62 protein-coding genes and 1 tRNA gene (1 of these 63 only partly in view) are annotated in these 55952 nt (G+C 51.5%); 24 read left to right on the plus strand and 39 right to left on the minus strand.

From position 1 onward, the window contains the following. Window positions 1-149 precede the first annotated feature (149 nt). The 6 genes from fabG to yceD all read right to left on the minus strand — a co-directional run bounded on the left by fabG (window position 150) and on the right by yceD (window position 4786). Window positions 150-884 carry a 3-oxoacyl-ACP reductase FabG gene (gene fabG / locus HV314_RS15730; RefSeq protein WP_016152641.1) on the minus strand — a complete coding sequence of 245 codons (735 nt, stop codon included), beginning with the start codon at window positions 882-884 and terminating at the stop codon, window positions 150-152. 12 nt (window positions 885-896) lie between these two features. Then, on the minus strand, window positions 897-1826 hold the full coding sequence (gene fabD, locus HV314_RS15735; protein WP_016152640.1) for an ACP S-malonyltransferase: 930 nt from the start codon (window positions 1824-1826) through the stop codon (window positions 897-899). Between the two features lie 15 nt (window positions 1827-1841). Continuing rightward, a complete protein-coding gene (gene fabH, locus HV314_RS15740; protein ID WP_181546091.1) occupies window positions 1842-2795 on the minus strand; it encodes a beta-ketoacyl-ACP synthase III in 954 nt (317 codons plus the stop codon). A gap of 77 nt (window positions 2796-2872) precedes the next feature. After that, entirely contained in the window at window positions 2873-3952 is a 1080-nt protein-coding gene (gene plsX, locus HV314_RS15745; protein WP_071601761.1) for a phosphate acyltransferase PlsX, read from the minus strand. A 122-nt stretch (window positions 3953-4074) separates the two neighbouring features. Continuing rightward, on the minus strand, window positions 4075-4248 hold the full coding sequence (rpmF, locus tag HV314_RS15750; protein ID WP_003036242.1) for a 50S ribosomal protein L32: 174 nt from the start codon (window positions 4246-4248) through the stop codon (window positions 4075-4077). Between the two features lie 16 nt (window positions 4249-4264). After that, window positions 4265-4786, minus strand: coding sequence for a 23S rRNA accumulation protein YceD (gene yceD, locus HV314_RS15755; RefSeq protein WP_003036239.1), 522 nt, complete (start codon window positions 4784-4786; stop codon window positions 4265-4267). 197 nt (window positions 4787-4983) lie between these two features. Here yceD and HV314_RS15760 point away from each other — a divergent pair, with 197 nt between their 5' ends. Continuing rightward, window positions 4984-5568: a Maf family protein gene (locus HV314_RS15760; RefSeq protein WP_016152637.1), complete on the plus strand. Its 585-nt coding sequence runs from the start codon at window positions 4984-4986 to the stop codon at window positions 5566-5568. 91 nt (window positions 5569-5659) lie between these two features. Here the strand turns inward: HV314_RS15760 and rluC are convergent, their stop codons facing one another. Continuing rightward, window positions 5660-6613, minus strand: a complete 954-nt coding sequence (gene rluC / locus HV314_RS15765) for a 23S rRNA pseudouridine(955/2504/2580) synthase RluC (RefSeq protein WP_049259723.1) — start codon at window positions 6611-6613, stop codon at window positions 5660-5662. Window positions 6614-7311: 698 nt separating this feature from the next. Here rluC and rne point away from each other — a divergent pair. After that, window positions 7312-10560 (plus strand): ribonuclease E, encoded by a 3249-nt coding sequence (rne, locus tag HV314_RS15770; RefSeq protein WP_181546093.1) that lies wholly within the window; start codon window positions 7312-7314, stop codon window positions 10558-10560. A 242-nt stretch (window positions 10561-10802) separates the two neighbouring features. On the opposite strand, the gene flgL is transcribed toward rne, so the two are convergent. From flgL to flgB, 11 genes are all read right to left on the minus strand, one after another. After that, complete coding sequence (flgL, locus tag HV314_RS15775; RefSeq protein ID WP_016152634.1) at window positions 10803-11756, minus strand: flagellar hook-associated protein FlgL; 954 nt, start codon at window positions 11754-11756, stop codon at window positions 10803-10805. A 14-nt stretch (window positions 11757-11770) separates the two neighbouring features. Then, entirely contained in the window at window positions 11771-13429 is a 1659-nt protein-coding gene (gene flgK / locus HV314_RS15780) for a flagellar hook-associated protein FlgK (protein WP_181546095.1), read from the minus strand. 64 nt (window positions 13430-13493) lie between these two features. Beyond that, entirely contained in the window at window positions 13494-14444 is a 951-nt protein-coding gene (gene flgJ / locus HV314_RS15785; protein WP_016152632.1) for a flagellar assembly peptidoglycan hydrolase FlgJ, read from the minus strand. Beyond that, complete coding sequence (locus HV314_RS15790; RefSeq protein ID WP_019076467.1) at window positions 14444-15520, minus strand: flagellar basal body P-ring protein FlgI; 1077 nt, start codon at window positions 15518-15520, stop codon at window positions 14444-14446. Before HV314_RS15790 ends, flgJ begins: the two co-directional genes overlap by 1 nt. Window positions 15521-15553: 33 nt before the next feature. Next, window positions 15554-16252 carry a flagellar basal body L-ring protein FlgH gene (locus HV314_RS15795; RefSeq protein ID WP_046274759.1) on the minus strand — a complete coding sequence of 233 codons (699 nt, stop codon included), beginning with the start codon at window positions 16250-16252 and terminating at the stop codon, window positions 15554-15556. A 57-nt stretch (window positions 16253-16309) separates the two neighbouring features. Further along, the gene (gene flgG, locus HV314_RS15800) at window positions 16310-17092 is read right to left on the minus strand and encodes a flagellar basal-body rod protein FlgG (protein WP_003036202.1); all 783 of its coding nucleotides are present in this window, start codon (window positions 17090-17092) and stop codon (window positions 16310-16312) included. Between the two features lie 13 nt (window positions 17093-17105). Beyond that, the gene (locus HV314_RS15805; RefSeq protein WP_016156188.1) at window positions 17106-17861 is read right to left on the minus strand and encodes a flagellar basal body rod protein FlgF; all 756 of its coding nucleotides are present in this window, start codon (window positions 17859-17861) and stop codon (window positions 17106-17108) included. 20 nt (window positions 17862-17881) lie between these two features. Continuing rightward, window positions 17882-19135: a flagellar hook protein FlgE gene (flgE, locus tag HV314_RS15810; RefSeq protein ID WP_016152628.1), complete on the minus strand. Its 1254-nt coding sequence runs from the start codon at window positions 19133-19135 to the stop codon at window positions 17882-17884. Between the two features lie 26 nt (window positions 19136-19161). Continuing rightward, on the minus strand, window positions 19162-19860 hold the full coding sequence (flgD, locus tag HV314_RS15815) for a flagellar hook assembly protein FlgD (protein ID WP_016152627.1): 699 nt from the start codon (window positions 19858-19860) through the stop codon (window positions 19162-19164). Window positions 19861-19872: 12 nt separating this feature from the next. After that, window positions 19873-20277, minus strand: coding sequence for a flagellar basal body rod protein FlgC (gene flgC, locus HV314_RS15820; protein ID WP_006685091.1), 405 nt, complete (start codon window positions 20275-20277; stop codon window positions 19873-19875). Window positions 20278-20280: 3 nt separating this feature from the next. Continuing rightward, window positions 20281-20697: a flagellar basal body rod protein FlgB gene (gene flgB / locus HV314_RS15825; protein ID WP_016152626.1), complete on the minus strand. Its 417-nt coding sequence runs from the start codon at window positions 20695-20697 to the stop codon at window positions 20281-20283. A 157-nt stretch (window positions 20698-20854) separates the two neighbouring features. Here flgB and flgA point away from each other — a divergent pair, with 157 nt between their 5' ends. The 3 genes from flgA to flgN all read left to right on the plus strand — a co-directional run bounded on the left by flgA (window position 20855) and on the right by flgN (window position 22327). Then, window positions 20855-21514, plus strand: coding sequence for a flagellar basal body P-ring formation chaperone FlgA (gene flgA / locus HV314_RS15830; protein WP_016156187.1), 660 nt, complete (start codon window positions 20855-20857; stop codon window positions 21512-21514). A 93-nt stretch (window positions 21515-21607) separates the two neighbouring features. Next, on the plus strand, window positions 21608-21901 hold the full coding sequence (gene flgM, locus HV314_RS15835) for a flagellar biosynthesis anti-sigma factor FlgM (protein WP_016152624.1): 294 nt from the start codon (window positions 21608-21610) through the stop codon (window positions 21899-21901). Between the two features lie 3 nt (window positions 21902-21904). Next, on the plus strand, window positions 21905-22327 hold the full coding sequence (flgN, locus tag HV314_RS15840; RefSeq protein ID WP_181546097.1) for a flagella biosynthesis chaperone FlgN: 423 nt from the start codon (window positions 21905-21907) through the stop codon (window positions 22325-22327). A gap of 85 nt (window positions 22328-22412) precedes the next feature. Here the strand turns inward: flgN and murJ are convergent, their stop codons facing one another. The 4 genes from murJ to rimJ all read right to left on the minus strand — a co-directional run bounded on the left by murJ (window position 22413) and on the right by rimJ (window position 26363). Further along, window positions 22413-23948: a murein biosynthesis integral membrane protein MurJ gene (murJ, locus tag HV314_RS15845; RefSeq protein ID WP_016152622.1), complete on the minus strand. Its 1536-nt coding sequence runs from the start codon at window positions 23946-23948 to the stop codon at window positions 22413-22415. A gap of 223 nt (window positions 23949-24171) precedes the next feature. Further along, complete coding sequence (locus HV314_RS15850; RefSeq protein ID WP_181546099.1) at window positions 24172-25095, minus strand: Gfo/Idh/MocA family protein; 924 nt, start codon at window positions 25093-25095, stop codon at window positions 24172-24174. 1 nt (window position 25096) lies between these two features. Continuing rightward, window positions 25097-25744, minus strand: coding sequence for a YceH family protein (locus HV314_RS15855; protein WP_181546101.1), 648 nt, complete (start codon window positions 25742-25744; stop codon window positions 25097-25099). Between the two features lie 34 nt (window positions 25745-25778). Further along, entirely contained in the window at window positions 25779-26363 is a 585-nt protein-coding gene (rimJ, locus tag HV314_RS15860) for a ribosomal protein S5-alanine N-acetyltransferase (RefSeq protein WP_006685101.1), read from the minus strand. A gap of 259 nt (window positions 26364-26622) precedes the next feature. Between rimJ and mdtH the strand changes: the two genes are divergently transcribed. The 9 genes from mdtH (at window position 26623) to HV314_RS15905 (ending at window position 33368) form a co-directional block, all read left to right on the plus strand. After that, complete coding sequence (gene mdtH / locus HV314_RS15865; protein ID WP_016156184.1) at window positions 26623-27831, plus strand: multidrug efflux MFS transporter MdtH; 1209 nt, start codon at window positions 26623-26625, stop codon at window positions 27829-27831. Window positions 27832-27945: 114 nt separating this feature from the next. Further along, window positions 27946-28506 (plus strand): lipoprotein, encoded by a 561-nt coding sequence (locus tag HV314_RS15870; protein ID WP_181546103.1) that lies wholly within the window; start codon window positions 27946-27948, stop codon window positions 28504-28506. 105 nt (window positions 28507-28611) lie between these two features. Then, a complete protein-coding gene (gene pyrC, locus HV314_RS15875; RefSeq protein ID WP_047359338.1) occupies window positions 28612-29658 on the plus strand; it encodes a dihydroorotase in 1047 nt (348 codons plus the stop codon). 65 nt (window positions 29659-29723) lie between these two features. Then, a complete protein-coding gene (gene dinI / locus HV314_RS15880; RefSeq protein WP_003036157.1) occupies window positions 29724-29969 on the plus strand; it encodes a DNA damage-inducible protein I in 246 nt (81 codons plus the stop codon). 339 nt (window positions 29970-30308) lie between these two features. Beyond that, window positions 30309-30563 carry a biofilm formation regulator BssS gene (gene bssS, locus HV314_RS15885; protein WP_181548110.1) on the plus strand — a complete coding sequence of 85 codons (255 nt, stop codon included), beginning with the start codon at window positions 30309-30311 and terminating at the stop codon, window positions 30561-30563. A gap of 114 nt (window positions 30564-30677) precedes the next feature. Continuing rightward, complete coding sequence (gene solA / locus HV314_RS15890; RefSeq protein WP_181546104.1) at window positions 30678-31796, plus strand: N-methyl-L-tryptophan oxidase; 1119 nt, start codon at window positions 30678-30680, stop codon at window positions 31794-31796. 52 nt (window positions 31797-31848) lie between these two features. Further along, window positions 31849-31962, plus strand: coding sequence for a YceO family protein (locus HV314_RS15895; protein ID WP_003036148.1), 114 nt, complete (start codon window positions 31849-31851; stop codon window positions 31960-31962). A gap of 262 nt (window positions 31963-32224) precedes the next feature. Then, entirely contained in the window at window positions 32225-32791 is a 567-nt protein-coding gene (locus tag HV314_RS15900; RefSeq protein ID WP_181546106.1) for a cytochrome b, read from the plus strand. Window position 32792: 1 nt separating this feature from the next. After that, window positions 32793-33368, plus strand: coding sequence for a YceI family protein (locus HV314_RS15905; protein ID WP_003832130.1), 576 nt, complete (start codon window positions 32793-32795; stop codon window positions 33366-33368). Window positions 33369-33414: 46 nt separating this feature from the next. Here the strand turns inward: HV314_RS15905 and trhO are convergent, their stop codons facing one another. Beyond that, a complete protein-coding gene (trhO, locus tag HV314_RS15910; protein ID WP_016156181.1) occupies window positions 33415-34467 on the minus strand; it encodes an oxygen-dependent tRNA uridine(34) hydroxylase TrhO in 1053 nt (350 codons plus the stop codon). A 220-nt stretch (window positions 34468-34687) separates the two neighbouring features. On the opposite strand from trhO, the gene HV314_RS15915 reads away from it, so the two are divergent. From HV314_RS15915 to HV314_RS15925, 3 genes are all read left to right on the plus strand, one after another. Next, on the plus strand, window positions 34688-35608 hold the full coding sequence (locus HV314_RS15915) for a Kdo(2)-lipid IV(A) acyltransferase (RefSeq protein ID WP_181546108.1): 921 nt from the start codon (window positions 34688-34690) through the stop codon (window positions 35606-35608). A gap of 155 nt (window positions 35609-35763) precedes the next feature. After that, entirely contained in the window at window positions 35764-36984 is a 1221-nt protein-coding gene (gene mdtG / locus HV314_RS15920; protein ID WP_046274768.1) for a multidrug efflux MFS transporter MdtG, read from the plus strand. Between the two features lie 81 nt (window positions 36985-37065). Continuing rightward, on the plus strand, window positions 37066-37443 hold the full coding sequence (locus HV314_RS15925) for a MysB family protein (protein ID WP_016152610.1): 378 nt from the start codon (window positions 37066-37068) through the stop codon (window positions 37441-37443). Here the strand turns inward: HV314_RS15925 and HV314_RS15930 are convergent, their stop codons facing one another. The 3 genes from HV314_RS15930 to mdoG all read right to left on the minus strand — a co-directional run bounded on the left by HV314_RS15930 (window position 37444) and on the right by mdoG (window position 41803). Then, window positions 37444-37647 carry a YceK/YidQ family lipoprotein gene (locus tag HV314_RS15930; protein WP_153647167.1) on the minus strand — a complete coding sequence of 68 codons (204 nt, stop codon included), beginning with the start codon at window positions 37645-37647 and terminating at the stop codon, window positions 37444-37446. 99 nt (window positions 37648-37746) lie between these two features. Next, complete coding sequence (gene mdoH / locus HV314_RS15935; RefSeq protein WP_181546110.1) at window positions 37747-40275, minus strand: glucans biosynthesis glucosyltransferase MdoH; 2529 nt, start codon at window positions 40273-40275, stop codon at window positions 37747-37749. Continuing rightward, window positions 40268-41803 (minus strand): glucans biosynthesis protein MdoG, encoded by a 1536-nt coding sequence (gene mdoG / locus HV314_RS15940; RefSeq protein ID WP_085951042.1) that lies wholly within the window; start codon window positions 41801-41803, stop codon window positions 40268-40270. Before mdoG ends, mdoH begins: the two co-directional genes overlap by 8 nt. Before the next feature lie 271 nt (window positions 41804-42074). Between mdoG and mdoC the strand changes: the two genes are divergently transcribed. After that, a complete protein-coding gene (gene mdoC, locus HV314_RS15945) occupies window positions 42075-43235 on the plus strand; it encodes a glucans biosynthesis protein MdoC (RefSeq protein WP_016152606.1) in 1161 nt (386 codons plus the stop codon). A gap of 24 nt (window positions 43236-43259) precedes the next feature. Here the strand turns inward: mdoC and HV314_RS15950 are convergent, their stop codons facing one another. The 6 genes from HV314_RS15950 to csgB all read right to left on the minus strand — a co-directional run bounded on the left by HV314_RS15950 (window position 43260) and on the right by csgB (window position 47138). Continuing rightward, a complete protein-coding gene (locus HV314_RS15950) occupies window positions 43260-44699 on the minus strand; it encodes a phospholipase D family protein (protein ID WP_275370809.1) in 1440 nt (479 codons plus the stop codon). Beyond that, complete coding sequence (gene ymdB / locus HV314_RS15955) at window positions 44683-45225, minus strand: O-acetyl-ADP-ribose deacetylase (RefSeq protein ID WP_016156177.1); 543 nt, start codon at window positions 45223-45225, stop codon at window positions 44683-44685. The genes HV314_RS15950 and ymdB overlap by 17 nt, the downstream gene beginning before the upstream one ends. Window positions 45226-45325: 100 nt before the next feature. Beyond that, the gene (locus HV314_RS15960) at window positions 45326-45646 is read right to left on the minus strand and encodes a type 1 fimbrial protein (RefSeq protein WP_181546112.1); all 321 of its coding nucleotides are present in this window, start codon (window positions 45644-45646) and stop codon (window positions 45326-45328) included. A 151-nt stretch (window positions 45647-45797) separates the two neighbouring features. Continuing rightward, complete coding sequence (gene csgC, locus HV314_RS15965; RefSeq protein ID WP_046274771.1) at window positions 45798-46130, minus strand: curli assembly chaperone CsgC; 333 nt, start codon at window positions 46128-46130, stop codon at window positions 45798-45800. A gap of 62 nt (window positions 46131-46192) precedes the next feature. Then, window positions 46193-46642: a curli major subunit CsgA gene (gene csgA, locus HV314_RS15970; protein ID WP_006685125.1), complete on the minus strand. Its 450-nt coding sequence runs from the start codon at window positions 46640-46642 to the stop codon at window positions 46193-46195. Window positions 46643-46682: 40 nt separating this feature from the next. Then, window positions 46683-47138 carry a curli minor subunit CsgB gene (gene csgB / locus HV314_RS15975; protein WP_101699914.1) on the minus strand — a complete coding sequence of 152 codons (456 nt, stop codon included), beginning with the start codon at window positions 47136-47138 and terminating at the stop codon, window positions 46683-46685. Between the two features lie 759 nt (window positions 47139-47897). On the opposite strand from csgB, the gene csgD reads away from it, so the two are divergent. Genes csgD through csgG form a run of 4 tightly spaced genes read left to right on the plus strand, consistent with a single transcriptional unit; the run spans window position 47898 to window position 50243 of the window. Beyond that, the gene (gene csgD, locus HV314_RS15980) at window positions 47898-48548 is read left to right on the plus strand and encodes a biofilm master transcriptional regulator CsgD (RefSeq protein WP_003036091.1); all 651 of its coding nucleotides are present in this window, start codon (window positions 47898-47900) and stop codon (window positions 48546-48548) included. A gap of 4 nt (window positions 48549-48552) precedes the next feature. Next, entirely contained in the window at window positions 48553-48945 is a 393-nt protein-coding gene (csgE, locus tag HV314_RS15985) for a curli production assembly/transport protein CsgE (protein WP_016152600.1), read from the plus strand. A gap of 25 nt (window positions 48946-48970) precedes the next feature. After that, window positions 48971-49384, plus strand: coding sequence for a curli production assembly/transport protein CsgF (gene csgF, locus HV314_RS15990; RefSeq protein WP_016152599.1), 414 nt, complete (start codon window positions 48971-48973; stop codon window positions 49382-49384). 25 nt (window positions 49385-49409) lie between these two features. Further along, window positions 49410-50243 (plus strand): curli production assembly/transport protein CsgG, encoded by an 834-nt coding sequence (gene csgG / locus HV314_RS15995; RefSeq protein WP_016152598.1) that lies wholly within the window; start codon window positions 49410-49412, stop codon window positions 50241-50243. A gap of 47 nt (window positions 50244-50290) precedes the next feature. Here the strand turns inward: csgG and HV314_RS16000 are convergent, their stop codons facing one another. The 4 genes from HV314_RS16000 to ghrA form a co-directional block, all read right to left on the minus strand. Then, a complete protein-coding gene (locus tag HV314_RS16000) occupies window positions 50291-50773 on the minus strand; it encodes a DUF1097 domain-containing protein (RefSeq protein WP_016156175.1) in 483 nt (160 codons plus the stop codon). A gap of 101 nt (window positions 50774-50874) precedes the next feature. Beyond that, window positions 50875-51429 carry a TorD/DmsD family molecular chaperone gene (locus HV314_RS16005; RefSeq protein ID WP_016152596.1) on the minus strand — a complete coding sequence of 185 codons (555 nt, stop codon included), beginning with the start codon at window positions 51427-51429 and terminating at the stop codon, window positions 50875-50877. 23 nt (window positions 51430-51452) lie between these two features. Then, entirely contained in the window at window positions 51453-52190 is a 738-nt protein-coding gene (locus HV314_RS16010) for a phosphatase (protein ID WP_016156173.1), read from the minus strand. Window positions 52191-52276: 86 nt separating this feature from the next. Continuing rightward, window positions 52277-53215 (minus strand): glyoxylate/hydroxypyruvate reductase GhrA, encoded by a 939-nt coding sequence (ghrA, locus tag HV314_RS16015; protein ID WP_016152594.1) that lies wholly within the window; start codon window positions 53213-53215, stop codon window positions 52277-52279. A gap of 235 nt (window positions 53216-53450) precedes the next feature. Between ghrA and HV314_RS16020 the strand changes: the two genes are divergently transcribed. Both HV314_RS16020 and HV314_RS16025 read left to right on the plus strand, forming a co-directional pair. Next, a tRNA-Ser gene (locus HV314_RS16020) sits at window positions 53451-53538 on the plus strand. Window positions 53539-53907: 369 nt separating this feature from the next. Further along, window positions 53908-54276 carry a hypothetical protein gene (locus HV314_RS16025; RefSeq protein ID WP_181546114.1) on the plus strand — a complete coding sequence of 123 codons (369 nt, stop codon included), beginning with the start codon at window positions 53908-53910 and terminating at the stop codon, window positions 54274-54276. Between the two features lie 57 nt (window positions 54277-54333). Here HV314_RS16025 and phoH read toward each other — a convergent pair whose 3' ends face one another. The 3 genes from phoH to efeB all read right to left on the minus strand — a co-directional run. After that, on the minus strand, window positions 54334-55122 hold the full coding sequence (gene phoH / locus HV314_RS16030) for a phosphate starvation-inducible protein PhoH (protein WP_016152592.1): 789 nt from the start codon (window positions 55120-55122) through the stop codon (window positions 54334-54336). Continuing rightward, window positions 55101-55397, minus strand: a complete 297-nt coding sequence (locus HV314_RS16035; RefSeq protein WP_181546117.1) for a hypothetical protein — start codon at window positions 55395-55397, stop codon at window positions 55101-55103. The genes phoH and HV314_RS16035 overlap by 22 nt, the downstream gene beginning before the upstream one ends. A gap of 246 nt (window positions 55398-55643) precedes the next feature. Continuing rightward, window positions 55644-55952, minus strand: the 3' end of a protein-coding gene (efeB, locus tag HV314_RS16040) for an iron uptake transporter deferrochelatase/peroxidase subunit (RefSeq protein ID WP_181546119.1). The gene runs 975 nt beyond the window's last position; the window shows 309 of its 1284 coding nt (coding positions 976-1284); its start codon lies beyond the right edge, outside the window; its stop codon occupies window positions 55644-55646.

Genomic DNA, 55952 nt, shown 5'->3' on the forward strand with positions numbered 1-55952 from the left:
AAATTTCCTATCAAAACTCGCTTTCGCGATGGTTTTCGTAGTGTATAAAATGTTGAAAAATTTGCAACTAAATCCCGGCAGGTCTTACCACGATTTTACGTTATTTTGAGGGCATTCACCCTAATAACGCAAATTTTTTTATCTCGTGGTTAAACCATGTACATCCCGCCGTTGACGTGCAAAGTCTCACCTGTGATGTAACTTGCTTCGTCAGAAGCTAAAAATGCAACCGCACTGGCGATTTCCTGAGCGCCGCCAAGGCGACCCGCAGGAACCTGCGCCAGAATACCCGCACGCTGATCATCAGACAGCGCACGCGTCATGTCCGTTTCAATAAAACCCGGAGCAACAACGTTTACAGTAATGCCACGAGACGCAACTTCGCGCGCCAGTGATTTACTGAAGCCGATCAGACCCGCTTTCGCCGCAGCGTAGTTAGCCTGACCCGCATTTCCCATGGTACCAACCACAGAACCGATAGTGATAATACGCCCATGACGCTTTTTCATCATAGCTCGCATTACCGCTTTTGACAGACGGAAAACAGATGACAGGTTGGTTTCGATGATATCGTTCCACTCATCATCTTTCATGCGCATTAACAGGTTATCACGAGTAATCCCGGCATTATTGACCAGGATATCGACTTCACCAAATTCTGCGCGAATATTTCCCAGAACAGATTCGATAGATGCCGGATCGGTCACATTCAACATCAGACCTTTACCATTTGCACCTAAGTAATCGCTAATGGCCTGCGCACCGCTTTCGCTGGTTGCAGTACCGATAACTTTCGCGCCACGGGCAACGAGTGTTTCAGCAATTGCGCGGCCAATGCCACGGCTTGCACCGGTAACCAGCGCGACTTTTCCTTCAAAACTCATGGTCTTCCTCTTTTATTGCTCTAGCGCCGCAGATAATGCCGCCGGCTCATTCAGTGCCGAAGCAGTCAGGGTGTCAACAATACGTTTCGTCAAACCGGTCAGAACTTTGCCCGGACCAACTTCATACAGGTGCTCTACGCCCTGGGACGCCATGAATTCAACGGTTTTAGTCCATTGAACCGGGCTGTACAGCTGGCGAACCAGCGCATCGCGAATAGCGTCTGCATCTGTTTCGCACTTCACGTCGACGTTGTTCACAACCGGAACAGTCGGCGCGTTAAAAGTGATTTTTTGCAGTTCAACAGCCAGTTTCTCAGCAGCAGGCTTCATCAGCGCGCAGTGAGAAGGAACGCTGACCGGCAGTGGCAGAGCACGCTTAGCGCCAGCCGCTTTACAGGCTGCGCCGGCACGTTCTACGGCTTCTTTATGCCCGGCAATAACCACCTGACCCGGTGAGTTAAAGTTTACCGGTGAAACCACCTGACCTTCGGCAGACTCTTCACACGCTTTAGCGATAGCAGCGTCGTCCAGACCGATAATAGCAGACATGCCGCCAGTGCCTTCCGGTACCGCTTCCTGCATGAATTTGCCACGCAGTTCAACCAGACGTACGGCATCGGCAAAACCGATAACACCCGCACACACCAGCGCAGAGTATTCGCCCAGGCTGTGACCAGCCATCAGCGCAGGTGTTTTACCACCCTGCTGCTGCCATACGCGATAAAGCGCAACAGAGGCAGTCAACAGTGCTGGCTGCGTCTGCCAGGTTTTATTCAGCTCTTCGGCCGGTCCCTGCTGAGTCAACGCCCACAGATCATAGCCCAGCGCAGCTGATGCTTCAGCAAAAGTTTCTTCAACAATTGGGTAGTTTGCTGCCATTTCAGACAACATCCCAACGGTCTGGGAACCCTGCCCCGGGAACACAAATGCAAATTGCGTCATGTTTAAATCCTTATACTAGAAACGAATCAGCGCAGAGCCCCAGGTGAATCCACCACCAAAGGCTTCAAGCAATATCAACTGCCCAGCTTTAATACGCCCGTCGCGGACGGCTTCGTCCAGCGCGCACGGTACGGAGGCCGCGGAGGTATTGCCATGTCTGTCGAGCGTCACGACAACATTATCCATCGACATACCCAGCTTTTTCGCGGTTGCGCTAATAATGCGGAGGTTTGCCTGATGCGGTACCAGCCAGTCCAGTGCAGAACGATCGAGATTATTTGCTTCCAGCGTTTCATCAACGATGTGTGCAAGCTCGGTCACCGCGACTTTAAATACTTCGTTACCCGCCATCGTCAGGTGGATCGGGTTTTCCGGGTTCACGCGATCGACATTAGGCAGCGTCAACAGTTCGCCATAGCGACCATCAGCGTGCAGATGCGTAGAAAGAATGCCGGGCTCTTCTGATGCGCTCAGTACAACGGCACCTGCGCCATCACCGAAAATAATGATCGTCCCGCGATCGGTTGGATCACAGGTACGAGCGAGGACATCTGAGCCAACCACCAGAGCATGCTTCACTGCGCCAGACTTAACGTACTGGTCAGCAACGCTCAGGGCGTAGGTGAAACCGGCACAAGCGGCTGCAACGTCAAACGCCGGACAGCCTTTGATCCCCAGCATACTTTGGATCTGGCATGCCGCACTTGGAAATGCGTGTGTGGATGATGTGGTGGCAACCACAATCAGACCAATTTGTTCTTTGTCGATGCCCGCCATTTCAATTGCACGGTTTGCGGCGGCAAAGCCCATCGTCGCAACTGTTTCATTTGGCGCTGCAATATGGCGTTCACGGATACCTGTGCGAGTGACGATCCACTCATCAGATGTCTCAACCATTTTTTCCAAATCGGCGTTAGTACGCACTTGTTCAGGCAGATAGCTGCCAGTACCAATAATCTTCGTATACATGTACGCTCAGTCACTTTTTGGTTATATACCGCCACGAGCAAATCGCTGATACGTTGGCAGCATTCACAAACGCACGGTTATCTGTGTGCTCGCGAGTTTGCGTTTTCGCCACCGTCCAGCAGTTCGAATCCAGCTGGGTATACAGATTCCAGGCGAGCGGCAATTCGCTGAGGAACTTGTCGCTGCACCGCCTGCACTGCCTGTTCAATCGCGACTTCAAATGCTCGCTGATTGGCCGCACCATGACTCTTAATCACCGTGCCGCGCAATCCTAACAGACAGGCGCCATTATACTGGTCGGGGTTGAGGTGACTAAATCGCCTTGTCAGGCTTTTTTGTAACCAACGTTTTAATAACAGCAGCCACCACGACCGTTTTTTGCCCTCACCCTGAGACTTCAGCAGTGAAAGGAACATTCTGACAACACCTTCCATCGTCTTTAATGTGACATTACCTGTAAAGCCGTCACAGACCAACACATCAGTTTTGCCAGTCAGTAACTCATTGGCTTCAAGATAGCCGATATAATTGATAGAAGGGATTGTTTTTAGCACTGCAGAAGCATCCCGAATACTGTCGAGACCCTTGGTTTCTTCCTCACCGATATTGAGCAACGCAACACGGGGATTGGCAATTCCAACCACCTCTTCTGCCAGCACGGAACCCATGACGGCAAATTGCACCAACATCGTGCTATCACAATCCACGTTGGCGCCCAAATCCAGCACCACCGTTTTGCCCTTTTGCTGATGGGGTAAAACCGTCACCAGCGCAGGACGCTCAATCCCCTCAAGGGGTTTGAGCAATAACTTCGCAAGACCCATTAGCGCACCTGTATTACCGGCGCTCACACAGGCTTCCGCTCGTCCTTCTTTCACGAGCTCCAGGGCAACACGCATTGAGCTTCCACGACTGGCGCGAATAGCTTGCGAGGGCCGGGCATCACTGGCAATAACTGACTGAGCAGGGATAATCTGCAGACGTGAACGTTGTTCGAAGTCAGCTTTGGCAAGTAATGGCGTGATTGTATCGGGATCCCCGACTAAAAGAAGTGTGAGTTGCGAATTAGAATTCAGTGCCTGCAATGCTGCAGGCACTGTCACGGTAGGGCCAAAATCTCCCCCCATGACATCTAACGCCAGGGTTAGACGTGTCAAGATATCGTCGCTGCCCGGTTAGGTGTTTCCCCAGTTACCCGGGGAAAGCCTCACTAAGCTTCATCACGCGTGTACTCTTTGTCTTTCTCACCGTAGCAGGAAAGTCATTGAGTCATGCGTGATTACTTAGCGATTACCTTACGGCCACGGTAAAAACCGTCGGCAGTGATGTGGTGACGCAGGTGTTGTTCACCAGAAGTTTTGTCTACAGACAGGCTGGTGACTGCGGTCAGAGCGTCATGAGAACGACGCATGCCACGTTTGGAACGGGTTGGTTTATTCTGTTGTACGGCCATGGACCTTACTCCTCAATTACTTACGCTTTAAGCTGGCTAATACGGCAAATGGGTTTGGTTTTTGCGCTTCATCAGGCAATTCGCCAAAGACCATGTCCGCCTCGGACACTTCACAGTGTTCAGAATCATGCACCGGAACTACCGGCAAGGAGAGGATAATCTCATCTTCAACCATTGCAAGCAGATCGATTTCACCGAATTCGTTAACCTCAATCGGCTCATACGCTTCCGGGAGTGCTTCAGCCTGCTCGTCAGAACGGACAGGACTAAAACAATATGTTGTGTGAACATGAAGTGGGAACGGTTTCCCGCAACGCTGACATTCGAGCGTAACCGACACCTTTGCATCACCGGTTATAACGGCAAGGCGCTGGTTATCGATAGCGAACGACATGGAGCATTCCACATCACTGTCCACACTGACTACAGAATCGGCGACACGCTCAACCAGATCAGAAGTATAGATACCTTCATAATCGAGGCGTTTCTGAGCCGTACGAACCGGATCAAGAGTCAGGGGTAATTTTACCTTTTGCATAGGGCGCGCATATTAACTTTGTAACGTCATATAGTCAAAGAAAAAGGCAGCCTGTGGTTGCCTTTTGCCAATAATTCGCACACATTGCGGGTCATCGACTTAAAATCGCTCAACACAAGCCATTACAGCCAGCTTGTAGGACGAAGTCCATAGTTTAAAATGGCTCTCATCAATACGCTATATGCGAGGGAAAAAATATGCCTCAACTTATTCTTGCTTCTACCTCTCCCTGGCGTCGCGCTTTACTAGAAAAACTGGCAATCCCGTTCGAATGCGCAGCACCAGAGGTTGATGAAACGCCGTTACCAGGCGAAGCCCCCCGGCACTTAGTCTTGCGACTGGCGCAGAAAAAAGCGCAATCTCTCGCCCACCGTTATCCATCGCACCTTATTATTGGTTCCGATCAAATTTGTGTTCTCGATGGTGAAATAACCGGCAAACCGTTAACAGAAGAAAATGCACGCCAGCAGTTACTCAAAGCCCGTGGCAATATTGTGACGTTTTATACCGGACTGGCGCTGTATAATTCTGCGACCGGACATTTACAAACTGAAGTTGAACCGTTCGACGTGCATTTTCGTCATTTAAGCGAAACGGAAATTGAAGATTACGTGCGCAAAGAGCGCCCGCTGCATTGTGCCGGTAGTTTTAAAAGCGAAGGATTGGGCATTGCACTTTTTGAGCGCCTGGAAGGTCGCGACCCAAATACCTTAATCGGTTTGCCGCTAATCGCACTGTGTCAAATGCTGCGACGAGAAGATATGAACCCGTTAAAAGCCTGACGGGTTGACGGCTGTACAGGCCTAATCCTGTAGGCCTGATAGGCACAGCGCCATCAGGCCTACAGGTAATGCGCGATAATATCACTGCGCATCAGCCTTTACTGCGTAACACCTCGAGGCAGCGCTTCAATTGCTTATCCATTGGTGCTTCAATACGCATTACTTCACCCGTCCCCGGATGAGTAAATTTCAACGCTGCGGCGTGCAAAAAGAGCCTGCTCAGCCCGGTATCCGCCAGTTGCTTATCGAACTCACGATCGCCATAGCGGTCGTCAAAGGCAATCGGATGTCCGGCATATTGCGTATGCACGCGAATCTGGTGCGTGCGTCCGGTCACGGGACTGCAGCGCACAAGCGTAGCAAACGCGTAACGCTCTTCCACTTTAAAGCGTGTTTCCGATGGTTTGCCTTCCTGATTCACCCGCACGATACGCTCGCCGCTTTGCAGAATGTTCTTTAACAGCGGGGCCTGCACGGTTTTGACATGCGACTGCCACTGGCCGCGTACCAACGCGAGGTAGTCTTTCTGCATGCCTTTTTCACGCAGTTGTTCATGCAACGAACGCAAGGCAGATCGTTTTTTGGCCACCAGCAGCACGCCGGAGGTATCCCGGTCGAGGCGATGCACCAGCTCAAGGAAACGCGCTTCCGGGCGCAGCGCTCGTAAGCCTTCAATGACGCCAAAGCTTAACCCGCTTCCACCATGCACGGCCGTACCTGAAGGCTTGTTAAGCACCAGAATGTGGTCATCTTCATATAAAATGACATCGGTCAGTGCCGCGACCTTCTGCAAATTCGGTGAAATGGCCTCTTCTTCACGTTCAGCGACACGTACAGGTGGAATACGCACAATGTCCCCGTCTTCGAGTTTGTACTCGGGCTTAATGCGTTTTTTGTTCACCCGCACTTCGCCTTTACGCAAAATGCGATAAATCATACTTTTCGGCACGCCCTTGAGCTGGGTGCGCAAAAAGTTGTCGATGCGTTGCCCTGCTTCGTCGGCAGTAATGGCAACTGTTTTTACGGCTGGAGTCTCTGTTTTCATGGGGGCCGATTTTAAATAGCCATCAAGATTCGCGCCACACATTTTTCTATGCTTATATTAACTGCTATACCTTATTACTTAAGTTTTACATAGCCGATTTGGTGGTTATTAAAGCAATCACTATGCGGAAGTGAAAAAACTGTGAGTAACCGGGTGATAAATGGCAAAAGTCATCTTGCTATAACAAGGTTAGCAGTGGAATAATGAGGTTGTTTCCGTGTTGAATCTTGTTAAAACAAGACCTTTTCCGGAATGACCCAATTTTGCCCGACCGATCATCAACGCAGCAATGGCGTAAGACGTATTGATCTTTCAGGCAGTTAGCGGGCTGCGGGTTGCAGTCCTTACCGGTAAGTGCTCTATAGATTTCGCGTTGTAGGAAGGCGGCAAGTCTGGGAACCCCAGGTGCTTACTCCTGTAAGTGGTTGGGGTAAGAAGATGAAGCCAACGCACCCACAGCGTGAAAGACGATAAGCACAATGGAAGCTTCTCTGGAGAGTAACACCCAGACTGTTCCCCTGATAATTGCGCTGTGTTTCCGTATGAAATACAGGCAACCGACACTCTGCGCCTCTTTGAGCTGACGATAACCGTGAGGTTGGCGACGCGAATAGACACGAGGCCATCGGTTCACACCCGGAAAGGCATTACTCTGCCCGCAGCTTAGTCGTCAATGTAAGAATAATGAGTAAGTTACGATGAAAAGAATGTTAATTAACGCGACTCAGCAGGAAGAGTTGCGTGTCGCCCTTGTAGATGGGCAGCGTCTGTACGATCTGGATATCGAAAGTCCTGGACACGAACAGAAAAAAGCCAACATCTATAAAGGCAAAATTACCCGTATTGAACCGAGTCTGGAAGCTGCTTTTGTTGATTACGGCGCTGAACGTCACGGTTTCCTCCCGTTAAAAGAAATTGCCCGCGAATACTTCCCCGCTAGCTACAACTCCCATGGTCGTCCCAACATTAAAGACGTGTTGCGCGAAGGTCAGGAAGTCATTGTTCAGATCGATAAAGAAGAACGCGGCAATAAAGGTGCTGCGCTGACCACCTTTATCAGCCTGGCAGGTAGTTATCTGGTTCTGATGCCGAACAACCCGCGCGCGGGCGGCATCTCCCGTCGCATTGAAGGCGACGACCGTACCGAATTAAAAGAAGCGCTGGCAAGCCTGGAACTGCCTGATGGCATGGGGCTTATCGTGCGTACCGCAGGTGTCGGCAAATCTGCCGAAGCGCTGCAGTGGGACCTGAGTTTCCGCCTGAAGCACTGGGAAGCGATTCAAAAAGCCGCTGACAGCCGCCCTGCTCCGTTCCTGATCCATCAGGAAAGCAACGTTATCGTTCGCGCATTCCGTGACTATTTACGTCAGGACATCGGCGAAATCCTCATCGACAACCCGAAAGTTATGGAGATGGCGCGTCAGCACATCGCCGCGCTGGGTCGTCCGGATTTCAGCAGCAAAATCAAACTGTACACCGGTGAAATCCCGCTGTTCAGCCACTATCAAATCGAATCTCAAATTGAGTCCGCGTTCCAGCGCGAAGTGCGTCTGCCGTCCGGCGGCTCAATCGTTATCGACAGCACAGAAGCGCTGACCGCCATCGATATCAACTCCGCACGCGCGACCCGCGGCGGCGACATCGAAGAAACTGCGTTCAACACCAACCTTGAAGCAGCCGATGAAATTGCTCGTCAGTTGCGTCTGCGTGACCTCGGCGGCCTGATTGTAATCGACTTCATTGATATGACGCCGGTTCGTCACCAGCGTGCGGTTGAAAACCGTCTGCGTGAAGCCGTGCGCCAGGACAGAGCGCGTATTCAAATTAGCCATATTTCTCGCTTCGGCCTGCTGGAGATGTCCCGCCAGCGTCTGAGCCCGTCGCTGGGTGAATCCAGCCATCACGTATGCCCACGCTGCTCCGGCACGGGTACCGTACGTGATAACGAATCACTGTCGCTGTCTATTCTGCGTCTGATCGAAGAAGAAGCGCTGAAAGAAAATACGCAGGAAGTTCACGCTATTGTTCCTGTGCCGATCGCATCCTACCTGCTCAACGAAAAACGTACCGCGGTAAATGCCATCGAGACGCGTCAGAATGGCGTGCGCTGTGTGATTGTGCCAAACGATCAGATGGAAACCCCGCATTACTCCGTGCTGCGCGTACGCAAAGGGGAAGAAACACCAACCCTGAGCTACCTGCTGCCGAAACTGCATGAAGAAGCGATGGCATTGCCGACGGAAGAAGAGTTCGTCGAGCGTAAACAGCCAGAGCAGCCGGCATTGGCCACCTTTGCTATGCCAGAGGTGCCGCCAGCCCCTGCTTTGCAGGAACCTACTGCGAAGGCCGCCGCGCCTAAAGCCGCAGCAGCGACCGCGGCCGTCGCCGCACAGCCAGGTTTGATTAGCCGTTTCTTCGGCGCACTGAAGTCCATCTTCAGCGGTAGCGAAGAAGTGAAACCGGTTGAACAACCTGCGCCGAAAGCTGAAGAGAAAACCGATCGCCAGCAGGATCGTCGTAAACCGCGTCAGAACAATCGTCGCGACCGTAACGATCGTCGTGATAATCGCGACAACCGTGGCGAGCGTGATAACCGTAACGAGCGTTCAGAAAGCGGCGAAAACCGTGAAGACAACCGCCGTAACCGCCGTCAGTCGCAGCAGCAAAATGCGGAAGCGCGCGATAACCGCCAGCAGTCTACTGAGGTCGCCGACAAAGCGAAATCCGGTGATGACCAGCAGGCTCCGCGTCGCGAGCGCAACCGCCGTCGCAACGATGATAAGCGTCAGGCGCAGCAGGAAGTTAAAGAGCTGAACCTGGCAGAACAACCTGCGCAGGATACCGAGCAGGAAGAGCGCGTTCGTCAGCCTCAGACTCGCCGTAAACAGCGTCAGCTGACTCAGAAAGTTCGTTACACAGACAGCCCGGCTGTTGAAGCCGAAGTTGCTACTGTCGAGGTGGTCGCTGAAACGGCTGTCGCTCAGCCAACTGAACAGCCCGTACCGGCACAGCGTACTGAACTGGCGAAAGTTGATCTGCCTGCCGTCGTTGCGACTGAGCAGGAAGACAACAGCGAAGCGCGTGACTCTAATGGTATGCCGCGTCGTTCCCGTCGCTCACCTCGCCATCTGCGCGTCAGTGGACAACGCCGTCGTCGCTATCGTGACGAGCGTTACCCGGTTCAGTCGCCTATGCCGTTAACGGTTGCCTGCGCATCTCCAGAATTAGCGTCCGGTAAAGTCTGGATCCGCTACCCTGTTGCTCGTCCTCAGGATCAGCAGGTTGCAGAGCAGCGCGAGCAGGAAACGGTTCAGGGGCAAACTGCACCTGTCGCCGTAGAGCCTCAGGTTGCTGCAGCTGCCGTTGAGCATATTGTGAACGCCCCTGCGTCGGTTGAAACCGTACAGTCAGAGGTGGTCATTGCTGAACCTCAGGCTACCGTCGTTGAAACCACGCATCCGGAAGTCATCGCTACTCCGGTCGAGGAACAACCGCAAATTATCGCTGAATCTGACGCGCCTGTTGCTGAGGATACCGCGGCGAAAGCCGAACCTGTCGCTGAAATAGTGGCTGCGCCGGTTGTCGAAGAATCTGCGGAGGTTGTTATTTCTCAGCCTGAAGTGGCTGAAGAGATTGCCGAGGTTGTGGAAACAGCGCCAGTGGTTGAAGAAGTTGCCGCGCCGCAAGAGGTTGTTGCCGCACCGGTCGTCGAAGACGCAGTCGTTAAGGCTGAAGTTGTCGCAACCCGCGTTGACGCAGAACATCTTCACAGCCACGCGGCCGCCCCGATGACCCGTGCTCCGGCACCAGAGTATGTGCCTGAAGCGCCGCGTCATAGTGACTGGCAACGCCCGGAATTCGCCTTTGAAGGTAAAGGTGCCGCAGGTGGACACAGCGCCACGCACCAGGCGACTGCGCCAGCAACGCGCCCGCAGCCCATTGAGTAAGTCATAATCAACATCAAAGCCGACCTTCGGGTCGGCTTTTTTTTATCTCTGCTCTACGCACTGGCAAACTGAGAAGGCGTGGTTACGCTGGCAATCTTTAGCGGTGCGATTGCGCGGGTAATAAGAGTAACGGGGAATCTGTCGCTGAGAAAATAACAGTGGCCTAAAAAAATGCCCGCTCCGGGGTGTTAAAGGAGCGGGCAGACAAACATATCCAGTTTCAAGATATGTTCAAAAGTGTGTTACCGGTTCAGCTGAAATAGCGACATTCCCTGCATATCGGTAAACGTTTTGTACGATGCCTGCAGTGCGGCCTGCTGCATCACGTAGGACGAAATTGCTGCGTTCCAGTCAACATCCACCAGATTGCTCATCTGCTGAGTCTGGCCCAATGCGCGATCGGCGCCCAGTGAATCCAGTGAACTTAACTCGCTGAGCTGAGTCCCTAATTCTGCACGAACAGAAAGCACGTTATTCAATGAATTTTTCAGGCCACGACTGGTTTTATCAATGGCTGCAGAGGCGGTAGCTTTTGCCGCGTCATTGCCCTCAATAGGGGTTTTGAGCGCATCAATAGCGGTATCCAGCATTTTGAACAGGTTCTTTTCCTGAGTACCGCCGCCTGGTTCCGGTACGGCATTACTGGTCAGATTAACAAATACTTTATCGCCAGTATGACCAATCACCATGGTACGGGAGGCATCGACCTGCTGGGTCACATTTGTTGTACCGCCGCTGTAAGCGCCATCTGCCTGAGCAAACGGTGCAGATTCTGTTTTATATCCGCCAAAAATATAGCGTCCATTACCGTCGGTGCTGTTCGCCAGGTTCATCAGTTGATCGCGGATCCCTTGCAGGTCGGTGGCCAGCGATGCACGGTCGTCATCGCTTAACGTGCCGTTCGCGGCATAGACAATTTTTTCCTGCGCGGTCTGAATTGCCGTCGTTACCTGACTCAGTACGTTCTCTTCCAGCGATACTTTTTGCGTCGCAAATGAACGCGCCAGCGTATATTGGCTGTTCTGCGCCTGTGCTTGAGAAAGCACCACGGCCTGCGAGGCGGCGATCGGATCGTCAGATGGGTTGATCACACGTTTGCCCGTTGACATCTGCTCGCCGAACTTCATCCATTCAGCCTGAGAGTTAGTGATGCCACGCATATTCTGCTGGTACATCATCTGGGTGCTGATACGCATTGTGTCCCTCTCCCTTAGCGAATATTAATCAGTGCATCAAACAGCGCATTTGCGGTTTGCAGCACTTGCGCGTTAGCCAGGTAATACTGTTGGTAGCGCTGTAAGTTACCGTATTCTTCGTCGAGGTTGACGCCGGAAATAGACTGCTGCTGCTTATAAAGGTGCGTTACCACGTTGTTCTGGGTAATGGCGCTGGTTTTCAGCGTCGCGGTTTTGTTCCCGACATCGCTTACCAGCGTGGCATAAGCATCGTTGAAGGTCTTATTACCCACGGTAGCTTTGGTCTGCAGATCCAGCAGTTTCTGACCGTTACGGTTATCGCTTTTTCCCTTATCAATATCCGGGTCCGGATCATTTTTTGAGACCTGGGCCATGGCGATTTTCGACTCATCGGTCACAATGACTTTCATATCAACAACGGCGTTACTGACAGGTTTCACTGTGAAGCTGTCATTTGCTTTTGCGCCAGCATTTACGGTGATTTCCATCCCGTCAAAGGACATCTTCCCACCGGTAACGGTAGCTTTGAAGCTGGTATTATCCGCCAGGCGAGTAACCTGCCAGTCCGTCCCGTCATAAACGATTTTATAATCGGTCGCCTGTACAGCAGAGCTGTCGGTAATCTTCGCGCTTAACGATCCTGTTCCTGTATTTTTAGCGTTGTTGAATACTGCCGGGCTACCGATAGCAAAGAAATCCTTACCCTGATCGCCGTTCGCGTCAAAACCCTCTTTATGCTGGGTGTTAAACGCATCGGCAAACGCCAACGCCAGTTGGCCCAGCGTGTTACGCGTCTGGTCAAGCTCTTGAGAACGGAAGGTCAACAGCCCGCCCAGTGAACCGGTATTCAACAGTTTTTCGGGAATTTCAACCTCGCCGGCAACCCCGTCGACGTAGGCCACTGTGGTACGATTGGGATCGTCACTGGAGGGCACAGCCGCCAGCTGGCGTGCATTGCTGCCCTGCACCAGTGAATAGCCGTTCGCCATGGTTATGTTGTAAGTCCCACCGTCCTGAACGCTGACTTCTACACCGACAATCTGGTTCAGTTCACTGACCAGTTGGTCGCGCTGGTCGAGTAAATCGTTAGGCGATGCGCCCGCACCGACGCCGGTCAGACGGGAAATCTGATCGTTGAGGCTGGCAATCTGTTTTGAATAGTTGTTGATCTGGTCAACGCTGGCCTTGATCGCAGTATTAACTTGCTTGTCTTGATCGCGCAGATACTGGTCAGTTGTTCTGAACTGGTTGACTAAACCATCAGCTTTACCGATCAGCGCCTGGCGCGCCGCCGGGTCTTCCGCGTTACTGACAAGCGTTTGCAGGCTGGTAAAAAAGTCCTGCATTGAGGTCGAAATGGAACTGGTTTTGCTGGAGAGCAGATTGTCGATTTTCGACATTTGTTCATAGCGCGTTGTCAGGCCGCTGCTTTGGTTCTGCGCGGCACGTAACTGATTCGTGATAAAGGAGTCATACTCGCGCTGTACGCCAGAAACATAGACGCCATTGCCAACCCAGCCCCCCGCACCCAGCGTGCTGTTCGCTTGCGCCATAATTGTCGTTTGACGGGTGTATCCGGCAACGTTATAGCTGGAGATGTTATTACTGGCAGAATTCAACGCGGCCTGCGCTGCGGCGAGTCCACTCATCGCGTTATTAATCAAGCTGGACATGGAGGTTCCTTGTAATCCTTCAATACTCGTTATTATCGGCAGCAGGTTGGTAGACTTGAGCTATTTAAAAGAGATTATCGATATTCGTACTGTAGGTTTTGCTCACTTTTTCGCTCATCGATTTCAACTGCTGGATCATGCTGGTTAATTTACGCGCATAGTTAGGGTCAGTCGCGTAACCGGCATTCTGCAAAGCCTGTGCCCCCTGCTCGGCGGTAGCAGCGGCGGTTACCGCCGCATAGCGCGGGTTACGCGATATCAGACCGACATAATCCGACAGTGCCTCAAGGTAAGAGCTATAGACGCGGAATCGGGCTTTCACCTTTTTCGCCTCGCCGTTTTCATATTCGGTGGTGGTGATTTCGGTGGTTGGGCCTTTCCAGCTTCCCGAAGCCTTCACGCCAAAAATGTTAAAGCTCGGTTCACCGTTCTCACGGCGGATTTGTCGCTGCCCCCATCCGGACTCCAGCGCCGCCTGCGCCAGAATCAGATGATGTGGAACCCCGCTTTGCTGACTTGCCAGCTTAGCCGGCAGCGATAGCTGGGCGAGGAAGTCTTTGCTGTCACCTGACAGCGGCTCATCATTGCTTTCCGTCGCGCGGGGAATGGCTTTACGGACCAGTTGCGTCAGCGCCTGGTTTTGATAGCTGGTCACCGTTTCCAGAGAGAACTTCATTGGCACCTGCGGCGCATCGTCTGCGGGTTGCGCCTGCCCTTCAGTCATCTGCTTAACCATCATTTCAGCCAGTCCCAGACCTTTACCTGCGGTCATCTGCTGCGCAATTTGTTGGTCATACATGCTGGTATACAAACGTGTTGAATCACTGCTAAAAACGCCATCTTTCGGCAGCGCTTCACGCATGCTTTTCAGCATCATTTGTACGAACATCCCTTCAACCTGACGGGCAACCGGGCGGATATTCGCCGCCGGGTCCTGACCCGCTTTCGCTTTCAGTTCGTTCAGTGATTGCGCATCCCAGGCGGCACTGGTCAGCAGTTTGCTGTCACCAATCATTAGATGATTTCCAGTTTGGCGCGTAAGCATCCCGCGCTCTGCATCGATTGCAGAATGGACATCAGATCCATCGGCGTTGCCCCTAGCGCATTAAGCGCACGCACAACATTGTTCAGGTTGGCGCTGGAACGCACGCTTTGCAGCGAACCGCCGCTCTGGCGCAGATCGATCTGGGTTTGAGGTGTCACCACGGTCTGTCCACCGCCAAACGGTGTATCCGGCTGGCTGACGTTCGCCTGGCGGTTTACCGTTATCGACAAGTTGCCTTGCGCGACGGCACAGCTATCCAGCGTGACTTCACGGTTCATGACAACGGATCCGGTGCGCGAGTTGATAATCACTTTCGCATCCTGCGGCGTGACATTCACCTCCATATTCTGGATGTCAGCAAGGAAACGCACCTGCGAACTGTTGCCGCTTGGCACGCGTACCTGAATCGTCCGGGCGTCCAGCGCAGTGGCGCTACCAAAGCCGCGCGAACGGTTAATGGTGTCGGTTATCTGCTGCGCCATAGTGAAATCTTCATTATTGAGCTGCAGATTAATGGTGTTACCGCCGCCGAACTGGCTGGGTAATTCACGTTCGATGGTCGCGCCGTTGGTAATACGTCCGCCATTGAGCTGGTTTACCTGCACGCTGCTGCCACCCGCAGCCGCGCCTGCACCGCCTACCAGAATATTCCCCTGCGCCAGCGCATATACCTGGCTATCGACCCCTTTCAGCGGGGTCATCAGCAACGTTCCGCCGCGCAGGCTTTTGGCGTTCCCCATGGAAGAGACCACCACGTCAATGGTTTGCCCCTGACGACCAAAGGCCGGGAATTGCGCGGTCACCATCACCGCCGCCACGTTTTTCAGTTGCATATTGGTGCCGGTTGGCACGGTAATTCCCAACTGCGAAAGCATGTTGTTGAGCGTTTGCGTAGTAAACGGCGTCTGGGTAGTCTGGTCACCCGTGCCATCCAAACCGACCACCAGCCCATAACCGATCAACGAGTTTTCCCGCACGCCCTGAACGCTGGTCAGGTCACGAATACGGTCGGCATGCGCAAAGGTGGTTATCAGCACCAGCACCATTCCAACTAAAGATTTAAACACTGGCTACCTCGCTTACATCGGCGACAAGTTAAGGAAGAAACGCTGCAACCAGCCCATATTCTGCGCTTCATTGATGTAGCCGTTGCCGACATACTCAATACGTGCGTCCGCAACCTGAGTTGACGGTACGGAGTTGCTGCCACTGATGGTGCGCGGGTTAACGACCCCGGAGAAGCGAATGAATTCAGTGCCCTGATTAATGGCGATCTGTTTTTCACCCACAACATGTAAGTTGCCATTCACCAGTACCTGGTCGACCGTTACGGTCAGCGTACCGCTGAAGGTATTTCTGGCGTTCGCGCCGCCTTTACCGTTAAAGGAGTTACCGCCTGAAGCTTCTACGTCAGCACGCTCGTTGCCAAACAGTCCTTGCAAATAACGCGGTACGGTATCAAAACCAAAGTTGGTCTTGCCGTCACGGCTGGCATTAGCCGAAGAACTTTTGCTCGCGCTGACGTTTTCCTGCAATACGATGGTCAACGTATCGCCAATATTGCGCGGACGGCGGTCTTCGAATAGCGGCTGATAACCGTAGTTAATCGGTTGGGCCGACTGGAAGATTGATCCATTCGCCACTGGCGTCGGGCCAGGAACAGGCTGGGCAGACGTTGCGCCCTGCACGAGGGGCGTGGCCGGGATCCAGGCGCATCCTGTCAGTGAAACTACCAACAGGGCTAAAATTGGGTATGGGTGAAGCGCGTATTTTCGCATTGCGGTCATCTTCAAAATCAGTGTGCCGGTGAGGCTTTCACCCCACCGGGCCACACTTTAGAGTTGCGTCAGTTTTTGCAGCATCTGATCGGTGGTCGATACCGCTTTACTGTTGATTTCGTAAGCGCGCTGAACCTGGATCATGTTTACCAGCTCTTCCGCCACGTTGACGTTAGAGGTTTCAACATAACCCTGGTACAGCAGACCCGCGCCGTTCAGCCCCGGAGTGCTCTCATTCGGCGCACCGGATGACTGCGTTTCGGTGTACAGATTCTCACCAATGCTTTCCAGACCGGTATCGTTCATAAAAGTAGTCAGGTTAAGCTGCCCAACCTGAACCGGTGCTGCCTGGCCCTGCTGGGTTACGCTGACGATACCGTCGCGTCCAATGGTGATACTGAGCGAGTTAGCCGGGATGGTGATAGCTGGCTGAACCTGAAAACCCCCCGCAGTCACCAGTTGGCCGTTCTGATCCACCTGGAAAGAACCGTCACGGGTGTAGGCGGATGTGCCATCAGGCAGCATGACCTGGAAAAAGCCCTGCCCTTTAATCGCCACATCTTTACTGTTGTTGGTCTGCGACAGGTTCCCCTGGCTGTGTAAACGCTCGGTCGCGACCGGGCGCACACCGGTACCAATCTGCAAACCAGACGGCAGTGTGGTTTGTTCAGAAGACTGGGCGCCAGGCTGGCGAATCGTCTGGTACAACAGATCTTCAAAAACGGCACGTTGACGCTTAAATCCGTTGGTGCTGACGTTTGCCAGGTTGTTGGCAATCACATCCATGTTGGTTTGCTGCGCATCCAGGCCGGTTTTGGCGATCCATAATGAACTGATCATAAAATGTCCTGTATTAACTCATCGACAGCAGTTGGTTGGCACGACCCGCGTTATCATCCACGCTACTGATAATCTTCATTTGCATTTCGAAACGACGGGCGTTGGCGATCATGTCACTCATCGCGGCTACCGGCTTAACGTTACTGCCTTCCAGCACACCCGACATAACGCGAATGCTGGGGTCGGCCTGTAACGTAGCGCCACGGGTAGCCTGCGCGGCCTGAGTCAGACGGAACATACCGTCATCGCCACGTTGCACTTCACTCCCCGTGGCCTTCACCAGTTTCAGTCGCCCAACTGGCGCAACGGTGTTAGCCGGATCGCCAGGGTTGAGCGCCGAGATCGTGCCGTCTGCCGCAATGGTGACTTCTGAACCTTCCGGTACGGCTATTGGTCCGGCTTCGCCAATCACCGGGTGTCCCTGAATGGTCAGTTCCCCCGTAGGGCTTACCTGAATGGCGCCATTTCGGGTATATCCTTCGCTACCGTCCGCGGTCTGCACAGCCAACCAGCCATCTTGTTGCAGCGCCACGTCCAGCGGACGTGAGGTATAGTCCATCTGACCCGGCGTCATATCGGCCCCCGGCGTGGAGGCCACCACCAGCGTACGCGTCGGTAAAGACAATCCTTCAACGGGAACCGCGCGCAGCGCATTGAGTTGCGCACGAAAACCCGGCGTTGAGGCGTTTGCCAGGTTGCTGGCCGTCACCGCTTGTTGATTCAGCGTCTGACTGGCCGCGCCCATGGCGGTATAAATTGCGTGATCCATTAAGCCATCCCGTCAGGCGCTTAGCGCAGGTTGACCAGCGTGTTGAGGATCTGGTCCTGGGTTTTGATTGTCTGCGCGTTCGACTGATAGTTACGCTGGGCGACGATCATATTCACCAGTTCTTTACTCAAATCCACGTTTGATGCTTCCAGCGCGCCGTTGGTCAGCTTGCCGAAGTTACCCTCGCCTGCGGTACCCAGCAGCGCCACGCCGGAAGACTGCGTGGCTGCCCAGACGTTGTCACCCTGAGAAGCCAGACCTTCGTTGTTGGCAAAGTTTGCCAGCACGATCTGCCCCAGAACCTGTTGCTGTTCGTTGGAGTAGTTACCGACCACAGTACCGTCATTGTTAATCTGGTAGCTCACCAGGTCGCCCGGCTTATAGCCATTCTGATTCGTGGCAACGATGTTGTTGGCGCCAGTGTTCTGCTGCATGGAGTTCAGGAAGCTCAGAGAGAAATTTGCCGCATCAGCACCGTTAATCTGCCCGGTTGTGATGTTGATTTCCTTTGGCCAGACGGTAGGAGGCGTTGGTACCGCCTCGGCGGCTGTGGCGCTAATCCCTAAGAACACACCATTTTCATTAAAGCGCATAAACCCTGCTGATTTTGCAGCGGCTCCGGTTGAAGCATCCTGTGTGTGAACTTCCCAGGTGTTGCTCTGCGCATTTTTGACATAAAAAATATTCATGTCATGGGCGTTACCCTGGCTATCGAAAACGGTAACGGTGCCTTTTTTGTTGTAGGAATCCGCATCGCTGGGATTAAACGGGGTCTTCGTTGGCACCTTGTCAGTGGAGTTCAGGTTGATCTGCATTGACGCAGTCGTGGTGGTTTTAGCCGCCATCAGCGTATTCGGGATAGTGATCGGCGCCGGGTTAGCACCTTGCTGTATCGTTGGCGGTGTACCGGTAGCCGGATAGCCCGTCAGCTGTAGCCCCTGCATGTTGACGATATTGCGGTTTTCATCGAGCTTGAACTGACCGTTACGGCTGTAGAAAACGGAACCGTTGCTGTCTACCATGCGGAAAAAACCGTTCTGGCTGATAGCGACATCCAGCCCGCGACCGGTGTTAGTAGTGGTACCGTCGGTAAAGTCCTGGGTAATGCCCGCAACTTTAACGCCCAGACCCACTTTAGAACCGGCGAACATATCGGCAAAAGAGGCCGTACCGGATTTAAAACCATAGGTGGCGGAGTTGGCGATGTTGTTACCAATGACATCGAGGTTGGTCGCTGCAGCGTTCAGACCGCTGACCGCTTGTGAAAAGGCCATGACTTACTCCTGATAAGTGTGAAGGCTTAAATGATCTGCCGTACTTCGTCGAGGGTGGTGGTTCCATAGGTGCCCAGATCCAGCGTATTACCGCCGTTACTGCGAATAACGCCCTGCACCAGCGCAAACTGAAGCGGCTGAGCCACCAGTTGTGTTCCGCCATTACTGGCAGCAATTGACACGTTGTAAGAACCGCTTGGCGCATCCGTGCCATCGGTCATGGTGCCGTCCCAGGTAAAGGTATGAACGCCCGCTTTCAACCCACCAATATCAATGGTGCGTACCACCTTGCCGTCTTTATCGGTAATGGTTGCGGTAACCTTATCTGCCGGTTGCTGCAGTTCAACGCCAAACGGCGTGGTGGTGGTTTTTGCGCCCTCTTCCGTACCTTTACCGGTCAGGATGGTGGTACCTGGGATCATGACACCGTGGCCAATCAGCGTACTGGCCTGCAGCGACTGACTGTTGTCGATCTGCCCGGAGATCGATCCCAGCGTGGTGTTCAGTTTCTCAATTCCGCTCACGGTACTGATTTGCGCCAACTGGGTGGTCAGTTCGTTGTTTTGCAGCGGGTTGGTTGGATCCTGGTTTTTCAGCTGTGCCACCAGCAGCGTAAGGAAGCTGCTTTGCAGGTCCGCGGCGTTGCTGCCCGTCAGCGAACTCTTCCCCGTTGCGTCATTCACACCCGTCGTGCTCGGGTCATTCATTTTTACAGCAATAGACATGTGCGCCTCCTTTTACTGGCCTAGCGTCAGCGTTTTGAGCATCAAGCTTTTCACCGTATTGAGCACTTCGACGTTTGCCTGGTAGCTACGCGAGGCTGACATGGTGTTGACCATTTCGCCGACGACGTCCACATTCGGCATTTTTACGTAACCGTTCGCATCGGCCAGCGGATTACCGGGTTCATAAACCAGCTTATCCGGCGCCTGGCTTTCAATGACGTCAGCGACTTTTACGCCACCGGTTGCCGCACCTGGCGCGGCATCAACCTGAAAAACAACCTGCTTCGCGCGATAGGGCTGACCGTCAGGTCCGGTGACGCTATCCGCATTCGCCATGTTGCTGGCCGCAACGTTCAGGCGCTTAGACTGAGCCGTCAGCGCAGAGCCTGCGATATCAAAAATATTTAACAGCGCCACGAATTAGTTCCCTCCTTGCAGCACGTTCATCATGCCTTTGATTTGTCCACCCAACGCGGTCAGCCCCATTTGATACTTGAGGCTGTTGTCTGCAAATTGCGTACGCTCCCGGTCCATATCTACCGTGTTGCCATCGAGAGACGGCTGATCAGGAATGCGGTAGAGCAGTTCCGTAGAAGGAGCGGAAACGGTCTGGGCCGGAATGTGTTGTGCAGAGGTCAGCGTCAACGAGACACCGCCGGTTTCTTCCCGTCCTCGCACCATGACTTTTTTTAATTCACTGGCGAAATCCAGGTCGCGCGCCTGATACCCCGGCGTGTCGGCATTGGCTATGTTGGCCGCCAATACTTCCTGGCGTTGGGCGCGCAAATTCAGCGCTTCCTGTTGAAAACGTAAGGCGGCGTCGAGCTTATCGAGCATATCTCCTCCGCAAATGACAAAATTCAGCCGACAGCTTAAATCCCATTACGCGCGCGTTATCGCCGGAATAAACGCAAAATGCGTCGCTATTTGTTGCGTTGATGACTGCGTCACACAGGTAGAATCCTGTCACTACCTGAAAAAGCGCGAGGTTTTGATGCAAACGTTTAAACGTGGAGTCGTCGTGGCAGCACTGCTGTTCAGTCCTATGACGCTGGCGCAAGACCTGAATTCACAACTGACGGCATGGTTTTCACAGCGTCTGGCCGGATTTAGCGATGAGGTCGTCGTTACTATCCGAACGTCGCCAAACTTATTGCCGAGCTGCGAACAACCAGCATTAAGCGTGTCCGGGAGTGCAAAATTGTGGGGTAATGTGAACGTGCTGGCGCGCTGCGCCAACGAGAAACGTTATCTGCAGGTGAACGTGCAGGCCACGGGAAACTACGTTGTTGCCGCCGCGCCCGTCGCTCGGGGTAGCGCCCTGACTTCGGCCAGCGTAACGCTAAAACGAGGTCGACTGGACCAACTCCCTCCGCGCGCCGTGCTGGATATGAATCAGGTGCAGGATGCCGTAAGCTTGCGCGATCTGGTGCCAGGTCAGCCGATACAGCTTTCCATGTTGCGCCAGGCATGGCGAATCAAGGCTGGTCAGCGCGTCCTGGTTATCGCCAACGGAGATGGCTTTCGGGTGAATGCCGAAGGTAAAGCGCTGAACAATGCCGCCGTCGCCCAGAATGCCCGAGTACGGATGATTTCAGGCCAGGTGGTGAGCGGTGTCGTCGATTCTGATGGGAATATTCTTATTAACCTATAATAGGTTAAAGATTTTTTAGCGTGTGCCGATAGATAAACAACCAATGATTACAGCGGGCCGCTATAGCGTAACCCCTCGATGAGGATAAACAAAATGAGCATTGATCGTACCTCACCATTGAAGCCAGTAAGTACCGTTCAGCCACGTGAAACCAGCGATGCGCCGGTACAAAAAACGCGGAAGGAAAAAACCACCGCCACCACCAGCACCAGCGTCATGCTGAGCGACGCCCAGGCCAAACTGATGCAGCCCGGCACCAATGACATCAATATGGAACGCGTGGAAGCACTCAAAACCGCAATCCGTAATGGCGAGCTGAAAATGGACACCGGAAAAATTGCCGACTCGCTGATCCGCGAGGCGCAGAGCTACTTACAGAGTAAATAAAGTATGACTCGTTTGTCAGAAATACTTGACCAGATGTCGACCGTCCTCAATGACCTGAAAACGGTAATGGATGCTGAACAGCAGCAGCTTTCCGCAGGATATATTAACGGCAGCCAGCTACAGCGTATTACAGAAGAAAAAAGCTCTTTGCTGGCAACCCTTGATTATCTGGAGCAGCAGCGCCGTCTGGAGCATGACGCCACACGCAGCGCCAATGATGAAATTGCCGAGCGTTGGCAGACCATTACCCGGAAAACACAGGACCTACGCGAACTCAACCAGCACAACGGTTGGCTGCTGGAAGGGCAGATCGAGCGCAATCAACAAGCGATTCAAGTGCTGAAACCGCACCAGGAACCGGCGCTGTATGGCGCAAACGGTCAAACCTCTGCTGCGCACCGCGGCGGGAAAAAATTCTCTATCTGATGCTAGCCTGATAACGTTTTGCTTATCAGGCCTACGCGTTTTGTAGGCCGGATACGGCGTCATGCCGCCATCCGGCATTAATCTGTTACGCCGTCCGGCGCACAAACTCTTTCACTTTAAAGCCCAGCACCGCGAGCGCAGCGAAGTAAGCAGCAATACCGGCCACCACAACGGCCATCAGACGCAGCAGACGCCATAACATCGTTCCCTGCGACCAGTCCGGCATGATGTATAGCATCCCAACCAGCGCCGCCGACATCACCAGCACAGAAATCACCAGTCGCGCCAGGAACCAGGCCCAACCCGGTTGTGGGGTAAAAATTTTCTGTTTACGCAGTTGCCAGTACAGCAGTGAAGCGTTCAGACACGCCGCCAGACCAATCGACAGCGACAGCCCGGCATGTTTCAGCGGCCCAATAAATGCCAGGTTCATTACCTGGGTCATAATCAGCGTGACAATGGCAATCTTGACTGGCGTTTTAATATCCTGGCGCGAATAAAAACCAGGGGCCAACACTTTCACCACGATCAAGCCAATCAAACCTACCGAGTATGCCACCAGCGCGCGCTGCGTCATCGCTGCGTCAAAGGCGGTAAATTTACCGTACTGGAACAGAGAAACCGTCAGCGGTTTGGCCAGAATCCCCAACGCCACGGCGCTCGGTAATGCCAACAGAAAACACAAACGCAGGCCCCAGTCCATCAGACGGCAATACTCATCATGATTACCGCTGGAAAAACTTTTGGACAGCGAGGGCAGCAGGATAGTCCCCAACGCGACGCCAAGTACGCCAGACGGAAACTCCATCAGACGGTCAGCATAATACATCCATGACACTGAGCCAGAGGCCAGAAACGAAGCGAAAATCGTATTGATGATCAGTGAAATCTGGCTGACAGATACCCCAAGGATCGCCGGGCCCATTTGCTTGACGACGCGCATCGCCCCCGCATCACGGAAGTTCACGCGCGGCAGCACCAGCATGCCAATTTTCTTCAGGTGCGGAAGCTGATAAATCAGCTGTAGCACGCCGCCAACGGTAACGGCCCACGCCAGCGCCAGCACCGGAGGGTGAAAATAAGGCGCAGCAAACAGCGCGAAACCGATCATGCTGATATTCAGAAAGGTCGGCGCAAACGCCGGAATGGAAAAGCGATTCCAGGTATTCAGGATCGCACCCACCAGCGAAGCCAGTGAGATCAGCAGAATATACGGAAAGGTGATCCGTAGCAGTTGAGTGGTCAGCGCAAATTTGTCCGCGGTGTCGGCAAACCCAGGCGCGGTGACTAAAATCACCCACGGGGCAGCCAGCATCCCGGCGACCGTCACCACGGCCAGCGCCAGAGTCAACAGCCCGGAAACGTAAGAGACAAAGACGCGGGTCGCATCCTCACCCTGCTTACTTTTATATTCGGCAAGAATAGGCACAAACGCCTGCGAAAAAGCGCCCTCAGCAAAGATTCGGCGCAGCAGGTTAGGAAGTTTGAACGCCACAAAAAAGGCATCAGTCGCCATCCCTGCGCCAAAGATTCTGGCGACAATCGCATCACGCGCAAAACCCAGCACACGTGAAAACATCGTCATCGAGCTGACGGCTGCCAGCGACTTTAATAAATTCATCTATGTTGTATTCCAGACTCTGAGGCAAAACCCCGACAAACCTGCCCGTAGGTCGGATAAGGCATGATCGCCGCCATCCGGCACTTTTGCTGTGCCTGATGGCGACGCCGTAGCGTCTTATCAGGCCGACAAACCAGCCTATGGTTGAAAAGAGGTGTTATTTTTGAGTTGGCATATAGTACCTGGATTACAATGAATTACTACCGCCAGATGTTACAGGGGGTTATTCAGCCATTGCCTCCCGCCACAGCTTTTCGACAACGCGCTGGGCCAGGAGCGCCTGCTCACCTGCCGTCTGGGGAACCGTCTGATTTTGCACGCACTCAATGAAATGACGTGCGCATCCGGCAAAACCACGCTGTTCCAGGGTAGTTTGCCAGCCTGCTACCGGCTTGTGCACCACTCCTTGCCCGCGCTCTTCCCGCCATTCCCGCATATCCGTGACGTCAATCAGGCCACCATCCGTCACCGCCTGCACGCTCTCGCGCTGGCTACCGGCGCGGCGATGCATACTGGTCGTTATCTGCATTTGCCCGGCAGAAAAATGGTGCTCCGCATAGAGCATCGCGCCGGATTCATTGGTTAACAGCGTACCGTTATTTAACTGCGCTTTCTCTCCCGCCAGCCACAATGCGGTATCGACTACGTGCAGATAGTCGTCCAGCAGAGTGAAGCGCAGATCGTGCGGCCCGACGCTGTCCGTACGGTGCTTATCCATGCGTACGGACGCCGCATTACCCAACTGGGATTTAAGATCCTGATACAGCGGCGCAAATCGACGGTTAAACCCCACCATCAGCGTCAGCTTTTTCCTCTCGGCCAGCTCCACCAATTGTTCAGCCTCGCGCAGGTTTTCCGCCAGCGGTTTATCCACGCACACGTGAACCCCGGCATTCAGCAGTTCGCTGACCACCGCATAGTGCGTTGCGGTACTGGAATGGACGAAAACCGCATCGCAGGTTTGCGCCAGATTAACCAGTGAATCAACGTAGGGTATCCGCCAGGTATCACAGATACGCTGCGCTTTTTCCCGCGAAGGTGAAAATGCCCCTTTCAGCGTCCAGTCTGCACTAGCACCCAGCACGGGCAGCCAGGCCTTTTGCGCAATCCCGCCGAGCCCGACAACGCCGATACGTAATTTATTCACATCAGTCTCCCAGGTGCGCCAGCAAGGAATCAAGCCGCTGCTTAAGCTCCGCGACGTCTGTTTCCAGCGCGTCAACGCGCGCCTGTAGATCGCCCGAAGCTGCCGGAAGTTCATCTGTGGTGGCCATCGCTTCATCAACGTCACCGCAAAACAGGTGCATATAACGGCTTTCACGTTTGCCCGGCTCACGCGCCAGGCGAACGACATAAGGACCATCTTCCCGGGTTGCCAGTTTCTCCAGTGTCGACTCTACTTCGGCCATGTCGCTGAATTCGTACATCCGGGAGGCGCGGCTACGCAGTTCACCAGGTGTTTGAGCGCCGCGCAGCAACAGCGTGGTAATGAGCGCGACTTCCCCCGTGCTGAGCTTAAGATTACCAAACTCAGAGTTGCAGAAACGCTGCTCATATTTCGTGACGCGATTACCAAAGCCACTCACCGTACGCAGGAAATGCCGTTTCACCAGGTTATCAAGCTGATCCTGCACGTCGGATTCCGACAGGTTCATCACGGGTTCACGATTCGTTTTTTGATTGCAGGCGGTTACGACTCCGTTAACGGAGAGCGGATACTGTTCAGGCGTAGTCACTTGTTTTTCTAATAAACAGCCAATCACCCGTGCTTCAGTGGCGGTTAATTCGTATTTCATCGTCTTCTCCATTAATCATGGCTGCATCTGAAACTTAGCGGCCGGGGGTCCATTCTGATGTGGTCAACGCCGTCAGCACGTGATCGCGCCACTGCCCGTCAATCAGCAGGTAGTCTTTGGCATACCCTTCTTTTTCAAAACCCAGTCGCGCCAGCAGGTCACCACTGCGTTTATTATGTGGCATGTAGTTAGCCATAATGCGGTGAATATGCTGCGTGCGCTGCATATAGCGGATGGCCGAGGTTAAGGCTTCATACATCAGCCCCTGCCCCTGCCACTTCTGCGCAATGGAGTAACCGAGATAACAGGCGTGGAAAGATCCCCGCACGACGTTCGAGAAGTTCGCGACGCCAATAATCTCTTTTTCTTCCGGATCGAGCAGCGCAAAGTAATAAGCTGTGCCCTGTTTATGAAACTCAGAGATCATGCTCAGACGCGCCTGCCAGCCTGACGGATAACAGTGGCTTTCATCGCGAATAGGTTCCCAGGGTTTTAAGAAATGACGATTTTCTGCGTAATAATCTGCCAGACGCCAGGCATCACGCTCATGCACTAAACGCACGACCAGGCGGTCCGTGGTTAAGCGCACTTTTGGCACGTTACTGCGATAGCCAAACATTCTATACCTACTCCTTCCCGTAACGTCTTCAATACGCTATTCGCATTACTATACCTGCGCAAATACGCCCTGTGAAAAGAGCAAAATGCCATTTTTTGAATTATTCACACATTTTGATGAAAACTCTCTATCAAGACGGACTTTTGATAAAAAAATATTGTCCCGCGAAGGGTGGGAAAAGCGATGACGACACCGCAGAATAGGAGGTGCTTATCTTTTAAACTCTATCCAGAGTGACGAGTTTTTCCCTGGAGGGGAAATGTCGCAAGTCTCGCAGGCAAGGAACCTGGGTAAATACTTCCTTCTTATCGATAACATGCTGGTCGTGCTGGGTTTCTTCGTCGTTTTCCCGCTGATCTCAATTCGTTTCGTCGATCAAATGGGCTGGGCCGCCGTGATGGTCGGTATCGCGCTTGGATTACGTCAATTTATCCAGCAAGGTTTAGGTATCTTCGGCGGTGCTATTGCTGACCGTTTCGGGGCAAAACCGATGATCGTCACCGGCATGCTGATGCGCGCTGCCGGATTCGCCACCATGGGCATTGCCCATGAACCGTGGCTGCTATGGTTTTCCTGCTTTCTTTCCGGGCTGGGCGGCACGTTGTTCGACCCTCCCCGCTCGGCGCTGGTGGTCAAACTGATCCGTCCGGAAAAGCGCGGGCGTTTTTTCTCTATTCTGATGATGCAGGATAGCGCCGGGGCCGTGGTTGGCGCGTTGCTCGGCAGTTGGTTATTGCAATACGATTTCCGTCTGGTGTGTGCCACCGGCGCAATTTTGTTCGTTCTGTGCGCGGCGTTTAACGCCTGGCTACTTCCGGCATGGAAGCTGTCGACGGTGAAAATTCCGGTGCGCGAAGGAATGAGCCATGTGATGCATGACAAGCGGTTTGTCACTTATGTGCTGACGCTGGCGGGCTATTACATGCTGGCGGTACAAGTGATGCTGATGCTGCCAATAATGGTAAACGACATCGCTGGGTCACCGGCCGCAGTGAAATGGATGTATGCCATCGAGGCGTGCCTCTCTTTAACGTTGCTCTACCCGATTGCCCGCTGGAGTGAAAAACGCTTTCGCCTTGAGCATCGTCTGATGGCCGGTCTGCTGGTGATGTCTTTAAGCATGATGCCCATCGGCCTGGTCGGGAATTTGCAGCAGCTGTTCACCCTGATTTGCACGTTCTATATTGGCTCAATCATCGCCGAACCGGCGCGTGAAACCCTGAGCGCCTCGCTGGCGAATGCACGTGCCCGGGGAAGCTATATGGGTTTCAGTCGACTGGGACTCGCCATCGGCGGCGCCATTGGTTATATCGGCGGCGGCTGGCTGTTTGACATGGGTAAAGCCCTGGCACAACCGGAGCTGCCCTGGATGATGCTCGGTATTATCGGCTTCATCACTTTCCTGGCGCTGGGCTGGCAATTTAGTCTCAAACGTCCAACGCGTGGTATGCTGGAGCCTGACGCCTGATAGCCAATCTGGCGTACGTGCTTTTTTCAGTTTTTTCTGCTGTTACCCGCAGCGCTGGTGCTCGATGATGCTTTGTGTCACGATTACACCACAAGCATCATGTTGAGGAACCCCATGAAAAAGTTTTTTTTTGCCGCTGCACTAATTGTCAGCGGCCTGTTGGTTGGTTGTAATCAACTCACGCAATACACGATTAGCGAGCAAGAGATTAATCAGGCCCTGGCGAAGAATAATAACTTTTCAAAAGATATCGGTTTGCCTGGCGTCGCTGAAGCACATATCGTACTGAACAATCTCGCCAGCCAGATAGGCCGTGAAGAACCCAATAAAGTGACGCTGACCGGAGACGCCAACCTGGACATGAACTCCCTGTTTGGCAGTCAGAAAGCGACCATGAAGTTGAAGCTAAAAGCCTTACCGGTTTTCAATAAAGAAAAAGGCGCGATTTATCTGCAAGAAATGGAAGTCGTGGACGCTACCGTCACGCCGGAAAAAATGCAGTCGGTACTGCAAACGCTGATGCCTTATTTAAATCAGTCGCTGCGCAACTATTTCAACCAGCAGCCGGCATACATTCTGCGGGATGACAGCAGCCAGGGGGAAGCGCTGGCGAAAAAACTGGCGAAAGGCATTGAGGTGAAACCGGGAGAAATCATTATCCCGTTCACCGACTAATATGACAGAGGGCGCCGATGCGCCCTTTTTTTTCGTGCAAACGAAAACGTTTCCGCTTATCCTTTGTTTCCGGCAAAAAAGACTATCCTCAGCCGGAGCATATTGATGACTGCACCATCCCAGGTTTTAAAGATCCGCCGCCCAGACGACTGGCATCTTCACTTTCGCGATGGCGACATGTTAAAAACTGTCGTGCCCTATACCAGCGAAGTTTATGGCCGCGCCATTGTCATGCCGAACCTGGCTCCGCCCGTCACCACGGTAGACGCGGCTATCGCTTACCGCCAGCGAATTCTTGACGCGGTACCTGCCGGACACGACTTCACGCCATTAATGACCTGCTACTTAACGGATACGCTGGATCCCAATGAGCTGGAACGTGGATTCAACGAAGGCGTGTTCACCGCCGCAAAACTCTATCCGGCCAATGCCACCACCAACTCGACGCATGGCGTAACCTCTATTGATGCCATCATGCCAGTGCTGGAACGGATGGAAAAATTGGGTATGCCTCTGCTGGTGCACGGCGAAGTGACGCATGCGGATATCGATATTTTCGATCGCGAGGCGCGCTTTATTGAGACGGTAATGGAACCACTGCGTCAGCGTTTAACTGCGCTGAAAGTGGTGTTCGAACATATCACGACTAAAGATGCTGCCGAATACGTGCGCGACGGCAACGACCTTCTGGCGGCGACCATTACGCCGCAACACCTGATGTTTAACCGCAACCACATGCTGGTCGGCGGGATTCGCCCTCATCTGTACTGCCTGCCGATCCTCAAACGTAACGTCCATCAACAGGCGCTGCGTGAGCTGGTCGCCAGCGGGTTTAACCGCGCCTTCCTCGGTACCGACTCAGCGCCGCATGCGCGTCATCGCAAAGAGTCAAGCTGTGGCTGTGCGGGCTGCTTTAATGCGCCGACCGCACTGGGCAGTTATGCCACCGTGTTTGAAGAGATGAATGCACTGGACCATTTTGAAGCCTTCTGCTCACTCAATGGCCCACAGTTCTACGGTTTGCCGGTAAATGAAACCTTTATTGAGCTGGAACGCGTGGAGCACAAAGTCCCGGAGAGCATTGCGCTGCAAGATGATACGCTGGTGCCTTTCCTGGGTGGCGAAACGGTACACTGGTCCGTGAAAAGCTAAAAAAAGTGTAGCCAACTGGCGAGAATAACTGTATAAATAAACAGTATATTCCACAGGGGGCTACTATGCGTATTGAAGTCACTATTGCCAAAACTTCACCTTTACCTGCTGGTGCAATTGACGCGCTGGCAGGTGAACTCTCCCGCCGTATTCAGCACCATTTTCCGGATAACGAAGGTAACGTTACCGTCCGTTATGCCGGCGCAAACAATCTGTCGGTTATTGGTGCCACCAAAGAGGATAAAGAACGCATCAGCGAGATCCTCCAGGAGACCTGGGAAAGCGCGGATGACTGGTTCATCAATGAATAAATAATGATATGCAGTGATGTTTGTTTGCCGGGTCGCCCCGGCTTTTTTATACACACCATCTTTTAATCAATAGTTCATTCCTTCTGGCAAACTGATATTTTAATAATAAATCCCTGGCTATCTTTTAACCACAACACCAAAATAATTGTGCAACATGCTTAAAAAAAATGAATAACATGTCGGTTTGTTAGTCAGATAACGCTGAAAACGAAAATTTTATGTGCTTACCTCTTTAAATTTTCAATGAATACCCTTATTTATTGATATACTGAAGTTGCTTCAGAAAAAACGCATTGAACCTCGAAAACCGTTGTCTAGTAACACGAATTAGGGGGCATGATGGAAAAGAATAATGAAGTCATTCAGACTCATCCGTTAGTAGGATGGGACATCAGCACTGTTGATAGCTACGATGCGCTGATGCTGCGTTTGCACTACCAGACCCCGAATCGTCCAGACCAGGATGGGACTGAAGTTGGTCAAACGCTCTGGTTAACCACTGATGTTGCCAGGCAATTTATTTCGATATTAGAAGCAGGAATCGCTAAAATTGAATCCGGCGATTACCAGGTAAATGAGTATCAGCGACATTAAATCTGATACATCCAACCATCAAAAGGCACCTTTCCGGTGCCTTTCTTATTTCCAGGTTGAATATTCCGGGTCACTTATTTACCCTGCTACTATCGCGATTGCAGAGAGAAGCGGATGAAATACGACTTAATCATAATTGGCAGCGGTTCCGTGGGCGCCGCAGCCGGATACTATGCCACTCGCGCCGGTCTGAAGGTTCTGATGATCGATGCGCATATGCCACCGCATCAGCAGGGCAGCCACCACGGCGACACTCGATTAATTCGTCATGCCTATGGCGAAGGTGAAAAATATGTTCCGCTGGTGCTGCGTGCGCAAACATTATGGGATGAATTATCCACCCAAAATGAAGAGCCGATTTTTGTGCGCTCTGGTGTCATCAACCTTGGTCCGGCAGATTCAACCTTCTTAGCGACCGCGGCGCAAAGCGCAAAACAGTGGCAACTCAATGTTGAACAACTGGATGCAGCAGCCATTATGGCGCGCTGGCCAGAGATTCGCGTACCTGAAAACTATATCGGTTTGTTTGAAGCGGAGTCTGGTTTTTTACGTAGTGAGTTAGCGATTAAAACCTGGATCCGTCTGGCGGAAGAAGCAGGCTGTGCGCAGCTATTTAAATGCCCGGTCAGCGCAATTCGTCATAGTGATGATGGCGTCACGGTAGAAACCGCCGATGGTGACTATCACGCGCCAAAAGCGGTGATCAGCGCCGGAACCTGGGTACAGGCATTAGTCCCTGAACTACCGATACAACCGGTACGCAAAGTGTTCGCCTGGTATCAAGCCGATGGGCGTTACAGCGTTAAGAATAACTTCCCTGCCTTCACCGGGGAGCTACCAAATGGCGATCAATTCTACGGTTTCCCGGCAGAAAATGACGAGCTAAAAATTGGTAAGCACAATGGCGGACAGGTAATTCATTCGGCAGAAGAGCGCAAGCCATTTGCCGCTGTAGCCAGCGATGGTTCTGAAGCCTTCCCATTCCTGCGCACAATTCTGCCAGGCGTAGGCTGCTGTCTGCACGGTGCGTCCTGCACCTATGATAACTCACCAGATGAAGACTTTATTATTGATACTCTACCGGAGCATGACAACACGCTGATCATCACCGGGCTGAGCGGACATGGCTTTAAGTTTGCCTCCGTCCTCGGAGAGATTGCGGCAGACTTCGCCCAGGACAAATCGTCTGACTTTGACCTGACGCCCTTCAGGCTAAGTCGTTTTAAGCGATAATAAATGAATGGCCTCGTTGGTGAGGCCATTTTTAATGACAGGAATAACGTTGATGCGCCGCATCTTTCACTATCTGGTTAATAATATTCGCGAGCATCTTATGCTCTACATTATTTTATGGTCGCTGCTGGCAATTATGGATGTGATATATATTATGTTTTTCTGAACCCGCAACGCTGACACTAATTGACATAAACTGATATTAACTTAATTTTCATTGCAATTAACTGAACAAGAAAAATACCTTAAACACCCAGAAACCAAGCCTTAATGTCATCCCCCCTACTAATTCCTTGATGATTACTTCACAATTCAATCAATTTTATTGAATCAAAAACAAATATCACCATTATTGTTATTTATTAGTTGCATTAATGTCTTTTACGCGCCATTTTTCATTCACCTCTGAAATATCTAACGGTGCACTTATGCAATTCAATAATACTCCACAACGCTATGGCGTGGTGTCTGCCGCTTTACACTGGCTGATTGCGATTGCTGTATATGGCATGTTTGCGCTGGGATTGTGGATGGTCACACTCAGCTATTACGACGGCTGGTATCACCAGGCCCCTGAACTGCATAAAAGCATCGGCGTTGTGCTCATGATCGGGCTGGTTATCCGCGTCGTCTGGCGGTTGATCTCCCCTCCTCCTCCTGCGCTGGCAAGTTATTCCCGTTTCACCCGCATCGCGGCGGCACTGGGTCACCTCGCGCTATACACATTGCTCTTTTCAATTGTCATCAGCGGGTATTTGATTTCCACCGCTGATGGCAAAGCGATAAGCGTATTTGGTTGGTTCGACATTCCTGCCACCCTTGCCAATGCGGGCGCTCAGGCCGACCTCGCCGGTAGTCTGCACCTGTGGCTTGCGTGGACCGTGGTGGTTTTATCGCTTCTGCACGGACTGATGGCCCTGAAACATCACTTTATCGATAACGACGATACCCTGAATCGCATGTTGGGAAAATCGTCATCTGACTATGGAGCTTAAAATGAAAAAAAACCTGCTGGGACTTACACTCGCCTCTCTGTTATTCACCACCGGGTCAGCCGTGGCGGCAGATTACAAAATTGACAAAGAAGGACAGCATGCCTTTGTTAATTTTCGTATTCAGCACCTGGGTTACAGTTGGCTATACGGCACATTTAAAGATTTCGACGGGACTTTTACCTTTGATGAGAAAAATCCCGCAGCCGATAAGGTTAACGTCACCATCAACACCAACAGCGTTGACACCAATCACGCCGAACGCGACAAGCACCTGCGCAGCGCAGATTTCCTTAACGTGGCCAAATTCCCACAGGCGACCTTTAGCTCTACCAGCGTGAAGAAAGAGGGGAACGACCTGGATATCACCGGTAATCTCACCCTGAACGGCGTCACTAAACCGGTTACGCTGGATGCGAAGCTGATCGGTCAGGGCGGCGATCCGTGGGGTGGCACGCGTGCAGGTTTTGAAGCACAAGGTAAAATTAAGCTGAAGGACTTCAACATCACCACCGATCTCGGCCCGGCGTCTCAGGAAGTCGATCTGATCATCTCAGTGGAAGGTGTCCAACAGAAGTAACGTATGAGTTGCCGGATGAGGCTAAAGCCGCCATCCGGCATGATGACTATTGCGCAGGGTCCGGAATACCCAGTTTGGTATTCAGGCGACCACGTGACTTATTAAAAATTTTGTTGCCATTTTCACGTCCGGCGCGCAGACGACGTTGCTCTTCTTCCGGCAACTTACTCTCTTCGCTACACAATTCGCTACAGCAGCCGTTATACTTCTGCGCGCAGGCCGGACACTGGATAAACAACAGATGGCAGCCATCATTTTTGCAATTAGTATGGCTGTCGCACGCCGTTCCGCACTGATGACAATGCGCAATAACATCTTCAGAAATCCTTTCGCCCATACGCTCATCAAAAACGAAGTTTTTACCGACAAAACGCACAGGAAGCCCCTGTTCACGCGCCTTGCGGGCATATTCAATAATACCGCCCTCAATGTGCCAGACTTTGCTAAATCCGTTGTGTTTCATCCAGGCGCTGGCTTTCTCACAACGGATCCCGCCCGTGCAATACATAACGATTTTTTTATCTTTATGCGCCTGCATCATTTCAACGGCTTTCGGTAACTGGTCGCGGAACGTGTCTGCCGGGATTTCTAGCGCATTCTCGAAATGGCCCACTTCGTATTCATAGTGGTTGCGCATATCAATGAATACCGCGTCAGGATCGTCCAGCATGGCGTTTACTTCCGCCGCCTTCAGGTAATCACCTACGTTGCTGGCGTCAAATTGCGGATCGTCAATACCATCCGCCACGATGCGTTCACGCACTTTCATGCGCAGCACCCAGAACGATTTACCATCATCATCCAGCGCGATATTCAGACGTAACCCGGCGAATGCGGGATCAAACGCATAAAGCTGCTGGCGGAATGCCTCGACGTTGCTTTGCGGTACGCTGATTTGCGCATTGATTCCTTCATGGGCAAGATAAACGCGCCCGAAGACGCTCAATGCAGTGAACATCTGGTACAGCGCATCACGCGTGTGCTGAGGATTGGCGATGGTGAAATATTTATAGAATGAGATCGTCGTGCGCGGCTCGGTCTCAGCCAACATTTTGGCTTTGAGCGCATCGTTCGAAATGCGGTTGTGTAACACTGGCATGGTGTACGTATCCTGCAAATAGGGAGAAAATGAAAATCGGCGGCATAATAAAGCAAACACCGCCAATTTACATCCACACATTCTACGCTACATTTCTTACTCCAATATAAAAGTGCAACAACAATTGCTGGTTTAATCACCGTTCTCCCGTCACAAATTTTTGATATGCGCGAAAAAATGCGACAATACAGGCAATTGGTCGTTTGAAGACAGGATAGACATGACGAATTTACCCAAGTTTTCGGCTGCGTTACTGCATCCACGTTATTGGTTAACCTGGCTGGGCATTGGCATCCTTTGGTTAATCGTGCAGTTACCCTACCCGGTTCTTTACAAGTTGGGCTGCGCATTAGGTCGTCTGGCATTACGTTTGATGAAACGTCGGGCAAAAATTGTTTCCCGTAATCTGGAACTGTGCTTCCCGCAAATGAGCGAGCAGGAACGCCAGCAGATGGTAGTCAAGAACTTCGAGTCCGTGGGCATGGGCGTGATGGAAACCGGAATGGCCTGGTTTTGGTCTGACAAGCGCATTTCACGCTGGACGGAAGTTATCGGGATGGAACATATCCGCGACGTTCAGGCGCAAAAGCGGGGAATTTTGTTAGTGGGTCTGCACTTTCTGACCCTTGAACTGGGTGCGCGTCAGTTTGGTTTGCAGGAGCCGGGGATAGGCGTATATCGCCCTAACGACAACCCACTGCTCGACTGGCTACAAACCTGGGGCCGTATGCGCTCTAATAAATCCATGCTCGATCGTAAAGACCTGAAAGGAATGATTAAAGCGTTGAAAAAAGGCGAAGTGGTCTGGTACGCGCCGGATCATGACTACGGTCCCCGCGCCAGCGTATTTGTCCCGCTTTTTGCTGTTGAACAGGCCGCAACAACCTCCGGGACCTGGATGCTTTCACGCATGTCGAATGCCTGCCTAGTACCGTTTGTTCCCCGCCGCAAACCTGACGGTAAAGGTTATCAATTGATTATGCTGCCTCCGGAGTGTTCACCGCCGTTAGACAACGCGGAGACTACGGCAGCGTGGATGAATAAGGTTGTTGAGCAATGCATCATGATGGCCCCAGAGCAGTACATGTGGCTACACCGTCGTTTCAAGACGCGTCCTGAAGGTTCACCTTCCCTGTACTAAAGCACGGTTGCAGTCCTGTGGACTGCAACACCTTCCCTGCCCGCTTTAGGTTTAACTGCTATCCGCATTGCAGCAACTATCAACCAGGCGCATAATTAGCCTGCTTCCTTATATTCAATCGATAGCGCAAACAGCGCGCCACACTGCGGAACGCTATGTCACCCTCAGATGCTCCCATAAACTGGAAACGTAACCTCACCGTTGCCTGGTTGGGTTGTTTTTTAACCGGTGCAGCATTTAGCCTGGTTATGCCCTTTTTGCCCCTCTATGTCGAGAGTCTCGGCGTCACGGGTCATAGCGCCCTGAATATGTGGTCAGGTCTGGTCTTCAGCATCACTTTTCTCTTTTCCGCCATCGCCTCTCCTTTCTGGGGTGGCCTTGCCGATCGCAAAGGGCGAAAAATCATGCTGCTGCGTTCCGCATTGGGTATGGCGATTGTGATGCTGCTGATGGGGCTGGCGCAAAATATCTGGCAGTTCCTGGTCCTGCGCGCCCTGTTGGGTCTGCTCGGCGGTTTCATTCCCAACGCCAATGCGCTGATCGCCACCCAGGTTCCGCGCAATAAAAGCGGCTGGGCGCTGGGAACGCTTTCCACCGGCGGCGTCAGCGGCGCACTGCTCGGACCGTTGGCAGGCGGGCTGCTCGCGGATCAGTACGGACTACGCCCGGTATTTTTCATCACCGCCAGCGTACTGCTGGTCTGTTTTATCCTGACGCTATTTTTTATTCGCGAACGTTTCCAACCGGTGAGCAAGAAAGAGATGCTGCACATTCGCGAAGTCGTGGCCTCGTTAAAAAATCCCAAACTGGTGCTGAGCCTGTTTGTCACAACGCTGATAATCCAGGTGGCAACCGGGTCCATCGCGCCAATTCTGACGCTGTACGTTCGAGAACTGGCTGGCAACGTCAGTAACATCGCCTTTATCAGCGGGATGATTGCTTCCGTACCAGGCGTGGCTGCGTTAATTAGCGCCCCGCGACTTGGCAAATTAGGTGACCGAATTGGCCCGGAGAAGATCCTGATTGTTGCTCTGGTCATCTCCGTGCTGCTGCTTATTCCAATGTCGTTTGTACAATCGCCCTGGCAACTTGCCGTTCTGCGCTTTTTATTGGGGGCCGCTGACGGGGCTCTGCTCCCGGCAGTACAAACGCTGCTGGTCTATAACTCAACCAATCAGATCGCCGGGCGTATTTTCAGTTATAACCAGTCATTTCGCGATATCGGTAACGTAACGGGGCCGTTAATGGGGGCGGCAATTTCCGCCAACTACGGTTTTCGCGCCGTCTTCTGCGTGACCGCGGGCGTCGTACTGTTTAACGCTTTCTACTCGTGGAATAGTCTGCGCCGTCGCCGGAGCACTGAGGCTACGGGATGATTTTTGTGCATTCATACTTGCAATATCGGAGAATCAACTATTATTTCCCTGAATACTTCATTAAATCAAAGGGAGACTCTGATGACCATGTATGCCACGCTGGAAGAAGCCATTGATGCCGCTCGTGAAGAATTTCTGGCTGATAACCCTGACCTTGAGCCCGACGAAGCCAGCGTTCAACAGCTAAGCGTACAAAAATACGTGCTACAGGATGGTGACATTATGTGGCAGGCGGAATTCTTTGCTGACGAGGATGAGGGCGAGGGTGAATGCCTGCCAATGCTGAGTGGTGAAGCGGCCCAAAGCGTTTTTGATGGCGACTATGATGAAATTGAAATCCGTCAGGAGTGGCAGGAAGAAAACACACTTCACGAATGGGATGAAGGTGAATTCCAGCTGGAACCTCCCCTGGATACCGAAGAGGGTCAGACCGCGGCCGATGAATGGGATGAGCGATAGCTACTCGTAAGGTCCGTGGTGAATGTCGAGCGGGAGCAGCAAGGTATCAAACACCAGCGAAAATGGCAGGTCGAGGATGGTGACGTAGCGCCACGCGGAGTCCCGGACATCCCATTGCACGCCAGGATAGTATTGGTTTCCGTGCCCTTGTCCTGGGATAGTTCGGCTAATAATACTGCCGCATCCGCTCAGCAAGCACACCATGATTGCCACTGCCAATATTCGCACCTGATACCTCACGGCTCTTTTATTTAGTATAAAAAAATACCGGCACCAGGCCGGTATTTTCACGTTACATAACGCTTACTTTTTCCTGAGCGCCAGCGGATTCAGGGTCAGTCCCTGGTAGTAATTCACCCACGAAGAATACTTATCAGGTGAATTCCAGACGCGATAGTGCAAACGCGCCATCGTCACCGGATCGCTCAACAGCACCAGACGGCGGTCACGGTTTAGTTTCTCCGGCGTTTCGTTCAGCGCCTGCTCCACATGGCGGTCACGGGCAATCTCAAGCACGTTACTCGCGCGGTGACGTGCAGTCGCCATTGCCGTTGCCAGTGCATTAAATGACGGGTTAAACACCGCATGCATAAAGCCGTCGTCCAGCGTACGATTGCGGTTCATCACCAGATAGGTATCCGTATCCACCAGCACCTGCGGCGGAGAATACTCTTCCGGGATCAGGAACAGCTTCCAGCGCTTGGTACGTAACCCAACCGTGGAACGGCTGGAAATCACGGAAACAAACGGCGACAGGATCAGCGAGAAGACAATCGGCGCCAGCCAGAACAGGAAACGCAGATCCAGCCAGGCCATACCTACCGCCCACACCAGCCCCAGCAGTAACTGAGAACCGTGACGCATAAATGCTTCACCCCACGGGGTGGAATCGTCATCACGCTGCGGTGAATTCCACACCACTTCCCAACCGAGGAAGGCGCTCACGACGAAGACGGTATGGAACAGCATACGTACCGGCGCCAGCAGCACGGAGAACAGAACCTCCAGCAGCAGCGACAGCGTAACGCGGATAAACCCGCCGTACTCTTTCGTCCCTTTACACCAGATGAGCAAAATACTCAGCAGCTTCGGCAGGAACAGCAGCACCATCGTAGAAGCAAACAGCGCGATCGCCAGTTCAGGACGCCACTGCGGCCATACCGGGAACAGCTGGCGCGGTTGCAGGAAGTACTGTGGTTCCGTCAACGTATGCACCACCTGCAATGCGGTCGATAACGCGAGGAACATAAACCACAGCGGCGCGGACAGATAGGACATAACGCCGGTCAGGAACACCGCACGGTGAACCGGGTGCATCCCCTTCACCAGGAACAGACGGAAGTTCATCAGGTTGCCATGACACCAGCGACGGTCACGCTTGAGTTCATCCAGCAGGTTCGGCGGTAGCTCTTCATAAGAGCCCGGCAGATCGTAAGCAATCCACACGCCCCAGCCGGCACGACGCATCAACGCCGCTTCGACGAAGTCATGGGAGAGAATCGAACCCGCAAACGAGCCTTCGCCCGGTAACGGCGCAAGCGCACAGTGTTCGATAAACGGCTTCACGCGAATAATCGCGTTATGGCCCCAGTAGTGCGATTCCCCCAATTGCCAGAAGTGAAGTCCAGCGGTAAACAACGGACCATAAACACGGGTCGCAAACTGCTGACAGCGTGCATACAGCGTATCCATACCGGAAGCCTTCGGTGAAGACTGGATAATCCCGGCATTTGGATTCGCTTCCATCAGGCGCACCAGCCCGCTCAGACAGTCACCGCTCATCACGGAGTCAGCGTCCAGCACCACCATGTAGCTGTACTGATTTCCCCAGCGACGGCAGAAGTCATCAATGTTACCGCTTTTACGCTTCACGCGACGACGACGACGACGGTAGAAAATCTGCCCTTCGCCTTGCACTTCGGCAATCAGCTCCATCCACGCTTTTTGTTCTGCTACGCAGATATCGGGGTTGTAGCTGTCGCTCAGGATGTAAACATCAAAATGCTCGGCGTTGCCCGTCGCTTTGACCGACTCCCACGTGGCGCGAAGTCCCGCGAATACGCGATCAACGTCCTCGTTACAGATCGGCATAATCAACGCGGTCCGGTGCTCGGGATTTAACGGTTCGTCCCCAACCGTTGAGGCGGAGATACTGTACTTATCTCGCCCAATCAACAGTTGCAGGAAGCCCATCAACGCGGTCCAGAATCCTGCTGAAACCCAACAGAAAAGCACGGCAAACAAAATGAGAATGCCGGTCTGGAGCATGTAGGGCAGCAGTTGCATAAAGGAGACCCATAAATCCTGCCCCATCATGTCAACAGGATTAATGAATGCCCACCCCTGATACGGAAGGATCGTCTTCATATACCAGGTTGCGACGACCGTTTGCGCCAGCGTTAAGATCAACAACGTATAGCGGCGGATGGTGCCAACCGTACGCCATTTTTGCTCGCTCTCCTGTTCTTCTTTCGTCAAACGCGAAAGATAACGCGGAGTCACATCGCGCCCGCGCAGGCGATCCCAAAAGCGGCCAACCGGGTTGGTACGCCAGGGATCGGGGAACATAGAGGTACGCGTTGCTTTTGGCATCGCCTGCAGCTGATCGCGCCCCTCATCGTCCTTAACCAACTGCTCTTTGGCCAGAGAATCAGGCCACGCCTGCTCCAGGCGAGCTTTCACCGAACCCTGCGGTGAATCATCTTCGCGCGAGTACGTACGATGCTCGGCATCCAGCGCCTGATGAACGGCGCGGATGTCAGTTTTCGGCAGTGCCGCTTTTTCGATATCCGAAAGCGGCATTGCGTCAATATACTCAGTTGTCTTATTCATTGGCAGGTAACTGGTAGCTCCAGGTTTCACTCAGCGTCTGATCGGCATTGACCAAGGCAGCACGCATTTCAGTGGTTTTCTTCACGTCTTTCACTTTCACGCGCAATACCAAACGCCAACCTTTAGTTACCGGGTTGTAGCGCACAGTACTTTCAACGATCTCGCCGTTGTCGCCAATACTGGTTTGTGCGGTAACCGGGGTATCCTGCGGCAGCTTTTTCATATCCGTGCCGGTAAAGTCCACCACAAACGCGATGGTGCCATCAGGCTGACGAATGAGGTTAGACTGTTTTACATCACCGGTAGAACGACGAGTCTGCTGGACCCAGGCGCTATCAGGGGCATGAAGCTTGTCTTCGTCACGCGTGAACGTCAGGGTGTACTTGAAGTTCATCTCTTTACCGGCTTCAGGCAGTTGATCCGGCGTCCAGTACGCAACGATGTTATCGTTCGTTTCATCGTTAGTTGGGATTTCAACTAACTCAATCTTACCTTTACCCCAATCACCTTTTGGCGTGATCCAGGCGCTTGGGCGCAGATCGTAACGATCGTCGATATCTTCAAAACGCGAGAACTGACGGCCACGCTGCAGCAGGCCGAAACCTTGCGGGTTTTCCATCGCAAAGCTGCTCACCGCCAGATGTTTCGGGTTATTCAGCGGACGCCAAATCCACTCGCCGTTGCCAGCGTGGATCGACAAACCGTTAGAGTCATGCAGTTCCGGACGATAGTTGGTCGCCGGAGAAGGCTGGTTTGGTCCGTACAGGAACATACTGGTTAACGGTGCCACGCCCAGCTTGCCCACTTTGTCGCGCAGATAAACTTTGGACTGAACATCGACTACCGTGTCACGACCCGGAATGATGACAAAGCGATACGCTCCGGTTGCGCGCGGAGAATCCAGCAAGGCATAAATGGTCAAACGTTTGTCAGTCGGTTTCGGACGCTCGATCCAAAACTCACGGAAGCGGGGAAATTCTTCGCCAGAAGGCAGAGCGGTATCAATCGCGAGACCGCGCGCAGACAGACCGTAAACCTGCCCTGCCCCCAGAACACGGAAATAGCTGGCACCGAGCATGCTGACGATTTCGTCGTTTTTATCTTTGCTGTTGATCGGATACAGCACTTTGAACCCGGCGAAACCGAGATCTTTTACCGTGTCTTTATCATGCTGAACATCGCCAAAATTAAAATAATCCGGGCTGTATTTGATTCTTTTCACCGCTGTAGCGGTAACTTCGTTGATTTTGACCGGCGTGTCGAAGTACATACCCTGGTGGTAGAACTCGAGCTTAAATGGGGTCTTGAGATTGCTCCAGTAGGCTTTATCGCGGTTAAACTGGATCTGCTGATAATCCGCATATTTCATGTCGCGGAAAACGGAGGGCAAGTTACTTTTTGGCGCCTCATAGCCTTTACCGGCTAAGGATTGAGCTTGTTTTGCAACATCATCGATGCTGAACGCCCAGCTCGATGATGTGTACAGCGTTAACATAACTGCTGCACCCAACCAACGCATTTTCATCATTTGTAGTTTATGTTTCATAATTAGTAAGCACTTCCCCCTTTGTGTGCTTATATTGATCCGATCCATTTTAATGGATAATCGGGTATTCCGACAACTGAATCCCTGTATTGTTCGCGCGCTGGCTCATGGTTTAATCAGGTTCAACTACCTGTTTTCACTTTGCGTGCTTATCCTGGAGACAGGTTGTTGGACTTCGTGTAGGGTTGCCCTCGAATGTAACCATTATTCGTCTTAGGGATAAGACGAAAAGTCTGAGAATACATAACTGTCTATGAGCTCTGTATCACCACCACGCGAATATTTTCTTGACTCCATCCGTGCCTGGCTAATGTTGTTAGGGATCCCATTCCATATTTCATTGATTTACTCGACCCACACCTGGCACGTGAACAGCGCGGAACCGTCGTGGTGGTTGACCCTGTTTAACGACTTTATCCATGCTTTTCGCATGCAAGTCTTCTTTGTCATTTCGGGTTATTTTTCCTACATGCTATTTTTGCGCTATCCGCTAAAACGCTGGTGGAAGGTGCGTGTAGAACGCGTGGGGATCCCAATGCTGACCGCGATTCCATTACTTACGCTGCCGCAATTTATCATGCTGCAATACGTAAAGGGAAAAGCAGACAGTTGGCATACTCTCAGCGGCTACGATAAATACAATGCGCTGGCCTGGGAGCTGATTTCCCATCTGTGGTTTTTACTGGTTCTGGTCGTATTAACGACCGTGAGCATGTGGGTGTTCACCCAGATGAAAAACAGACTGACGCGTAGTGACGCCGCCAGCGCCCCGGCGGTGTCGATGACTAAATTATCGCTGATCTTCATCTTGTTAGGTGTCGGTTACGCTGCCGTCAGAAGGACAATTTTCATCCTCTACCCTTCGATTCTCAGCGATGGCATGTTCAATTTTATCGTTATGCAAACGCTGTTCTATGCGCCGTTCTTTATCCTCGGCGCACTGGCGTTTATCAACCCGAATCTGAAAGCGCTGTTTACCACGCCGTCACGCGGTTGCACGCTAGGTGCTGCATTCGCATTTGTGGCATACCTGCTCAATCAGCGTTATGGCAATGGCGATGCCTGGATGTATGAAACCGAATATGTCATTACCATGGTCATGGGACTGTGGATGGTGAACGTCGTCTTTTCGTTGGGTCACCGTTTGCTTAATTTCCAGTCTGCCCGCGTGACCTATTTTGTCAACGCGTCGCTGTTTATCTATCTGGTACACCACCCGTTAACGCTGTTTTTTGGCGCTTACATCACACCGCATATCACGTCGAATCTGCTGGGTTTTCTCTGCGGTCTGCTGTTTGTGGTTGGGATTGCGGTAATACTGTACGAAATCCATTTACGCATACCGGTGCTGAAGTTTCTCTTTTCGGGTAAACCGCCCGTTAAGCAGGATAAAAACAAGGCCGTAGCCGGCTAGTTTTTCCCTCAATCATTGTGTGGTTCAAAGCAGCCATTCAATGGGTAACACGGACGCCAGCTTTACCAGAACCCGCTTCCAGAATCCTGTGGCGGGTTCTTTTTTCAGGACCTGTTCACTGCCAGAAAGTCGGTCGACCCAATTAATTCTTCCCCAACGGTCAAGGCGTAGCTGCCAGGCCATATCACGCTGGCTTTGCATAAACCGTTTATGAATCAATTCGGCCAGCACTTCACTCTCAATCACAAATCCCATTTCCGTATTGAGCAGCGTCGAACGAGGATCAAAATTAAGCGAGCCGATAAACACTTTGCGATCATCAATACTGAACGTTTTCGCATGCAGGCTGGACCCTGAATTCCCGGTTAATCCACGATCGTGAACGACCGAGACGCGATCGCGGGTCGGTTTAAGTTCGTATAATTCTACACCGTAGCGCAGCAGTTTTTTTCGCCAGCGCGCATAGCCCGCATGGACGATCGCCACATCATTCGCCGCCAGTGAATTGGTTAAAATGGCAATCTTGACGCCTTTTCTTACCAGTCTCAGAAGCTGCGCCACACCGGCACGCGTCGGCACAAAGTAGGCAGAAATAATATCAATACGTTCGGTCGGCGAGCCCATTACGTCAAACAAACGCTGCGGTAATAGCGAGTGGCGCGGCGCTTTCCCTTCTCCTTTTGCAGGATCATCGCTCAGCAAACGCGTTTTGGCCCAAATCAGCGGCAGCGATCTTTGATCGAGACTGGACATAAACTGGCTGGTTTCCAGCTTATGCAGATAGCGGCGGGTAATATCATCGTTATACCAGGATTCGGGTAGCTCAATACGCTGCGCAGAATCTGGCTCGGACATCTCAAGCACATTTTGTAACGTTGAAACCGAGCGGCAGTGCCAGTAACGCTCAAAATCATCCGCCACATCTTTGACAACCGGCCCGATAGCCATGACGTCCAGGTCGGAAAATAGCGGTTGCTCACCCGCGCCAAAATAGGCATCACCAATATTACGCCCACCAACGAGAGTCACCACGCCGTCAGCGGTATAACTTTTATTGTGCATGCGCCGATTAAGCCGGGCAAAATCGGTTAAATAGCCCAGCGCGCGCAGGATGCGAAAGGAAAACGGATTGAAGAGGCGAACTTCTATATTGGGGTGCTTATCCAGCAGACGCAGCGTGTCGTCCAAACCCGGCGTGTTGTTATCATCCAGCAGCAAACGCACCCGTACTCCTCGCTTCGCTGCGGCCAGCAGAACGGAAAATAACAATAGCCCGGACATGTCGTTTTCCCAGATGTAATACTGCACATCCAGGGTACGTTCCGCCATTTCCGTTAACCGATAGCGAGCAGCAAACGCATCCAGGCTGTCATCCAACGCAAGAATGCCGCATTCTCCCGGGTGGTCTTCGCAAAGGGGCGTGATGGCACGCTCAAGTCGCGTCATATCAGTCCGTGTGATCATCACCTTGTTGTGTTAGCAATCTCTTATAAAGTTGAGCGTTTTCGTCATCAAAGCACACGAAGTATATCTGATCAGGAAGTGCGCGGCGGGTAATAAATTTCAGCACCGTTTTCACCGCTATTTCTGCCGCTGCGGCGCGTGGATAGCCATAAGCCCCGGTGCTAATCGCCGGAAAAGCAATGGAGTGATAACCATTGGCCAGGGCCAGTTGCAGGGTGTTTAAGTAAGCTTCTTCGAGGCGTTCGGCCTCATGATGACCTCCCCCTTGCCAGACGGGTCCTACGGTATGAATGACCGCTTTTGCCGCAAGCGCCCCCGCCAGAGTGATCACCGCATGCCCTGTCGGGCATTCTCCTTGTTGCTGGATAACCTGTTTGCAGGCCTCCAGCAATGCTGGTCCGGCAGCGCGATGGATTGCGCCATCGACGCCACCGCCTCCCAGTAGCGATGAATTCGCCGCATTGACAATCACATCAACAGCGACAGTCGTAATATCGCCATGTAACACATGAACACGTGATTGCATAAGTTCCCCCTGACAAAACACCATTCGTTAAGTGTACAGCAGGGTTTTCCCTTAAATCTCTCTTTTTAACCGTAAGTGTGCATATCTACGCCACAGCGAGTCATTTATATTCAATATTAAGAATCGCCATGTTTTTCTGTTCATTGAGGTAGTGCATTTTGACTGTGGCAATTTCCTGCACATTCTGAGGGGCTGTCGTGAGCTGTTGCGGGTTGTAAAGACTATTCTGGTTGGTGCCGTTGCGGATACATGACAATTCAATTTGCTGCTGCTGTCTGTTAACGTCGCAAGGTGATTCAACTATCGCTCCGCGAAAATGAATAACCCCGCCGGTTGTGATTTGCTGCACAATTGCAGGGAGGGTTAAAAGAGAAAAAGCACATAAACTGGTACTTAAAATACGCTTTAATAATGTACACATAAGGGTTCCTCAATGATTAGCCATCTTTGAGGGATCGAAATGATCCTTCACCGCTACGATTAACGATCAAATACAAACGCTCACACGCTTCTATATTCATAGAACAGCAGCGCATTCCCAGCCACACCCTTAATGCAAATACAGCAAAAATTTATGGGTGACTGTTTGAGTCAGGCCATTGTTGCGACAGATGCAGAGACTGCCCATCTGAAACGGTAACGATAATTTTGACCGAGTCCTCAGATGAAATATTAAAGCTCAGTTTGGTTAATTCAATCGGTCGATTAGCAGGGACCGAAAGGCTTATTTTCTGCTGCGACTGGCTTTGTCCCCCCTGCCCTTGACGTATGGCAAGGACTTGTACCTCACATACGCACGGTTGGGTTAACGTCACCTGAGGAATAATGGTGTACATATCACCTTGCTGAGTTGTATTGAATGTTATTTGATTTGCCAGCGCGGCAATGAGTAATAGCGTATGCATCATATTCTCCCGAAAAAAAAAACAGGGCTCACGCCCTGTTTATTATCAGTCAGAAAACTGAATTAGTGTTGGTTAGCTGTAGCGTTGTTGCCAAAGCCAACTTGCTGAATCAGCACATTGGAGTCAGACGCGGTCTGATTAACCAACGCACCGTTACGGCCACCGAACTGGGTTACACTAATATCAGCATTTTTAGCATTCCACTGATCGATAGTGGCATTGTTCTGGAAGCCAGTCTGTTTCAGGCTAATGGTACTGTCATCAGCGCCTTGACCAACTACAGCCCCGTTACCACGCCCATGTTGTGTGATAGTGACATCTGATTTACGCGCATCACTTTGCAGAGCATTCGCAGCGTTGTTTGACCCATATTGGTAGATACTCAGTGAAGAGTCTGGGCCATAATTACTACCGCCACCATGATGATTGCCGCCCCATTGCGGAACAACACCAGCCAGAGCACTGCCAGAAACTACGATTGCTGCGAATGCTGCCACTTTTAAAAGTTTCATGGTAAACCCCCATCGGATTGATTTAATCGTCGTTAATGGATTAGCGTTGAGTTACGCGAATTGCCATATGCGACTGTCTCTGCACCACAACTGCTGTTTTTTGTGTACCGTACTGAGTAATATTGGCTTTATTACCAGAACCTTTCTGGATAATTACCGCCGTATTACCGTATGAACCTTGTTTAATACTCGCGTCATTGGAACTACCCGTTTGATCAATATATGCAAAGTTATATGATCCCGTCTGGTCTGTTTTCGCTCGGTTACCAGAACCTTCTTGCGAAATAACCGACAATAACTTCGAGCCCCCCTGTCGAGTATTTGCACTGTTCGCAGTGCCAACCTGACCAATAATGGCTGCCTGATTAAATGAAGACTTACTTAATTCATTTACCGCAAAGTTATATTCTGAGTTAGCTAAATCATAACTTGTAGCGGATGCAATCCCAGGCACACCCAGCATTGTAAACATCATAAATAACAACTTGTTTTTCATGTTGTCACCCTGGACCTGGTCGTACATAAGGTTAAATTATTTACCACTCAAATTATTGTTAACGTGACTTACATTTGTTAACGCCACGTTACGATGAAGAGTATGTCCGTTGAAACATTTTAAATAACTCACCCACCAGTTGTATTTTTATATCCAGATTCACCCCAAAGTACTAATTAACAGCAATTAACACCGTTATAGCTCTGGATTTTATTTCTTTTGTAACCCGATGAGTGAATTTCTATGCAGTAACAAAAAAACGCGTTTCCCGCGTTTTCTGGGCCTTGCAGACGGTAGTGGGATTGTCCTCGGTACAAGTCGTGACAAGTGTCATTTTTTTCTATCTAAAATTGTTCAACTTAAAGCGAAACAAAAAAATCAAAATTCATTAGAAATCTAAAACCATCTAATTATAATTTTATTTCTTAAAATTCAATAAGATATTATAATTTGTATGATTTTTTAAATCTATGCAATAACGCTAAAATGTACAACTTTACTATCAAATCTAAACTCCACAAAAACGCAAAAATCACATTTTAATATATAAATTTACATTATGTAACATGTTTAACACTTGCTTTAAGATTTGTAATAGCTAGATTGAAATCAGTTGAAGTCCATTTGTTTTAATATTTTCACCCCGTTGGGTCGAAGTTTTATTTCTACACAGCAGTGCAACATCTGTCAGTACTTCTGGTGCCTCTATTTTAGTAGAGGCAACTGTCAGGTGTGCGACTAAAAAAGTGGAGTTTCATCATGTTTAATGAAGTCCATAGTATTCATGGTCATACATTATTGTTGATCACTAAACCATCCCTGCAGGCAACTGCGTTATTACAGCATTTAAAGCAATCGCTGGCGTTAACCGGAAAACTACATAATATTCAACGTTCTCTGGATGATATATCCTCCAGCTGCATTGTTTTACTGGATATGATGGAGGCAGATAAAAAACTGATCCATTACTGGCAAGATAATTTGAGCAGAAAAAACAACAATATAAAAACTTTATTGTTGAATACCCCAGATGATTATCCTTACCGGGATATTGAAAACTGGCCGCATATCAATGGCGTATTTTACGCAACTGAAGATGAGCAGCGTGTAGTCAGCGGTTTGCAGGGTGTGTTGCGGGGCGAATGCTACTTTTCGCAAAAGCTCGCCAGCTACCTGATCACGCATTCCGGGAACTACCGCTATAACAGCACGGAGTCGGCATTACTTACGCACCGTGAAAAAGAGATCCTTAATAAACTGCGTATCGGCGCCTCAAATATTGAAATCGCGCGTTCACTATTTATTAGTGAAAATACGGTGAAAACACATCTTTATAATCTTTTCAAAAAGATAGCTGTCAAAAATCGTACGCAGGCGGTCTCGTGGGCCAATGATAACCTCAGGCGATAAAGCCATGAAACGCTATTTGACCTGGATTGTGGCAGCAAATTTGTTCCTTGCTGCCGGGAATCTACACGCGGCTGTAGAGGTGGAGGTTCCCGGACTGTTAACTGACCACACTGTCTCTTCCATTGGCCATGATTTTTACCGGGCCTTTAGTGACAAGTGGGAAAGTAAGTACACAGGAAACTTAACCATTAATGAAAGACCCAGTGCACGTTGGGGAAGTTGGATCACCATAACGGTCAATCAGGACGTTATCTTCCAGACTTTTTTATTCCCGACGAAAAGAGACTTCGACAAAATTGTGGTCTTTGCATTGGCAGAAACAGAGGAAGCATTAAATCGTCGGCAAATAGATCAAACACTATTAAGCACGAGCGATTTAGCGCGCGATGAATTCTAAAACATGATTTTGTCCGGAGGCTTTCATGCGTGTCAAACATGCAGTGGTTTTGCTCATGCTGATTTCACCATTAAGTTGGGCCGGAAATATGACGTTCCAGTTCCGCAACCCTAACTTTGGTGGTAACCCAAATAACGGCTCTTTTTTACTGAACAGCGCCCAGGCGCAAAACTCGTATAAAGATCCGAGTGCCGGCGACTACGGGATTGAAACCCCAACAGCGCTGGATAACTTTACCCAAGCGATCCAGTCACAAATACTCGGTGGCTTACTTACCAATATCAATACCGGTAAGCCGGGAAGGATGGTAACCAGCGATTTTATCGTTGATATCGCCAACCGGGATGGACAACTGCAACTGAATGTCACGGACAGGAAAACGGGGAGAACGTCGACTATTGAAGTGTCGGGTTTACAAAATCAGTCGACCGATTTCTAAATTATAGCCACGAAAGGAAAAAATCATGCAGCGCTTACTTATCATGGTGGCAGTAATTTTACTCAGCGGATGTTTAACAGCCCCGCCGCAAGAAGCCGCTAAGCCGACATTAATGCCCCGAGCCCAAAGCTATAAAGACTTGACGCACCTGCCCATGCCTACAGGTAAGATTTTTGTCTCGGTATACAATATTCAGGATGAGACTGGCCAGTTTAAACCTTATCCGGCAAGTAACTTCTCAACCGCCGTCCCGCAAAGCGCCACGGCGATGCTTGTCACCGCATTGAAGGATTCTCGTTGGTTCGTTCCGCTGGAACGTCAGGGATTGCAGAACTTGCTTAACGAACGAAAAATCATTCGTGCGGCTCAGGAAAACGGCACAGTTGCCATTAATAACCGGATCCCTCTGCAGTCTCTGACCGCGGCAAACATCATGGTAGAAGGGTCAATTATTGGTTATGAAAGCAACGTTAAATCGGGTGGCGTTGGTGCGCGCTATTTCGGTATTGGCGCCGATACGCAGTACCAGCTCGACCAGATAGCGGTCAACCTGCGTGTGGTTAACGTTAGTACCGGTGAAATCCTCTCATCGGTGAATACCAGCAAAACTATCTTGTCTTATGAAGTGCAGGCTGGGGTATTCCGCTTCATTGACTACCAGCGACTGTTGGAAGGTGAAATTGGCTACACCTCTAACGAACCGGTTATGCTTTGTCTGATGTCAGCAATTGAAACCGGCGTTATCTTCCTGATTAATGACGGGATTGATCGCGGATTGTGGGATTTGCAGGATAAGAAACAAGTTGATAATGACATCCTGGTTAAATACCGCCATTTGTCGGTACCTCCGGAATCCTGAGTGGTCGATACAGCATAAAAAGCGTGAGGAAAACCCTCACGCTTTTTTTATTTACTGGTCAGCGTCGACGATAGCCGATTCTCACGACGAGATGCCAGCCACAATCCGCTGTTTTTCATCGCATAGCCGAATACCAGCCCCAGCGCCAGAGATGGCACGACCAACTGCCAGTCACCCTGCCCTGCAAACGTTGCGCAGGCGCCAATAAAGGTGCCCGGCACAAATGAAAGCAGCCATTGCTTTGCCTGAATACACATGAGAAACGCGACAATTCCCGTCATGACATAACCAATAATGTCCATATGCGGGGCAAGCGCGCTACCGTTAATAATCACCAACGCCCACACCACACCGCTTAGCAGCGTACACGCCGAGATCCACAGCCCTTTCAGCCCACCCTGCGGACAGGCAAAATAGGCCGTGCAGCCCAGAAAGCCAGCCCAACTGAGTAAACCAAGAGATACGGCCACCCATCCCCAAATCCCAGAGAGAATGCCCGTTGTGATTGCAATTGAGAGAAGTATGTTCATGCCGCGTATCTTAGCAGAAAAACGGCATGGGAATGAGATCGTGCACACAATTCATGCAATGATGTAAATTGAGTTGCAGTTTAATGAGATCTAAATCACATTTACTCTTCAGTATCTTCCTGCAATTCGTCCCACATCGCGCCAATGGCATCACGCGTTAACGGTGCCATGGTACGCCAGAACTGTGTGTTTGCATGCGCTTCAACTTTGCCAAGGAACGTGCCGCACCAGGGCAACAGGTATTCCACAAACAAGGTTTCGAGTGCTTCACTTTCATCTTCCGCAGACTGGTCTTCAAGCCATGAAGCCGCCAGCAACAGCGTGCCAATATGATCTGCAGGCGTATCTGCCAGCGGCATTCCGCGGGCAGAAAGAAAAGCACGAACATCGGATTCTTTCGCCCCTTCTACCCAGGCGCTACGATAAGGCGGCACCGCACACTCGTCGCCGACAAACAGCGCGTTGTAATCCGCAGCCAACTGAGGCATATCGCAGCTTTTCTGCAGACGAGTGAGCAGTTCGTCCTGTTCCAGCGGCCAGTTGGCGGACAGTTTACCTTCACTAATCAGGGTAAACAGAGGAACCAGTAAAGGGTCCTGCGGTTGGCGGTAAAACAGCGAGCCCAGTACACGACACAGGATAGAAAACTCGTTCATTGATATATTCCAGTTAGTAACAATTACAGTTCAGCAAATTCCGCGATCGGCTCCATGCCTCGCGATTCCAGAAACGCCAGCAGGCGTTTAGGGGTGACGTTTAAAATTCTGTCTTCCGGGAAATTTACATCATCCAGAATTTTACGGCATTCACCAAATTCACCCAGTGTGAAAGCGGTATGTGAATCCGACCCTAACGCCACCCAGCCTCCGGCATCACGCACCGCCGCAGCGACCGCGCGACAATTGTCCTCACTCCCCTTACGCGAATGCAAAAACGAGGAGTTATTGATTTCCAGTGCGACCTGGTATTTTGCCGCCGCCTGCGCAATCGCTGTGATATCCACGGGATATTTGGGATTCCCCGGATGGCTGATGATGTGCACGTGACCGCTGGCCATCGTGGCTATCATTGCCTGGGTATTGGTGTCTTTATCGTGAGGTGCAAAAACTGGCTCATGGAAGCCCGCGATGATGAGATCCAGGGAGGTAAACATCGGACCTGAACAGTCGATTTCGCCTTCAATATTCTTAATATTCGCCTCGATACCGCGCAGGATCCCTACGCCATCGACGATACGAGGCCAAATGCGCATATTAATAAAGTGCCAGTGATGAGGCGCATCCGCCATGTCCGGTCCATGATCGGTTATGGCAAACAGCTTGATGCCTTTGCGATGGGCTTCGGCGATGTAATCACTTAAGGTGCTGTAGGCGTGGGTACTGGCGACGGTATGCATATGCAGGTCAACGGGATACATAACTCTCTCCTGTAGTCATTTTCCGTCAAGGATAGCAGGTATCGTCGCCATTTATTAGCTGAAACCCGGCACTTGCCGGGTTACCATCAATATCCCCGAACGCGATCGACCTGACCCGTTACGGATTTCCCACTTTCCAGGTCCAAAATCGTACGGGAGATGTAGTCCACCGCCTCTGCCGGGCGTGTTACCGCGGCGATATGCGGCGTCATTGCCACACGCGGATGTTTCCATAGCGGGCTGGTTTCCGGCAGCGGTTCACGGCTATAGACATCCAGCATGGCACCTTTCACTTTGCCGCTGTCCAGCGATGCCAGAAGATCGTCTTCATTGAGATGAACGCCGCGCGCCAGGTTGAGCACGTAAGCGCCATCCTGCAATTGGCTGAGTAAATCAGCGTTAATAATGCCTACGGTTTCTGCCGTATTAGGCAGGAGGTTGATCAGCACGCGAGTTTGACTCAAAAACGCGCCCAGTTCCTCGGTACCGGCGAAGCTTTCCACACCAGACCAGGATTTACGCGTACGACTCCAGCAGCGTAGCGGGAACCCCCATGCTTGCAGACTTTCTGCAACTTTTGCGCCTAAAACACCAGCGCCCATGATCCCGACGCTAAACTCATCGCGAGTATATTCTGGCAACGGTTGCCATTTCGCCTGGTTTTTTAATGCCTGGTAGTCATCAAAGCGACGGAACCAGTGCAATACCTGACTAACCGCATATTCCTGCATTTGCAGGCCCATCCCCGTATCTTCCAGACGGAAAAGCGGGATCGACGCATCCAACATTTCCGGATGAGCGTTTAGTTTACTGAGAATAGAATCGACGCCCGCACCCAGCGCAAATACGGCTTTTAATTTTCGTCCGGCGAGCATTTCAACCGGAGGATGCCAGACCAGCGCGTAGTCAGCATGCGCATTATCACCTGCCTTCCACTCACGGACCCGCGCGCCAGGTATGGCCTTTGTCAGCGCATTAAGCCACCAGGTTGTATCGAATGTTGGGTGATAGAAAATTATATCCATAACGTCTCCTGAACATTGTTATGCGGAACGTACTCGCACTTATAATCATCATTTTTCGAGGGAACATCAGAGTAGCAAATTTTAGGGTGCTGGCAAAAAAAACAATTCCCGCTTATTTAAGCTGCATATTGATTGAAGTTTGTGTAAATGCACGTTTTTTTCAAAAAGTTGATTGACGCCGGAGCGGTATTTCCCTAAATTAGCGCCCGTTCCGGTAGCACAGGAACAACAATATGGTGAGGTGTCCGAGTGGCTGAAGGAGCACGCCTGGAAAGTGTGTATACGGCAACGTATCGGGGGTTCGAATCCCCCCCTCACCGCCATATTCGAGAAAGAGCTCGTACGCAAGTACGGGCTTTTTTTTCGCATGTTGCACGCCTGCGGGGGGATGAGAAGCCCCGACCGGGGGTCGACAACTGGCGCAGCCAGTTGGACAGACTGAGAGCGCAGCGAACAGGCTGCCCGAAGGGCGAGCGAAGCGAGTCAATCCCCCCCTCACCGCCATATTCGAGAAAGAGCTCGTACGCAAGTACGGGCTTTTTTTTTCGCATGTGACCCGTCCTGAATAGCGTTAACCTGTAGGTCTGATAAGCATCGCGCTATCAAGCATCATCCCCCGCCCCGTTGCACATTATCCAAACCACTCTTATGCTGTAACAACCGCTTTCTCAAGCAATCAGGAAAATAACGGCATGTTAAACATAGAAGGAACTTTGCTTGATGAGCTCATGTCGCAGGCAGACGAAGCAGGATTTATTCCGTTGAAGGTTTTCTCGCGAAAAATCCTCAAACGTACACCGAATGAAATAAATACGTTTTTCGATCCTGACAGCCGATTCTACGAAGAGTATCAGCGAACGGTTATTTGCAACGTCAGGCATAACGTCACCATTAAAAAAACCTACACCAGCAATGGGATCTTACGAAAAGAAACTACGGTAGGTGGGATTTATAAGGATGACCTACTGACCTTTCTGGCACAAGCGCTAAAGAAAATAGACGAAAATAACCAGCTGTTTGACCAGGCCTGCGCCAACTACTGGTGCAGCAAAAGAAAGTAATCTGCTGATGTCAAATAACAAAGCCCGGTTTCCCGGGCCTTGAAGACGGAGTACTTATCAGTTGTAAGCATTGAGCGTCCGCTGACAGAGTGCCGAACGGACGCAATCGTCTTTATTGAAACGAACAATCCCAACCATATCATCTTCTTCGAAACGGGCCAGCGCATCGCTTAGCCCTGAGCGAACGTGGGCGGGTAGATCGCACTGGGTCACATCCCCGTTCACAATCACCGTCACATTCTCCCCGAGGCGAGTCAAAAACATCTTCATCTGTGCTGCAGTAACATTCTGAGCCTCGTCAAGAATGACCACTGCATTTTCAAATGTGCGTCCACGCATATAAGCGAATGGCGCGATTTCCACCTTACCAATCTCAGGCCGCAGGCAATATTGCATGAAGGAGGCGCCCAGACGTTTCACCAGCACGTCATACACTGGACGAAAATAAGGCGCAAACTTCTCGGAAACATCTCCAGGTAAGAAGCCGAGGTCTTCATCAGCTTGCAGAACTGGACGGGTTACAATGATCCTGTCCACGTCTTTGTGGATCAGGGCCTCTGCTGCTTTTGCCGCGCTGATCCAGGTTTTACCACACCCGGCTTCACCGGTAGCGAAGATCAGCTGTTTACTCTCAATAGCATTCAGGTACTGGGCCTGAGCTTCATTCCGCGCCGTGATTGGCGTGGCGTCGCGACTATCACGCGCCATACCAATCGCTTCTACGCCGCCCATCTGCACAAGCGAGGTGACCGATTCATCTTCACGTTGTTTATGACTACGCGAATCCCGCCTCAGCACACGTTTTGCTTCACGACGAGCTTTGATCACTGCTTTTTGTCTTCCCATGGATAGCACCTTGAGTTGTAGGTATACATCACACGCGCCGTTGGCGGCACGATTATGCGCACGAACATCTGAGGGTTGGCTTCCTTGTAAGCCATTGCTTGCTTTCGGATAAGACGCCACACACGGCTACGCGCACCGTACAAGGTGTCAGTTACGAAGATAAGAAGTGAAAGGGAGAGAGATTTAGCGGTGACGAGGTGGCTACCGGAAGAGAAACGTCCGCGTAACGTACTGCTGCTACTGTGAAAAATGTGTCCAATACAGGACTTTTCCATCGCGATCTCCATAGTGAACGACTATCACCGCCGGGAACTACCGCTGTTTCTTATAATTACATCATAATCTTTCGTTAATGCAACAATATTTTTACTTGTCGTTAACTTAAATTCTATCTAATCACCAGAGACAGTCTCTTGCAGAGAGATGACAGAATTATTTCAGTCTCGTACCGATCATAAAAAATAATTTGTTCATTCATACAGATGTCAGGAAAAGCCCCGCTGTACAACGGGGCGTAATCATCAGGCTTCGAGTAGAGACTGTCCCAGATATTGATCTGCGGTTTTGACACCCGGCAAAGCAAAGAAGTAGCCCCCACCAATTGGTTTGACATACTCTTCCAGCGCTTCACCGTTGAGGCGTTTCTGCACAGCCAAAAAGCCTTTTTCCAGATCGTGTTGATAGCAGACAAACAACAGTCCCATATCCAGTTGACCGGATGGGGTCACACCGAGCGAATAGCTGTAGCCACGGCGCATCATCAGGCTGGACTCGGTCTCTTTCGTGCGCGGATTCGCCAGGCGGATATGACTGTCGAGCGCAATCACCTC

It is taken from the genome of Citrobacter sp. RHBSTW-00887 (genome assembly GCF_013728095.1).
GTDB lineage: Bacteria > Pseudomonadota > Gammaproteobacteria > Enterobacterales > Enterobacteriaceae > Citrobacter > Citrobacter braakii.

What these genes read in the sequence shown, in the direction of transcription:
- fabG (WP_016152641.1), bottom strand. Translation starts at nt 884, where the DNA reads ATGAGTTTTGAAGGAAAAGTCGCGCTGGTTACCGGTGCAAGCCGTGGC.
- fabD (WP_016152640.1), bottom strand. Translation starts at nt 1,826, where the DNA reads ATGACGCAATTTGCATTTGTGTTCCCGGGGCAGGGTTCCCAGACCGTT.
- fabH (WP_181546091.1), bottom strand. Translation starts at nt 2,795, where the DNA reads ATGTATACGAAGATTATTGGTACTGGCAGCTATCTGCCTGAACAAGTG.
- rpmF (WP_003036242.1), bottom strand. Translation starts at nt 4,248, where the DNA reads ATGGCCGTACAACAGAATAAACCAACCCGTTCCAAACGTGGCATGCGT.
- yceD (WP_003036239.1), bottom strand. Translation starts at nt 4,786, where the DNA reads ATGCAAAAGGTAAAATTACCCCTGACTCTTGATCCGGTTCGTACGGCT.
- HV314_RS15760 (WP_016152637.1), top strand. Translation starts at nt 4,984, where the DNA reads ATGCCTCAACTTATTCTTGCTTCTACCTCTCCCTGGCGTCGCGCTTTA.
- rluC (WP_049259723.1), bottom strand. Translation starts at nt 6,613, where the DNA reads ATGAAAACAGAGACTCCAGCCGTAAAAACAGTTGCCATTACTGCCGAC.
- rne (WP_181546093.1), top strand. Translation starts at nt 7,312, where the DNA reads ATGAAAAGAATGTTAATTAACGCGACTCAGCAGGAAGAGTTGCGTGTC.
- flgL (WP_016152634.1), bottom strand. Translation starts at nt 11,756, where the DNA reads ATGCGTATCAGCACCCAGATGATGTACCAGCAGAATATGCGTGGCATC.
- flgK (WP_181546095.1), bottom strand. Translation starts at nt 13,429, where the DNA reads ATGTCCAGCTTGATTAATAACGCGATGAGTGGACTCGCCGCAGCGCAG.
- flgJ (WP_016152632.1), bottom strand. Translation starts at nt 14,444, where the DNA reads ATGATTGGTGACAGCAAACTGCTGACCAGTGCCGCCTGGGATGCGCAA.
- HV314_RS15790 (WP_019076467.1), bottom strand. Translation starts at nt 15,520, where the DNA reads ATGGTGCTGGTGCTGATAACCACCTTTGCGCATGCCGACCGTATTCGT.
- HV314_RS15795 (WP_046274759.1), bottom strand. Translation starts at nt 16,252, where the DNA reads ATGCGAAAATACGCGCTTCACCCATACCCAATTTTAGCCCTGTTGGTA.
- flgG (WP_003036202.1), bottom strand. Translation starts at nt 17,092, where the DNA reads ATGATCAGTTCATTATGGATCGCCAAAACCGGCCTGGATGCGCAGCAA.
- HV314_RS15805 (WP_016156188.1), bottom strand. Translation starts at nt 17,861, where the DNA reads ATGGATCACGCAATTTATACCGCCATGGGCGCGGCCAGTCAGACGCTG.
- flgE (WP_016152628.1), bottom strand. Translation starts at nt 19,135, where the DNA reads ATGGCCTTTTCACAAGCGGTCAGCGGTCTGAACGCTGCAGCGACCAAC.
- flgD (WP_016152627.1), bottom strand. Translation starts at nt 19,860, where the DNA reads ATGTCTATTGCTGTAAAAATGAATGACCCGAGCACGACGGGTGTGAAT.
- flgB (WP_016152626.1), bottom strand. Translation starts at nt 20,697, where the DNA reads ATGCTCGATAAGCTCGACGCCGCCTTACGTTTTCAACAGGAAGCGCTG.
- flgA (WP_016156187.1), top strand. Translation starts at nt 20,855, where the DNA reads ATGCAAACGTTTAAACGTGGAGTCGTCGTGGCAGCACTGCTGTTCAGT.
- flgM (WP_016152624.1), top strand. Translation starts at nt 21,608, where the DNA reads ATGAGCATTGATCGTACCTCACCATTGAAGCCAGTAAGTACCGTTCAG.
- flgN (WP_181546097.1), top strand. Translation starts at nt 21,905, where the DNA reads ATGACTCGTTTGTCAGAAATACTTGACCAGATGTCGACCGTCCTCAAT.
- murJ (WP_016152622.1), bottom strand. Translation starts at nt 23,948, where the DNA reads ATGAATTTATTAAAGTCGCTGGCAGCCGTCAGCTCGATGACGATGTTT.
- HV314_RS15855 (WP_181546101.1), bottom strand. Translation starts at nt 25,744, where the DNA reads ATGAAATACGAATTAACCGCCACTGAAGCACGGGTGATTGGCTGTTTA.
- rimJ (WP_006685101.1), bottom strand. Translation starts at nt 26,363, where the DNA reads ATGTTTGGCTATCGCAGTAACGTGCCAAAAGTGCGCTTAACCACGGAC.
- mdtH (WP_016156184.1), top strand. Translation starts at nt 26,623, where the DNA reads ATGTCGCAAGTCTCGCAGGCAAGGAACCTGGGTAAATACTTCCTTCTT.
- HV314_RS15870 (WP_181546103.1), top strand. Translation starts at nt 27,946, where the DNA reads ATGAAAAAGTTTTTTTTTGCCGCTGCACTAATTGTCAGCGGCCTGTTG.
- pyrC (WP_047359338.1), top strand. Translation starts at nt 28,612, where the DNA reads ATGACTGCACCATCCCAGGTTTTAAAGATCCGCCGCCCAGACGACTGG.
- dinI (WP_003036157.1), top strand. Translation starts at nt 29,724, where the DNA reads ATGCGTATTGAAGTCACTATTGCCAAAACTTCACCTTTACCTGCTGGT.
- bssS (WP_181548110.1), top strand. Translation starts at nt 30,309, where the DNA reads ATGGAAAAGAATAATGAAGTCATTCAGACTCATCCGTTAGTAGGATGG.
- solA (WP_181546104.1), top strand. Translation starts at nt 30,678, where the DNA reads ATGAAATACGACTTAATCATAATTGGCAGCGGTTCCGTGGGCGCCGCA.
- HV314_RS15895 (WP_003036148.1), top strand. Translation starts at nt 31,849, where the DNA reads ATGCGCCGCATCTTTCACTATCTGGTTAATAATATTCGCGAGCATCTT.
- HV314_RS15900 (WP_181546106.1), top strand. Translation starts at nt 32,225, where the DNA reads ATGCAATTCAATAATACTCCACAACGCTATGGCGTGGTGTCTGCCGCT.
- HV314_RS15905 (WP_003832130.1), top strand. Translation starts at nt 32,793, where the DNA reads ATGAAAAAAAACCTGCTGGGACTTACACTCGCCTCTCTGTTATTCACC.
- trhO (WP_016156181.1), bottom strand. Translation starts at nt 34,467, where the DNA reads ATGCCAGTGTTACACAACCGCATTTCGAACGATGCGCTCAAAGCCAAA.
- HV314_RS15915 (WP_181546108.1), top strand. Translation starts at nt 34,688, where the DNA reads ATGACGAATTTACCCAAGTTTTCGGCTGCGTTACTGCATCCACGTTAT.
- mdtG (WP_046274768.1), top strand. Translation starts at nt 35,764, where the DNA reads ATGTCACCCTCAGATGCTCCCATAAACTGGAAACGTAACCTCACCGTT.
- HV314_RS15925 (WP_016152610.1), top strand. Translation starts at nt 37,066, where the DNA reads ATGACCATGTATGCCACGCTGGAAGAAGCCATTGATGCCGCTCGTGAA.
- HV314_RS15930 (WP_153647167.1), bottom strand. Translation starts at nt 37,647, where the DNA reads ATGGTGTGCTTGCTGAGCGGATGCGGCAGTATTATTAGCCGAACTATC.
- mdoH (WP_181546110.1), bottom strand. Translation starts at nt 40,275, where the DNA reads ATGAATAAGACAACTGAGTATATTGACGCAATGCCGCTTTCGGATATC.
- mdoG (WP_085951042.1), bottom strand. Translation starts at nt 41,803, where the DNA reads ATGATGAAAATGCGTTGGTTGGGTGCAGCAGTTATGTTAACGCTGTAC.
- mdoC (WP_016152606.1), top strand. Translation starts at nt 42,075, where the DNA reads ATGAGCTCTGTATCACCACCACGCGAATATTTTCTTGACTCCATCCGT.
- HV314_RS15950 (WP_275370809.1), bottom strand. Translation starts at nt 44,699, where the DNA reads ATGATCACACGGACTGATATGACGCGACTTGAGCGTGCCATCACGCCC.
- ymdB (WP_016156177.1), bottom strand. Translation starts at nt 45,225, where the DNA reads ATGCAATCACGTGTTCATGTGTTACATGGCGATATTACGACTGTCGCT.
- HV314_RS15960 (WP_181546112.1), bottom strand. Translation starts at nt 45,646, where the DNA reads ATGTGTACATTATTAAAGCGTATTTTAAGTACCAGTTTATGTGCTTTT.
- csgC (WP_046274771.1), bottom strand. Translation starts at nt 46,130, where the DNA reads ATGCATACGCTATTACTCATTGCCGCGCTGGCAAATCAAATAACATTC.
- csgA (WP_006685125.1), bottom strand. Translation starts at nt 46,642, where the DNA reads ATGAAACTTTTAAAAGTGGCAGCATTCGCAGCAATCGTAGTTTCTGGC.
- csgB (WP_101699914.1), bottom strand. Translation starts at nt 47,138, where the DNA reads ATGAAAAACAAGTTGTTATTTATGATGTTTACAATGCTGGGTGTGCCT.
- csgD (WP_003036091.1), top strand. Translation starts at nt 47,898, where the DNA reads ATGTTTAATGAAGTCCATAGTATTCATGGTCATACATTATTGTTGATC.
- csgE (WP_016152600.1), top strand. Translation starts at nt 48,553, where the DNA reads ATGAAACGCTATTTGACCTGGATTGTGGCAGCAAATTTGTTCCTTGCT.
- csgF (WP_016152599.1), top strand. Translation starts at nt 48,971, where the DNA reads ATGCGTGTCAAACATGCAGTGGTTTTGCTCATGCTGATTTCACCATTA.
- csgG (WP_016152598.1), top strand. Translation starts at nt 49,410, where the DNA reads ATGCAGCGCTTACTTATCATGGTGGCAGTAATTTTACTCAGCGGATGT.
- HV314_RS16000 (WP_016156175.1), bottom strand. Translation starts at nt 50,773, where the DNA reads ATGAACATACTTCTCTCAATTGCAATCACAACGGGCATTCTCTCTGGG.
- HV314_RS16005 (WP_016152596.1), bottom strand. Translation starts at nt 51,429, where the DNA reads ATGAACGAGTTTTCTATCCTGTGTCGTGTACTGGGCTCGCTGTTTTAC.
- HV314_RS16010 (WP_016156173.1), bottom strand. Translation starts at nt 52,190, where the DNA reads ATGTATCCCGTTGACCTGCATATGCATACCGTCGCCAGTACCCACGCC.
- ghrA (WP_016152594.1), bottom strand. Translation starts at nt 53,215, where the DNA reads ATGGATATAATTTTCTATCACCCAACATTCGATACAACCTGGTGGCTT.
- HV314_RS16025 (WP_181546114.1), top strand. Translation starts at nt 53,908, where the DNA reads ATGTTAAACATAGAAGGAACTTTGCTTGATGAGCTCATGTCGCAGGCA.
- phoH (WP_016152592.1), bottom strand. Translation starts at nt 55,122, where the DNA reads ATGGGAAGACAAAAAGCAGTGATCAAAGCTCGTCGTGAAGCAAAACGT.
- HV314_RS16035 (WP_181546117.1), bottom strand. Translation starts at nt 55,397, where the DNA reads ATGGAAAAGTCCTGTATTGGACACATTTTTCACAGTAGCAGCAGTACG.